The following is a 57,671-nucleotide window of genomic DNA, read 5'->3' as shown; positions in this document are numbered from 1 at the left end:
GGATCCGGCGTGCAGATGGAGGTCCCCCGCGGCCAGGTTGCAGAAGACCGGGTTGGCGCGGATGTTGCCGTCCGTACCCTCCAGTCCCTCGATGCACCCGACGTAGTCCCCCCCCTCGTTGCCGTAGACGTCGCAGCAGGCGAGGATGCCGTAGGCCGCCGTGTCGCTCATCGCGATCCCCGCGCCTCCGTCGTTCCAGGCGACAATCACGTTATTCAGTTCGATCGCGAAAAGCCCCTCCGCTTCGATGTAGATCGCCGCCCCGGCGGGCGCTTCGTTCCCCCCGAAGGTGGAGGAGGTGATCGGCGGCGTGACGTACGAACCGTACAGGGCGCCGCCGGCGAAGGAGGCGGTGTTCCCGTGGAAGACGCAGCTGTCGATCCGTACGGACGACCTGTCCACGTAGAAACCCCCGCCGGTGCTGTCCGCGCCGGTCGCGACGCCGCCGGTGACGGTGAAACCGCGGAGGAAGGTGGTCTGCGTGTGGCCCGCCTCGAGGGCGACCAGCACCCGCCCGGTCCCCTCGGCGTCGATGATGGTCGACGCGGGTCCGGAAGGAGCGATGAGCGCGACATGACCCTTCATCTCGATCGGAAAGGCCTCACCGTTGGTGGAGGGAGAATAGGTCCCCGCCGCGACGACCACCGTGTCCCCCGGCCCGGCGGAGTCGATCGCCGTCTGAATCGTCGCGTAATCGCCGGGCACGTGAATCGCGTGCGCCCCGTTCACGCCGATCCGGATGTTGTCGAAGAAGGGATTCGGCCGGGAGGGATTCGACGCGCAGTCGCAGCCGCTCCCGTCCGGACAGAGATTGAGGAAACCGAAGACGAGGCGGACCGAGTCGGCGTCGGCCGGAATCGTGGTGTCGCCGATCGCCTCGAAACGTCCGAAGAGGCGGTCCCGCCAGCAGGTCGGAGAGCCGGTGTAGTAATTGGCGTCCTTGCCCACCCGCGGAGACCACTCCGGTCCGTTCCCGGCGTCGTAGGGGTAGTAGGACCATCCGACCTGCCAGTATTCGCAGCTCCCGCTGGGCAGATCGGCGTAGATGTCGTAGTCGGCGAAGATCACCCAGGGCCCGGCGCCGAGGGAGGACACGGGCACCGGCGGCGAGAACGCTTCGGTGAACTGGCCGTCCGGATGCTGCCGGGAGCCGTCGTGCATGGCGAGGATGCTGTCCCGGAGGCCGCAAACCGAATAAGGGGGGAGCGAGTAGTGATGTTCGTTGTCGGCGAGCAGCCAGGCGCCGACCCCCTCGAAGGAGCCCGGGGTGAACCCCTGCGGGCCCGTTTCGAAATCGTAGCTCCGGTTCCCTCCGACGATGTTGTTCGTCAGCAGGATGTCGTCCACGCAGAAGGGGCCGCTGGTGCAATCGTATATCCCGTCCTCGTCCGAGTACCCCGAATCGGAGACGAAGAGGAATCGGATGTGGAAGGCCGCCGATAGCCCGCCGGTGAGGGTCTGGAAATCGACGGTCCGGCTGAAGGAGGAGGGGATCGAGGGGGAGCCGTCGACCCCGTCGAAGGTCGCGATCGTGTCCATCACGCCGAGTGAGGGGAAGTCGACGATGACGTAGACGAAGTCATAGTCCTCCTCGGTGTCGGCGAAGTAGATGAAATCGACGTCCACCGATCCGCTTCCGTCGTAGGTCAGCTCGGGACCGTCCACCCACTGCTTCCACAGATTGCCGTAGCCGAGGCCGTTCACCCATCCGGCGGAGTCCGCCTGGTCCTCGTAGAACCCGCACCAGATGCTCCCGTATCCGCTCAGGACCGGCTCCGGGATCGTGTTGTCGTGGCCGTACCATTCGGACGGGTCGATCCAGCGGAAGGCGGTGAAGTCGCAGGCGGTCCGGTCTTCCGCGGCCCACCCCTCGAGGGGATCGGCGGCGCCGTGATCGAAGGTCCAGACCGAGTCCTCCACCGCCGCGCCGGTGATCGGATCGTAGAAGCCGAACCAGTGGACGTCCGGTTCATTCTCCCGCGGGAGGGGTGAGGGGCGCGCGCCGTCCCCTTCGATTCGTTCCGCGCCGGGCCTCTCCTGAACGGCGGGTAGAGCGCCGTCCGAGCGCGGGACGAAGGCGATGAAAAGGAGGGGAAAGAGGGTGAGACAAATCGACCTGCGGAATATCCGGGATTGCATGGTCCACCTCGCCGCTCGTCGCCGGCGGAACGCCGGGACCCGGCTTCCGATCCGCACGGAGAAGGGCGACGGTCGTCGCGTGCGCGGGGACGGAGGCGCGGCGATCCGGAGAACCGGCCGGGATCGTGTCCTTGTTTGTTTGCAGCTAAATTAAAGCGGGCCGGCACTCCCCGCCGGGGGATCACGGGCGCGCTCGTTCGGCAATAGAGTAGAATCGACGACGGGGGGTGAGGAAATCGGTGGTGCGATGTGTTTCAGGCTTTTCCCCGGCTCACCGTCTACCGATTGTCTTTCCTATTGTATCATGGATTGGCCGTATGCGGGCGAGGAGCCTCGCAGGCGATGGAATCTTAACAAATCCGATCGCGTGGATACTCTATCTTGATAATCGAGACGGGGGGCGGATCGGATCGGCCGCCGGAAGGGGCGGAGATCGACGAAGCGGGGGAAACGGAATGAACGACGGAAGAGAGCGCGAGAGCCTCGGGACCATCGCCCTCATCTTTTTGCGGCTGGGGCTGACCGCCTTCGGCGGGCCTGCGGCGCACGTCTCCCTCATGGAAGACCAGTTCGTGCGGCGGCGAAGGTGGCTTTCGACGCAGCACTTTCTCGACCTGATCGGCGCGACCAACCTGATCCCCGGTCCCAACTCCACCGAGATCACCATGCACCTCGGCTATGAGAGGGCGGGACGGCGCGGACTCTTCGTCGCGGGCGCGGCGTTCATCCTCCCCGCCGTCGCGCTCACCGGCGCCTTCGCGTGGTTCTATGTGCGCTACGGAGCGCTCCCCGCGGTGGAGCCCTTCCTCGCCGGGATCAAGCCGGCGGTAATCGCCGTCATCCTCGGCGCCCTCCGCAAGCTGGGCAAGAAGGCGATCATCGGCGCGCACACGGCGGCGCTCGCTCTTTTCGTCGCCCTCCTCACCGTGGCCGGAGTGGAGCCGGTGTTCGCCCTCCTCGCCGGCGGCGCCGCGGGGATGCTCGGCCACGGGCTTTTCGGCCGGCACGGGACGAAAGGCGTCTCACTCGCGCTCCCTGCGCTCCGCGCTCCCACGGCGGGCGAGACGATCGCCGCGGGCGGCGTAGCCGGCGCCGCGGCGGGAGTTTCACTCCTCAAGCTCGGTCTCGTCTTCCTGAAGGTGGGTGCGGTGCTCTACGGGAGCGGTTACGTGTTGATCGCCTTCCTCGAAGGGGACCTGGTGGGGAAGTACGGCTGGTTGACGCGCACGCAGCTTCTGGACGCGATCGCCCTCGGACAGTTCACGCCCGGGCCGGTCCTTTCGGCGGCGACCTTTATCGGTTATGTGATCGCCGGTGCGCCCGGAGCCGCGGTGGCGACCATCGGCATCTTCCTCCCCTCCTTCTTCATCGTCCTCCTTCTGAACCCGGTGATCCCGCGGCTCCGGCGGTCCCCCTGGACCGCCGCCTTTCTCGACGCGGTAAACGCGGGCGCGCTCGCACTGATGGCGATCGTTACGATTCAGCTCGGCCGGGCTGTGCTTCTCGACCCGCCGGCGTGGGCGATCGTGATCCTCGCCTCCGTGGCGGTCCTCCGTTTCCGCGTCAATCCGGTCTGGATCATTCTCGGGGGCGCCCTGTTCGGGTCGATCTGGCGGCTGGCGGTATAGGACTTCCGGGGAACGAACAGCTCCTTCACGTCCCCCGCGCTATTTTTCGACAAGAAGGGACCGCTATCACTCCTCTTCCCCGCGAATCTCTTCGTCCTTGCCGTCCTCTTCTTCGGACGGCCATCCATCACCGCCGAACGCCTCCGGAGGGATGCCGAGCCCCTTGGCCCTCTTCTCCCACATCCGGCGCGCCACCACGCGCATATCCACCGCCCGGTCCATCTCGTCGACGATCTCCAGGCCGAGCAGCGTCTCGATCACGTCCTCGAGCGTGACGATCCCCGCCGTGCCGCCGTGTTCGTCCAGAACGACCGCCATCTTCTCCCTCTTTCCGACGAGAGAATCGTAAACCGCGGAGAGCGGCTTGTTGCGAAACACCAGCGGTATGGGGCGAGCGATCTCCGCGAGGGGGACGTCCAACCGGCCCCGGGCGTGGGCGTTCAGCACGTCGCCGCGGAGGACGAAGCCGGTCACGTGGTCCAGGTCGTCCCGGTAGACAGGAATGCGGGAGAAGAAATTGTCGCCGTGCCGCGCGACGTACTCGGCGACGGTCCCCTCCTCCGGGAGGGCGAAGACGACGGTGCGCGGCGTCATCACGTCGCTCACCACGATTGAACGGAGGCGGAAGAGGTTGTGGAGAATCTTCGATTCCCGCTCCCGGAGCTGTCCCTCTTCGCGGCCGAGGTCGGCCATGGCCGCGAATTCCTCCCGGCGGAGCCCCAGAAGAGGCTTCTTGCGACGCGTACTCCTCGTGATAAAACCGGAGACGACGACGAAGGGATACATCAGAACCATCACGGCGGAGATGATCCTTCCCATCACGGGCGCGAGCTCACGCCAGTAAGTCGCGCCGATCGTCTTGGGGATGATTTCGGAAAGGAAGAGGATGAGGAGGGTGAGGATCACCGAGACGAGACCGACCACCCGGCTGCCGAAGACGATCGCCGCCTGCGCTCCCGCGCCCGCCGCGCCGATCGTGTGGGCGATGGTGTTCAAACTGAGGATCGCCGCAAGGGGACGCTCCACGTCCGATTTGAGCCGGCGCAGGACGCGACCCGATTTCCGTCCCTCCCTCTCCAGTGACACGATGTAGGAGGCCGAGACGCTGAGAAGCACCGCCTCGGCGATGGAGCAGAGGAAAGAGACTCCGAGGGCTAAGGCGACATAGAAAAAGAGAACGGCCATGGAATCCCGTCACGGTGTTCGCGCGGAAAACGGACCCGCGTTCCCGCTCCGACCCGGCCGGATCGAGTCCGTCCCACCCGCGGTCTTCCGTGAATATAACGGTCCCGGAGCGCGGCGTCACCCGGAACCGGAAAGGGGACCGGAAGAAAAGAAAGAGGATGCGTAAAAAGCCCCGGAAAGATCTCTCCTCCGGGGCTTCGGGTCCGTCCGGCCGCCGTTCGCTAAGGACGGCCGGTCGGTCGAATGGCGACGGCGCGGCCGCGCGTTTGCTTTGGGAGAGCGACGGCGCGGATCCGCCTCGTCCGGCCCTTTCCTTTTTGGAGATAGAAAAAGGAGGGGGGTCCGTCAAGAGGAGCCGCAACGATTCACCGCCCCATCCAAGCGCGGGGATCGCGGGAACGGGCGTCACCTCTTCGATGAGAGGCGGCCGGACCGTCGATGCGACGCATTTTTTTCGACCCGAAAGGGGCGGCCGGGGGTATGATTAAAAAAGGAAATCACCCGCGGCCGTGATCCGCGGCGGCGTCCGACTTCGGGCGGGAGAGGGCGCCGGGCGAGGTTGGGACTCGCCGTTCGGGGCACGCCCGGAGAGGAGGTGGTCCGGTGCAATCTGACTGTTGCGGCATAGTGGAGGTGGCGTCCCCTTAAGGGGCCGGTTTCCACGCGCGCGTGGCGCTGCGCGGTTCGCCTCGAGGAGGGGGAACCCTACGCCACCGAAGCTGACGCTCATGCGGCTCCGCCCCCACGGGCGGAGTCGCTTTTTCACGACCCCGCCCCGACCGGCGGCGGGGAAGCCATAGAACGGGAAAGGGAGCGGATGACCGGTCGCCCCCGCGGCGACGGGTTCGACGGTTCCACTCTTGACGCGGCGCGCCCGGGGATGTGCAATGGAGGGGCATCGCCCTCCGGGGGGGAGGGCGCTCTCGTTTAGACCCCGGCCCGAGGGATGACGGACCGATGAAAGACGCACCGGAGAAAACCCCCGCCGAGCGGTCGCTCGACCCGGCGGACTGGGATACCTTCCGCGATCTCTCCCATCGCATGCTCGACGTCGCGCTGGATTACATCCGCGACGTGCGCGAACGACCGGTCTGGAGCCCGCTCCCCGCCGATCTGGAGCGTTCCCTCGCCGAACCGCTCCCCGTCGAACCGCAGGGGGCGGAGCGGGCCTGCGACGACCTGCGCCGCCTGATCCTTCCCCACTCCACGGGCAACATCCATCCCCGCTTTTTCGGATGGGTGCACGGCTCCGGCACGCCGGGTGGAATTCTGGCGGAAATCTTCGCCGCGGCGATGAACTCCAACGTGGGCGGCCGCAATCACGGCGCCGTCTACGTGGAGCGGCAGGTCCTTCGTTGGGCCGCCGAACTCTTCGGCTTCCCGCCGGGATGCGGCGGCATCGTGACCAGCGGCACCAGCATGGGCAACTTGATCGGCATGGCGGTGGCGCGGAACGACAAGGCCGCGGGCGACGTCCGAGCCGGCGGTCTCCGCGCCGGCGGCGAGCGCCTGACCGCCTACGCGTCGGAAGAGGCCCACGTGTCGGTGGCGAAGGCGATGGAGATCCTCGGCCTCGGCGGGGAGAATCTCCGCCGCGTCCCGGTGCGCGACGACTTCACGATGGACACGGAGGCGCTGGACAAGGCGATCGTCCGAGACGCGGCGGAGGGGCGGCTCCCCTTCTGCGTCGTCGCGTCCGCCGGAACGGTGAACACCGGCGCCATGGACGACCTCGGCGCCATCGCCCGCATCTGCGCCGACCACGGCCTCTGGATGCACGTGGACGGCGCTTTCGGAGGTCTCGCCGTTCTGAGCGACCGGCTACGCGATCGCCTGCGGGGCGTGGAGAAAGCCGACTCGATCGCCTTCGACTTTCACAAATGGATGCACGTCCAGTACGACGCCGGTTGCGTGCTGGTCAATCGAAACGACCTTCACTTACAAACCTTTTCCTCCCGCCCCGACTATCTCCTCCCCGCCGACTCGGGGCTGGCCGGAGGCAATCCCTGGTTCTGCGAGTACGGCCCCGAACTCTCCCGCGGCTTCCGGGCGCTCAAGGTCTGGTTCCTGATGAAGGAGCACGGCCTCCGCCGCATCGCCGAGAAAATAGAGGACAACTGCCGGCAGGCGGCGCGGCTGGCGAAGCGTGTCCTCGCCGAGCCGGCGCTCGAGCTTCTCGCGCCGGCGTCGCTGAACATCGTCTGCTTCCGTTATCAGCCGCCCGGCGCCGACGAAAAGCGTCTCGACGAACTGAACGGCCGGATCGTGGTCCTCCTCCAGGAGAGAGGGATCGCCGCCCCCTCCACCACACTCCTGCGAAACCGACTGGCGATCCGTGTCTGCCTCACCAACCACCGCACCGTCGACGCCGACCTGGATATGCTCGTCGACTCGATCCTCCGCATCGGCGCGGAACTCACCGCCGCCGAATAAACCCGCTCCTTCAACGGTATTCGAAACACCGTGCCGATCCCCGCGCGACCCGCCACGGAATCCGACAACCGGACGGAGGAGCCGCCGGGCGCAGTCATTTTTCCTTTGGTGACGACGCGCCGCCACCGGTACGATGGGACCGGATGAAAGGCGTCCCAACACGAATTCCTTCGAGGTGAATCATGTCGATCTCTTACACGGGTCCGCTCGGCCGCGGGTGGCGCAGAATGAAGCGTCTCCTCTTCTCTCCTCTCGATCCGGTCAAATGGTTCATCATCGGCTTCACGGTCTGGCTCGCCGAACTCACCGACTTCACCGGGGCGGGCGGAAACGGCGGTTCCGGATTCCGTCAACGCGGCGGTTCCTTGGGCCACGTCTACGACGGCGCCTCCGACCGGCTCGGCGAGGTGCTCGCCGGCGGCGTGGCGGCGGCGATCATCGCCTTCATCGTTATCATCGCCCTCTTCTTCTTCCTTCTTTTCCTGTGGCTCAGCTCGCGCGGCCAGTTCCTTTACCTGGACAATCTGGTGAACGACCGCGCTTCGGTGCGGGATCCCTGGAAAAACTACGCCAAACTGGGCGACTCCCTTTTCCTTTGGCGGCTCGTCTACACGCTGATCTGCATGGTCTCGGTAGTCCCCCTCACCGCTTTCGCCGCGCTCTCCGTGCTCCCCATCGCCGTGCCGAGCCTCCCCGCCGAGCTGGGCGTGGCCGGATTCATCTTCCTGGGGAGCGTGATCGGCGTGCTCATCGTCATCGCGACCTACGTCGATTTCTTTCTGCTCCACTTCGTCGTCCCCGTCATGTACAAGCACGGATTGCGGGCGACGGCGGCGTGGCGCACCTTCTGGCCGGTTCTTAAAGAACACGCCTGGGAGTTCGTTCTCTACGGCCTCTTCTACCTCGTCTTGCACATCGCCGTGCTCATTATCACCACGACCTTCGGCTTCCTGACCTGTTGCGCCGGCTTCTTGCTGCTCCTTCTCCCCGTCGTCGGGACGACGATTCTCCTCCCGGTCCACCTCACGCTGCGCGGCATGGATCTGGAGTTCCTCGCCCAGTTCGGCGAAAAGAGCGACCTGGTCTCCCATTTCCCGGAAAACCGGCCGGCGGAAGGGAATCGGGATGCCCAGGCGAGACCCGCCCGTGGCTGAAAAGCGCCGAAAGCACTCATTCGGGTCTTCCGGCGGGGCGCCCGGGGTTCTTTCCTTGACAACCACCCCGCCTTCGCCTATTGTGTTTAGTGTATGTGGGGTACTCCTTCCGAATCGACTCGCCGTTGACGCCCCCGTTGAATCGTATGTCGGTCAAGGAGACAAGTTCCCGAGTGCGCGAGCGGGCCGAACGGGCCCGCTGCCCGTAGGATCGGTTCCGCGCGGGGCTCTTTGCTCGCCGGAGACCGGCGGTTGATCGTTAGGGGCGGTACGGAGCGTGAATACGAGATGAGACTGTACGTCGGCAACCTTCCCTTTAGCGCGACCGAAGAGGATCTGCGCTCCCTTTTCTCCCAGCACGGCACCGTTGAGGACGTTCACGTCGTTACCGATCGCCAAACCGGCAGTCCCCGCGGCTTCGGTTTCGTCGAAATGGACGATACGGGCGGCGAAGCCGCCATCAGCGCCCTGAACGGCGCCGACATGAACGGACGCAACCTGAAGGTGGATAAGGCACAGCCGCGCCGCTGACACGGCGCACACACGATCGGGCGGGGCCCACCCCGGTGGTCCCCGCCCGCCATGACCTCGCCCGGCGGGGCACAAGGGCGACGAGCAGGCGCCCGAACACAACTCGGTCTGCAACGGAGGGGAGGTAGCGAAATGAACGTTCTTCTTCTCTCTCCCAAGACCCCGGACACATTCTGGAGCTTCCGGCACGCTCTTCCTTTTATATCCAAAAAAGCCGGGTCGCCCCCTCTCGGCCTTCTCACCGTCGCCGCCCTCCTCCCCCGTTCCTGGAACCTCGAACTGGTTGATCTCAACGTAACCGACCTTTCCGACTCATGGATCCTGTGGGCCGATTACGTCATGATCAGCGCCATGCTCGTTCACCAGGAATCGGCGCAGGCGGCCGCATTGCGCTGCCGGGCTCTCGGACGTCCGGTGATCGCCGGCGGGCCCCTCTTCACCATCCGGCACGAGGATTTCCCGGAAATCCCCCACTTCGTCCTCGGCGAGGCGGAAGAGTTGATGCCGGAGCTTGTCGCCGACATGCTGGCGGGCCGCGTGCGTCCGATCTACGAGGCGGAGCGCCGCCCGGACATGAAGAACGTTCCGATCCCCCGGTGGGACCTGGTGAATTTCCGGGATTACGCGTGCATGCCGGTCCAGTTCTGCCGCGGCTGCCCCTACGACTGCGAGTTCTGCGACGTGATCGTTTTGAACGGCCGCACGCCGCGGACGAAGTCGTCGGACCAGGTGATCGCCGAGCTGGACGCGCTCCGCGAGGCGGGATGGAAGGGTTCCCTCTTTCTCGTGGACGACAATTTTCTCGGGCACAAACCACGGGTGCGCGAGCTGCTCGTCCGCATGGTCGAATGGCGCAAAGCCACCGGCGCCCGCATGGACTTCCTCACCGAAGCCTCCGTCGATCTGGCGGACGAACCGGAGCTGCTCCGCCTGATGGTCGAGGCGGGATTCAAGAAGGTCTTTCTGGGTATCGAAACGCCCGACGTGGACAACCTGGTCTCTTGCAACAAATTACAGAACACGCGTCGCGACCTCGGCGAGGCGATTTCCGCGATCCAGACCGCCGGCCTCGAGGTGATGGGTGGATTCATCATCGGGTTCGACGGCGACACGGCCGACGTTTTCCGGCGCCAATACGATTTCATCCAGAGGACCGGCGTGGTGACCGCCATGGTGGGTCTCCTCACCGCCCTCCCCGGGACCCGTCTCTATAAAAGGCTCGCCGCCGAGGGCCGCCTCCTCGGCGAGAGTGACGGCAACAACACGAAAACGATCTGCAACTTCCGCACCAAGCTCTCCCGCGGCGAGTTGCTGTCGGGTTATCGCCGTCTCATGCGAGATCTCTACGAACCGAATACCTATTACACGAGGGCCCGCACATTTCTCCAAAACCTGCGACCCTCGGGACCCGGCGTCTATGTCGGATGGGAGGGTGTCTTCGCCTTCCTCAAGACCCTCTGGTATCTCGGTGTCCGGCATTCCGGCCGGCGCGCCTACTGGGGATTCCTGAGCCACACCCTTCTCCACCACCCCCGTGCGTTCGGCACGGCGATCACCCTGGCGATCTACGGCCATCATCTGCGGATCGTCTCACGCTCCCTGTAACCCGGTTCCCGCCGCTTCGGCCGTCTGGGACAGGGATGTCTCGTCCGCACCCCCGACACCCGCCTTCTTGACAGACGCCTTCCCGCCCGCTTTGATACTAGGGAGAAGGCGCATGGCGCGGATCGAAAACCGGCCATGCCGTCCGGGGCGTTCTTCATTTATCAACGAAAGGAGATGGGCGATGCGACGGCGAAGGGCTCTCGCTTGGTTGATCGTGACGGCTCTCCCGATCGCCGGGTGCGGCGGCGGGGACGACGGACCGACCGGCGGAGGCGGGGACACAACCGGACCTGCGGCGGTGGCCGATCTCTCCGCGGCATCGGCGGGCGACTCGTCGATCACCCTTGTCTGGACCACGCCGGCCGACCCGGCCAAAACATTCGACGTGAGCCGCTACGATCTCCGCTATTCCTCGGCGACGATTACCACCGGCAACTGGGACACCGCGGACACCCTCTCCGGCGAACCGATCCCGGGCGCGCCGGGGGAACCGGAAACACTCACCGTAGCGGGGCTCGATCTGGGCGCGTCCTATTTCTTCGCGCTCCGCAGCGAGGACGCCGCCGGGAATCTTTCGGACCTCTCCAACCCGCTCGCCGCCGCGACCGATTCGATCGACGACCGCCTGATCGCATACTATCCGCTCGTGGAGAACGCCGGCGACGTGACCGGATTCCACGGACCGATGTCGCTCTATAACACACCTTTTCAGGAGGCGGGGATCTACTGCAACGGCGTCTACCTCGACGGGATCAACGAAGGCGGTTGCCACGCCGGGACGACCATCGACAGTCTCGACTTCGCCGCCTTCACCATCAGCGCCCGTTTCAAACCGGCCGCGGCCGGACCGGGCTCCCATCCGGTCTTCGTCGGCGGCGACCTCTGGCGCTGGATGTCCTTCCGCCTCGAACCGGACAGCACCGTCTCCCTGATGGTCAACGGCGGCGTCGTTCAGAGAAGCTCCGCGCGCTACACACCCGGCGCCTGGCACGAAGGGCGAATCACCTACGACGGCCAAACCGCCCGCCTTTATCTCGACGACGGTTTGGCATGTGAGAGGGATGCCGTTCTCGACCATGGCAACGACAGGGGTCTGGGGATCAGCAACTCCTCCCACGGAACCGTCTTCCAAGGGATCTTCGGCCGCATGAAGATCTACGACGGCGTGGTCGCGCCTTAGAGCCCGGGCCGGCGGCGGCGCGGCGGATCGCCCCGCGCCCTCTCATTTCCAAGCACGGACCCGGAGGTCAAAACTCTCCGGTTCTCCGGCGCGGTCGATCATCCAACGGACGCGGGTGAGCCGCCGGAGGAAGGCCGTGTCGTGGCTCACCAGGAGGAGCGCGCCGGGGAATCCGCCAAGCGCCTCCTCCAGGCACTCCACCGAAGGAAGGTCCATGTGGTTGGTCGGCTCGTCGAGCACGATGAGCCACGGCTCCCGCGCCACGCCGACGGCGAGGAGCAGCTTGCGAATCTCCCCTGGCGTCGGCGCGCCGCTCCCGAGCAGACGCTCCGGCCGGGATCCGAGACGACTGACCACGCTCATCATCCTCCCCAGCTCCGCGCGGGGGAGGCTTCGCGCCTCGTCCAGGATCGCCGCCGATCGATCGAGGTCGATCTCCTGCGGGATGTAGACCACACGCCCCTCCGGCAGATCGATGGAGCGGATGATCCTCTCCACCAGGGTGCTCTTTCCCGCTCCGTTCGGTCCGATCAGCGCGACGCGATCGTCGCGACCGACGGCCAAATCGGGATGACGGAGCGCGCCGCCGCCCAGGGGGATCGTCCCGGCGGAGAGACGCAGGAGGTAGTCGCGGGGGCTCTTCGTCCCGGGGAGGGCGATGCCCGTTTCGTACGCCTTTCGCGGACGGATCTCTTCCTCCTTCGACGCGGCGCGCGCCGCCCGGTCCTCCATGTTTCGGAGACGTCGGGCCGCCGCGCCGTCCTTGCCGGTCAGCCGGGCGAGATTCGCCTTCGCGCGACCGTCCCGGTCTTTCGCGTCGAGCCTCTTCTTCGACAGCCCCTTCTCCCCCCGCTCCGATTCTCGCCGGCGGCGGTCCGCCTCCCGCTCCAGACGCCGGCGCTCTCCCCGAGCGATCTCCCGGCGCCGGACCGCTTCCGTCCTCTCCCGCGCCGCCTCGCGCGCCCCCTCTCCGTACCCGCCCGGCCGCAGGATCGCCTCGGGGGGATCGAGGAACAGGCATCGCGCGCAGAGGCGGTCGAGCAGCTCCCGGTCATGGCTGACCAGAAGGCCGACGCCGCGGAATGCGCCGAGTGCGTCGATCAACAGCCCACGCGCCTCCCCGTCCAGATGGTTCGTCGGTTCGTCCACGGCGAGCACCATCGGCTCGCGCCTGAGGAGGACGGCGATTTGCGTCCTCTTCCTTTCACCGTGGCTGAGCGTGCTCCAGCGCCGGTCCCAATCCCCGCCGACGTGGAGCGCGCCCCGCAGGCGGCACGCCTCGGGGTCGGCGCTCCTGAGAAAACCCCCCAGATCCGCCGGCGGGACGTCGGTTCTCTGCTCGCCGTAAAGGGCCGGCCCGGGGATGCGGATCCGCCCGGTCCGGGGTCGGAGATCGCCGACGGCGAGACGGAGCAGAGTGGTCTTCCCCGAGCCGTTCGCCCCCACCACGCCGGTCCATCCCTCCGCGAATCGGCATGTAAAACCGGCGAGGAGCGGCGCCGATCCATCGTCGTAGAGGAAACCGACATCCTCGAACTCGATACCGATGTTTTTCATGTCCCGATTCCCGTCGGACTCTTCGAAAAGAAAAAGCCGCGGTTACCCGCGGCCCGTCCATTCCTCGTACGCATGTCGGACCGGCCGCGATTCGAAAAACCCGCGAAGAAGGGGACCCGCCCCGTCCGGAGATGCCCCCGTCCGCTCCGCCGGAGCGGCGCTTTCTTCGTGTGCTTTAGATCTTCACCGTGCCGATTCCTCCCGGGGCTCTCTTCGGCCCCACGAAGCTATTGTACCATGAATCTCGACTATGAGCCCCCCCGGCGGATTCTCCCGGAACGACCGTACACGTTCCACGCGCCGCGCGGGCCGGTCCGGCGCACCGCCCGATGACGCCCGTTCTCCTTGCGGACGGAACGAATCATGATTTACAATGATGTCGAGGTTCACCCGCCCCTGCCCAAAAGGTACGACCATGTTTCGGCCGGCCCTGTTTCCGATCCTTCTCTTTTTCTTCGTCGCACGAGCCTTCGCCGCGGCGGATGAAACGCCGCCCGACCCCGAACGGACCGGCCCGCGACTCCGCGCCCCGTCGGCATACACCGGCTGGCTTCTGCGGGACGCGCGGCTCCGCCTCACCCCTCCCGAGGAACGGAAGGAACCCGCGGAAACCGAGACGACGCGGTCACCGACCACACTCTCTTTCAACCGCTTCGGCGCCTATCCGGTGGAACAGCTCTACCGCCCCCGCGTCTACGAGCTTTCCCGTTTTCAATGCACGATGAAAGGGCTGGGCGCGGGCGCCCAAACCGGGCTCTTTCTCGGGATCCTCGCCAATGCGCTCTCCGGCTCGGACGACTACCGGAACGCGTGGTACATGGCCGGGGCGATGGCCGCGACCGGGGCGATTCTGGGAGGCACGATCGGCGCGAACGATCCCGGGTGGAGCGTGGGAATCGACTGGTCGACGGATCGGCGGCGCCCCGGAGACGGTTTGGAATAAAAGGAGGCACCCCCCCCGCCGAGGAGAATCACCCCCTTTTTCTTTATTGCCTGTTTTGTTGACTTAGATTAAGATGTGCGCGATTGAACGAACGAGTTCGGCTCGCCGTTCGATCGCCGGCCCGGCGGATACGTAGTCACATTCCCATCGGACCAGGGATTTGCGAGCCGTCGGACCGGGCGCGGGCCAGGGCGAGAGGGGGCGACCCTCACTCACCCCCCGCGCTTTTTTATTGCGGAGGATCCCCCGCGCCGGTACGCTGCGCCGGGTCTCTACTCCACCCGGCGGCGCGCGATGAAACAGGGCGATTCCCCGATGTCCCCAAAGAGCGCTCACCCGAGGCGGCCGAGGCGCGGCCGCAAGTCACCGGTCTACGTGTTGGGAGCGACCACCGCCGGGCTGGCCGTGATGCGGAGCCTGGGGCGCAGGGGAATCCCGGTTTTCGCCCTGGAATCGCCCCCACGCCCTCCCGGCCACTATTCCCGCTACGCCCGGCCCATCCTTCTCCCCGACTTCCGCGAAAACGAAGGCGCCTGGCTGGACCGCCTCCTCCTCTGCGCCGACGGCGCCGATCCCCGGCCGGTGTTGATCCCCGCGGGGGACGATGAGGTCCTCTTCGTCGCCCGGCACCGCCGCCTCCTGGCGGAACGCTTTCGTTTCAACATCCCGAACGACGACGCGCTCTCCGTCGCGTGCGACAAGGCGCTCCTCTACCGATTCGCCGCCGAAACCGGCGTCCCCGTCCCCGAAACACGCTTCCCGGAAGGCCCGCCGGACGAGGCGAACCCGGACCCGGGCGAAATCGGGTTCCCCTGCTTGGTCAAGCCGACGCGCTCCCATCTCTGGCGGAGACGGGGGGGGGCGGAGAAGCTGGCCGTCGCCCGGGACCGACATGACCTGGAGCGCCTCTACCGAAAGATGTGGCGACCCGGCGAGCCCTTGATGATTCAAGAGATCGTTCCCGGAGGCGACAACGCCCTGTACGGCTATCTCTCCTGTTGGGACCGCCGTTCCCGCCCCCTCGTCCTCTTCACCAAGAGGAAGCTGCGCCAGCACCCCGTCCATTTCGGCAACGGAAGCCTCCAAGTCTCCGAGCGAAACGAGACAACGGCGGAGCAGTCCATCCTTCTTCTGAGCGCGCTCGCATACAGCGGGGTCGCTTCGATCGAGTACAAGCGGGATGATCGGGACGGTTCCTTTAAGCTGCTGGACCTCAACCCGCGAACGGTCTCCGGCGAACAGCTCGCGGTGGATTCCGGCGTGGACATCCCCTACATCCACTACCTGGACGTGATCGGGGAGGACGCGCCGGCGACGCCACCCTTCCGAGAGGGAGTCAAGTACGTCCATCTCTCCTGGGACGTTCAGTCGCTTCTGTCGCAGCGCAAGAAGGGAACCCTCCCCTTCCACCGGTGGCTCCTCTCGCTCGCGGGCGTCCGCTCCTTCGCGCTTCTTTCCCTCTCCGATCCGGCTCCTTCTCTCGTGCTCCTCGGACGGGCGTCGCGCCTCGGCGCGCGGAAGATCGCGGCGGCGCTCCCCATCCTCATCGGGAGGCGGCGCGGGAAAGGCCCGGAACGATCGTCCCGGGCCCCCCACAATTCATGAATAAACTCTGTTCGGCGCACCGATCAGCGGATCAACGTGACACGGCGTGTTTCCACCTCGTCCCCCGCGACGAGCCGTAGAAAATAGACGCCCGGGGCGACGCGCGTTCCTCCCGCGCCGGTGCCGTCCCAGCGGACCGCGCCCGACGGCCCGTTCAACTCGTAGGAGCGAACGAGGCGCCCGCTCACGCCGTACACGGAGAGCCGGCCGGGTGCGGAGGCGGGGCAGGCGTACTCGACGGTGACGCCGCCGCGCGAGGGATTCGGAAACACGAAGAATCTCGGAACGCTCGGGCCGAGAATCGACGCGTTCCTCTCTCTTCCGTCCGGGCGGACGGCGTGCCCGCCCTCCTCTTCTTCCTCCTCGAAGACACGGCCGTTTCGGCAACCCGCGCCGAAGGCGCCGATTCGCTCCGTACCGGACAGGCAAACGGAGGCGACGTCGACATGGTAATTCCCCTCCGCCGTCGGGGCGGCGGCGGGCGCGGCGGGAACGCAGAAGAGAGGATCCTCGGCGACGCAATCGCCGCCCCAGACGATTGTTCCGGCGCCGGCGACGCCGCCGGTGTCCACGACGCAACCGGCGAAATCGAGCGACGAACCCGCGGCGTGAAAGATCTCCGGTCCGGAGGCCGCGCCGTTTCCCCGTATCAGCACGCGGTCGAAACCGATCGCGGCGCCTTCGACATACAGGGCGCCCCCTTCGGCGGCGCGGTTCCCCGCGAAAGTGCATCCTTCGAAAACGGGCTCGGATCGGGAATCGCAGTGGAACCCGCCTCCGCCCCCGGAGGCCGCGTTCCCGGTGAAGGCGCAGTTCCGGAAGACGGGTGAGGCGTTCACGCAGAGAACCCCCGCTCCCATCGCCGCCGAGCCGTTCCGGAAAACGATCCCCTCGATCCGTGTCGCGTCGTCCGCCTCCTCACAGAGAAGCACGCGGCCGGTTCCCTCGGCGTCGATCCGCACCTTCGCCCCGGCGCGCTCTACCCCGAAGAGCTTCACCCCCGACTTCATCGCCAGATCGTGCTCACGGTAGACGCCCGACTCGACCAGAACGGTGTCGCCGTATTCCGCCGCGGCGAGGCCCTCCGCGATCGTCGCGGCGTCGCCGGGAACGCGAATCGCATGCGACGTGTGATCGACGAGGATCGTGACGGTCGCCGAATCGGAACCGCCCTCGCAGTCGGACACCAGATAGGTGAAGGCGTCCGCGCCGGCGAAGTCCGGCGGCGGCGTGTAGGTAACCGTGGAATCACCCGCGTCGATCCGCGCGATCCCCGCGGTCCCCTCCGTGCCGAGCAGGAGGATCCGAAGAGGATCGGCGTCCGGGTCGATATCGTTGGCGAGAAGAGAAAGAACGATCGGCTCGTGTAAGACCGTTTCGTACAAATCGTTCGCGGCGTCGGGCGCCCCGTTCGGAGGGGGCGAGCCCGTGGTCGTGAAAGAGAGGGCGTTCGTCTCCTGGACCGGCTGCAGATAGAGCCCGCCGGGGACGATCAAGCCGCCGTAACACGCGACAAAGCCGTCGCGGAGAGGACCGCCGCTCCCCTGGATCACCTGGAAGTCATCCCCCGGCGAGGGAATGTATCCGGAGAGACGCACCTGGACCGCGCCCCCGAAATCGATGGAGCCGGTAACGAGAAGCCGGTCATAGGTGGTTCCCGGGGAGATCCCGCCGATGTCGATGTTTACCTCCGAGAGCGGGCTCATCGAGAAGTCCCCGAGAAAACGGAAGTCTCCGATCGGCGCGCCGGGACGGAGGACGCCGTCGTTGGAGAAGCTCCCGGCGGTGTTGTCGAATGTCCCCGCGCCGCCGAGCACCGCGTTTTCTTGGTGGAGGAAACTTCCCTCGTTGACGACCGAGCCGTCCGCGGGGATCCAGAGAAGACCGCCGTTATCGAAGAGACCGGGGGAGGTGGAACGGCCCGCTTCGAGGGTGAGAACGCCCGCCTCTTCGACGACCAGCGAACCGGTGTTCCGCCACTCCGCGCCGTTCCGGACCGTGGCGACGCCGGCGAGACGAAAATCGGCGGTGGGTTCGTTCTCCAAGACCGCGTAGAGATCGAACGAGGCCCCGCCTTCCACGAACACCTCTCCGCCGTTGACGAGTCCGCCGGAACGATCTCCCGCGGCCTTCCCGCCGGCGTCCCCCACCGTCAGGCCCGCGCCCTCCTCGACGTGAATTTCTCCTTCGTTGTCCGTCTCACCGGTGACGGCGAGAGTCCCCTCTTCGACGCGGATCGCCCCGTCGCCGGGATCGTCGTGACGCTGGTTCTCGCAGCGGCAGCCGAGGTAACTGAAGGAGCGGTCGGTGAATGGCGACGCGCCCGTCTTCTTCAGTTGTCCCGCGTTGCGGAAAAGACCCTCGCCGCCGAGATCCCCGCCGCGGAGATCGAAGACGCCGCCGTTTCGGTTCCAAAAGACGGTGGCGAAGTCGGCGATGGTAAAGACGGCGCCGATATCGACCACGACCCATCCTTCATTCAAAAAGCTTTCCGCCCGCAGCATGCCGTCGCCCGGATCGAGGAGCGCCTCGGCGCCCGTGTTCACGAGAAGGGAACCGGCGTTGGCGAATTCTCCCTCGATGGAGGTGATCCCGCTTTCCAGCACGATGGCGCCGTCGCCCGGATCCTCCCGGGCGTTCTCGAAACCGCAGGAGATGGAGTTGATGGCGCGAGCGTCCCGATAATGCTCGACGCAGCGGACCACGCCCCCGTTCAGGAAGGTTCCCTCGCCGGCGAGGGAACTCCCTTCGAGACGTACGTCCCCTCCCGGATCGTTCCGGAAAACGCGCCCGCCGCCGATCCGAAGGACCCCTTCGTTGAGGATGGTCACGAAACCGGTGTTCACGTAATACGGTGAGCGGAGCATGCCGTCCCCCGGATCGAGCAGCGCTTCGGCCCCCTCGTCCACGAGAAGCGATCCCGCGTTGACGAACTCTCCCTGGAAGTTCAGTACGCCGTCCCAGACGCGGATCGCGCCGTCGCCCGGATCGTCATGGCGGTTTTCGACGCCGCACCTCACGGCGCTGATCGAACGCGAGCCGCGCCTTCCCTCGTCCTTCCGGATTTCTCCGCCGTTCACGACGATCCCTTCGCCGGCGATGTCCCCGCCGGCGAGGACGATCTCGCCTCCATCCAGGTTGTCGAAGGTCGCACCGAAGGGGATCTCCATCGCCGCGCCGGAGGCGACGTGCAGGGCGCCCAAATCGTTCCGGCCGCCTTGCAGCAAGGTGAGCGTGTCCGCGTCGATCCGTAAAAGGACCGCCGCGACCTCCCAGCCGAGGTCGAGGCTGTGGACCGGACCACCGCCCGTGAAGATCACGGTGTCGGGGTCGTCCGGCTTGATGAGCACCGCATCAATGGAATCCGGGAGCCCGGTGGGACTCCAGTTGTAGGGGTCCTCCCAGGATTCCCCGTCCCCCCATCCGACCCACTCTCGCGTGGGGATGCAGCCCTGCGGACGCGCGCCGACCAGCCCGCATTCGAGGTTGTTCGCTTCCGCGCAGGGGGAATCGCTTCGGAGGGTGAGCGAGTCGCCGGTGTTCGCGTCTCCGCAGAAGAGGGGATCGGCGAATAAGTTGCCGTTCTGGCCGAGCTGAACGGCGTTGTCGCCGATCCAGTCGCCGCCGGGGTTACCGAAGATGTCGGAGCAGGTGAAGGTCACCGAATCACCCGGCAGCTGCTCGTAAACCGCCGCGCCCTCTTGGTTGAAGGCGATGATGACGCGGTCCGCGAAGCCGCTTGCGTTGCCGAAGGCAATGCCGCTCCCCAGGGGCGCGGAGTTGCCGACGATGGTGCAACCGTGAAGGGAACCATAGCTGTAGTTGCCGCAAAAGAGGGCGCCCCCCGCGTTCTCGGCGGAGTTGCCGGCGAAAAGGCACGTGTCCACGGCCGCGCCGCCGAAGCCGTTCATCGCCAGTGCGCCCCCCATATGATCCGCCACGTTGCCTTGAAAATCACAGCGCCGGAAGGTGGAGGAGGCGTCTCCGATGTTTACGGCGCCGCCGTTCTGGGTGGAGTGGTTTCCCGTGAAGACACAGTCCTCGAACCAAGGATCGGCGTTCGCCCCGGTGGCGACGGCGCCTCCCACGTCGGTGCAGTCGTTTTCGTTGAACACGCATCCGATGAAACGAGGGCGACACTGATCGTAGACGAACACCGCCCCGCCCCGAGCGTAAGCCCTGTTTTCCTCGAAACGGCAGCCGCGGAAAAGGGGGTGGGCCGGGTTCATGTACCCGCCGAGATAAACCGCGCCGCCGTCGCCGGCCATGGCGTAGCCGTCTCGGAAGGTGATCCCTGCGATTTCCGTCGTGCTGTCGCAGGATACGATGGAAAACAGACGGCCGGACGCCGCCCCGTCAATAACGACGCAAGAGGGGTCCCCCGTTGATCCGAGCAGCTTCACGCCGCTCTTCATCGCGATATCCGTCTCTTCATATACGCCGCACCCGACGAGTACCGTGTCGCCGTAAGCGGCGGAATCGATTCCCGCGGCGATGGTCGGGGCGTCCCCCATTCCGTCCGGCTGAATGTTGAAGGTTCGGGCGGCGACCGGACAGGTCGCGACGAAAAGGGCGATGATCCCTGACAAGAGGGTTGGAACGCGCACCGGGGAACCTCCTCAAAAGAGTCGAGCAAATTGTTGAAAGGCGAATCTGTGTCGGGCAGACTTGAAAGCAGACGGTAGTATACCATGGATAACCCGATGATTTCCAGTGGAATAACCCGGCGGAGGGGCCCTGGACGAAAGCGTGGCGGGGAGAACGTGATGAAAAGTCATCGGGGGCGGGCGCCGCGTCCCGCCCCACGATCGGGCCCGCGCCCGAGTCAGCCGTCGAGTTCCTCGAACTCGCCGGTCTTTCGGTTCTTGCGGACGTTGTTCCAATCGAAGTAGCGGCCGTTCATGGCGACGTAGACTCCGGGGGGAAGGGTCTGTACGAAGGCGAGGGCGCTCCCCATGTTGAAGAGGCCGTCCGAGCTGCCGAAGGTGTAGGGGATCATCGCGCCGGTGATGACGATCGTCTTCCCCTCCACCTCCTTCGCGAGGATCGCGGCGGTCTCCACCATCGTGTCCGTCCCGTGCGTGATGATGATCCTTTCCTCGAGAGCGGAGCGACAGTTCTTCGCGATGATGGCCCGATCGTCATCCGTCATGGAGCGACTGTCGATCATCATCAGGTTCCGGATGTTCATCTCCATCCGGCTCCTCCCCATCCGGAGCACCGCCGGAACGTGGGAATCCTTGAAGAATAGATCGCCGGTCAGCTCATTGTATTCCTTGTCGAAGGTGCCGCCCGTCACGAATATGCGAATAGCCTTTTCCATTTCTCTCGTCCTTTCTCGATGCCCGGTCCAACCGGACCTAGGATTGTACCACCTTTCGGTTCCCCCTCCGCGTGACCGGATCGATTCCGAACGCGGCGATGCATCGTGTGGTTTGACAATATGTTCCAGGCCCCACCCGTCCGCCCCGGGCGACGAAAAGCCCGATCCGAGGCGCCGCGCTCGGCGAAGCGCCTTCTATTCCCTTGGCGAAAGAGGGATGCGGTGACAGAATGAGCGGACGCGCGGAGCATCGAAACCCGAAACGGGAGGTTCCCCATGGGCAACACAACGGCCGGCAGCGGACAGGAGCGCAACCTGGCCGTCTTCATCGATTTCGAAAACCTGGCGCTCGGCTTTTCCGGCCGCCGGAAAAAAGAGTTCGACATTCACCGCGTCCTCGACCGCCTCGTCGAGAAAGGGAAGGTCCTCGTCAAGACGGCCTACGCCGACTGGGGGGGGAAGTTCCGGGAGTACACCAAGGAACTACACGAGTCGGGCGTCGAACTGATCGAGATTCCGAAGCGTTCCCAGACGGGTAAGAACTCGGCGGACATCCGCCTCTGCGTCGACGCGATGGATCTCAGCTACAGCAAGGAACACATCAACACCTTCGTGGTCGTCTCCGGCGACAGTGATTTCTCCCCCCTCGTTTCCAAGCTGAAAGAGAACGGGAAGTACGTCATCGGCCTCGGCATGAAGAAGTCCACTTCCAAGCTGCTCGCCGACAACTGCGACGAGTTCCTCTACTACGAGGACCTGGGCGAAGAGGAAACACCCGGAGCGACGCCGTCCGAAGGGAAGAAGATCCCAGCGGACAAGCGGGAACTCTACTTTCTTTTATTCGACGTCATCCGCGCCCTACAGCGCGAGAACTATGAGGTGATTTACTCTTCGCTCGTCAAGGATACGATGAAGCGGAAACGCCCCTCTTTCAACGAATCGAGCTACGGATTCCGGAGTTTCAGCGAACTGCTCGAGGATGCGCAGGAGGCGGGCCACATCTCCCTGAAGACGGACGAACGAAGCGGAACCTACGTGGTCACCCGCCTCAACTACGGCCGCCGGAGACGCCGGCGGTCCTAGCGTACGAGACAGGCTAGCGGGGCGGCGAGGCGCCTCCTCCTTCGAGCGTCTCGGGCGGCGCGTGCTCCCGCACCGGATAGGTGTACCCGTCCGCCATTCCGCTCTCCGCCAGAAGGCTGCGCCGGACATATTGCCCGCAGTTGCTTCCGATGTGGTTTTCCACCAACTCGCCGACGCTGACGATCACTCGGTAGCCCGCGGCGCGGAGCGCGAGGACCATCTCGTAATCCTCGTCGTCGCGCGCCGGATCGATGTACGTATCGAGGCCGTTCTCGCGGGCGCGGTAGGTCGGGTTGAGCGGCGTGATCTTGACGATGAACCGTTCAGGGTCGAAGTATCTACGTAGAACGGCGGGGTCTACCGGCGTCTCTCGCGCGGGGGCGAAGTTGAGGGTGATCCGACGGTCGCCGGGCTCGTAAAAACGCTCGCCGTATTCGGCGATCTCACGCAAGCCCCACTTCCGCGCCGGGATGAGACGATTCCGCAGCTCGTCGTCGGTTGTGTGGACGGAAAACTGAAGCTGGAAACGGCCTCCCGTGTAGCGCTCCCCCTTGATCTCCAGAAGCCTCTCGAAAAAGTCCCCGGCGGCGAATGGGGCGACGGTGGACACGGAAGGGATCAGCCCAGGCGCGCGCAGGCGGTCCGGCAGCTCTCTGAGCACGTCGATCACCGCGGGATTGAGTGAGGGCTCCCCCATTCGCGCGAACTGCACTTTAAAGAGGGCGCAGGGGACCTCCCCCCCGGGGAACCGGCTCTTTACGAGAATGTCGATCTGCGAGAAAATCTCCTCCGCCGTCGGCTTTCCCTTGAAGTCGCCGCCGGCGTCGCACATGGCGCAACCGATCGGACATCCGAAAAGGGTAGACACGAGGAGGACCCATTTCTTGTCGCGTGGAATCGGCGGCTGCACCGATTCGGCGAACTCCAGCAGGCCGCCGCCGGCCGTCTCGGCGAGATAGACCCGGGCTACTCGATCGTCCCCGGAAGAAGCTACGATTCTCAACCTTGTCTCCCCATGAGGTGACGGGCGATCCGCATCGCCGCGCGCACGCCGTCCCCGACGGCGATCGTCGTTTGGCGATAGTCGCCGTTCGCCGCATCGCCGATCACGTGAAATGTCTCTCCGCGCCCGTCCCCTCGCGACGGTTCCGGAGAGAGCCCGGTCCAGCCGAGACACGGATCGCGCCCGATCGCCGCCACCAGGTAATCCACCTTGAAACGGTCGGCGCCGAAAGGTCCGGTCCTTTCGAGCAGCAGGCCGCCTTCATTCTCCTTCCGTATCGCGATGACGGCCGTCTCCTCTTCATAAACGACCCGCGGGGCGGCGCGAACGCGCTCGCGGAGAAGGGGAATGCAGCGCGCCTCCTTTCCTCGATTCATGAGAAAGACCTCGTTCGCGGCGGAGAGGGTGAGGGCGTAGTCGAAGGCGGCGTCGCCGGCGCCGACGATTCCGATCCGCATCCCGCGCGCCCGCCGGATGGAGCGAATCTCGTAGAGAACCTTATCGGCGGCCTCGGCGATCCCCTTCGGATCTGTCCATAGACGCGGTTCCGTTCCGGTGGCGATCACCGCTGCGCCCGCGCGGATCGTCCCGGCGGTGGAGCCGATGAGGATTCGGTCTCCCTCTCGGACGAGTGAAGTCGCCTCGGCTTTTGTCACGCGAACACCCGCCCGCGCGGCCTGCTCCTTCATGAGCGCCGCCAGCTCCCACCCCGGAATGCCGGCCGGGAAACCCGGATAGTTCTCGACCGAGCCGGCGTTTGGGAGAAGACCACCCGGTTCGTCCCGCTCCAAGACCACGGGCGCGACACCGCAGCGGCGCAGTTGCATCGCCGCCGCCAGGCCCGCCGGGCCGGCTCCTACGATGACGACGACAGGCTCAGCGGGCATCGGCGTTCTTCATCGCGCGCAGAAGATCGCCCGCCAAAATCGGAACGGCGAAACCATGCGCGAGATTGAGCAGGGAGGCGCGGTGGAAATCTTCGTGATAATCGGCGGTGGCGTCCACGGTGAAGAAGACGTGAAAACCGCGGACGAACGCGGACCGGGCGGTGCTCTCGCAGCAAAGGTGTGCGACCACGCCGCAGACGACGACCTGCTCCACCGATCGTTGCCGAAGAATCTCCGCAAGGCCGGTTTCGTGGAAGGCATCGTACTGGCTTTTCACGATCACGGTCCCTTTTCCAGCGCCGATCCCTTCGATGATCTCGCCGCGCGGATCGTTCACGCCGATCATGTCGCCCCACCAATCCGCCATGCGCCCCGCGTTTCGCACATCGTTCCCGTGGCGCGTAAAAAAGAGAGGAAGCCCCATTTCCGCGTAGGCTTCCGCCAGATCGCGCACACGCGGCAGAATCGCCGGGCCGCCGGGAACGAAGGCGTGGGAGTCTTCGTCCAAAAAATATTTCTGTAGATCCAGAACCAGGAGCGCCGAGCGGCGAGGATCAAAGAGTGTCGTCCCCGTCCGCCGCACGGCGTTCGTCTCCCGGAGAAACGCGGCGGCGCGCCCGTCGATCGTATCCGGCGTGAAGTATCTCTCTTTTCGCGTCATCCTTTCCGCTCCACACCCCCCCGAAGGGGAACGTTTCTCCTTGTCCCGAACGCGAATCCGGCCGGACCCGCGCGGAAAGTGTACCATCTCTTCCGCGCCTTCCCGAGCATTGCTTCGCCGCCGCCGCCGAGAACGCATCCGGTTATTATTCAATTTGTTAGAAGGCTGTTCTCGCATCGTCGGCGGCGGCGTGCGAGAATCGACCTCGGGATATCCGCCGTCGAGGAGAAACGAAATGAAACGGAGAAGCGCCTTCGCCCGTGCGATCCTGATCCTGGCCGTCTTCAGCTGCGGCGTGCTTCTGCAGAAATACGTCGGGCTTGGGCGGCTACTCCCTCGCCCGGACCGCGCCGCTCCGAACCGAGAAAGCGCCGCACTCCGGTATGACGCGCCCGTCCCCCCCGAGGCGCTCGCCGGTTTCGGCGAACCTTCCTCTCCCTTTTCTCCCGAATCCGCTTACGTATACTCCACCGGTCCGGAGAGGAACGGAACGGGACCGTCTCGGTTCCCCTCCTACCGCTATTACGGTCATTACCGGGACGTCGCAGACTACCTCGCCTCGCAAGAGCGGAAGGCGGAGGCACGGCGCCTCCACGACGTTTTTTGGGCGGCCGAGCCCGCGCAGGGAGAGGGAGATCCTTTCGCGACACAACGTTCGTTCTTAAAAGAAACGCTCGGCGTCGCCGACGCGGCCCCGGCGGGGGCGGTACTCGGGCGCGAGCGCGTGTCGGAAAACGAATCGATGATCGTCTCGCGACTCGAAATGCAGAGCCGCATCCCCGCGATCTCCTTCCCCCTTTACACCGCCGCTCCGGCGCGGGAAGCCCCCCGGGGAGTGGTGATCGCCCTGCACGGCCACTCCGGCGCTCCGGAAAAGGTGGTGGGATTGGAAGGGCGTGACTACACGCGCGCCTTCGGCGCGGAACTCGCCCGCGACGGCTACATGGTCTTCGCGCCGTACGTGCTCGGCGTGAGCCGCCTCAACACCAACATCCACGGCCTGGGCATGCTTTACTCCAAAAACACAAAGTACTCGATCGATCTCCAGAAACTTCTCGCCGTCGTGGACCACGTCCGCTCCGACCCGGAACTCGGGGCGCTTCCGCTCGCGGTGTACGGCATCTCTTATGGAGGACGGCTGGCGGTCCTGCTTGCCGCGATTGACGCGAGAATCGACGCCGTGGTCTCGAGCGGCGCGATGAAGTTCAGCCGCGCCATGCTGGAGGAGCATTACGGCCTGGAGAGCGAGGTGTACTGGGCGGACCAATCGATCTTCAACCACCCCTACCACGTCTATTTCGACTTCGCGGACCTTGCCCGCCTTGTCCGGCCTCGGCCGCTCGTTATAGAGATGGGGGCTTACGATCTATTCGGAAGGCCCGAAGCGATGGTGGAGGAGTGGCGCGCCGTACAGAAGATCTATGCGGAAGGAGAAGCCGGGGACCGCGTCGGGTTGGTTTGGTTCCGGGGATACCACGAAACGTCGCCCTCTCTGGTCCTCCCCGTTCTCGATCACTTCCTGTTCGAGGCGCGCGCAGACTGACCGAGCCCAACGCCTTGTTCGGACACAAGATGCGCAGGCGAAGCCCGGAAATCCCTTTCGACTCTCCGCGCCCATTCGTCCTCGCGGAATACCCTCTTCTCCCTCCCGTTCTTCTTTGCCGCTCTCTCCCGCCCTCTCCCTACATACACTCCCCGTCGGGCTTGCAGAAGAGAAGTCCGGAGCAGCGGCACTGCTTTTTCAACAGATGAAAGAAGAGAACGACCGCGCTCAATGCCGTCAGCAGAACGAACGCATAGGTAAGCGGATTGGGCACGAAGACCTTGTAGAAGAACGAACCCAGAACGGCGAAGGCGACGACGGGGCAAACGAAACCCCATTGGGTGACATAGAACTCCCGCTTCGGAAAATGGTTCTTCAGATAATCGGAGAGGAGCCGAAGTCCGAAAACGACGTACCACAGTTCAAAGGCGAAGGAGAGGGTGATGATGAGGAAGCTGAAGACCTCCGTGTGCATGTCCCACTTCGCGTGAAGATAATGCATGAGGCGGTAACCGCTGATCGCGTAGAGGGTGACGTTGGGAACGACGATGAGGAAACTCGGGAGGGACTGCTTCTCCGGCAAGCCCCGGGCGGCGAAGTGACTATTGAAGACACTGATCAGCTTCACGCCCAAAAGGAAAAGGCCGAGCGTCCCCGACACGAGAGAGAGGAAGGCGGCGGTATGCGCGATCGCCGGGCTCTGCGCGAGCGCGGCGAAACCGGTGCCGGTCACCGTGATCATTCCGAGGGCGAAGGGATGGAGCAGCCAACCGAAGCTGACCTTGTGGTAATCGAAGCTCTCCACGAAGGAGATGCGCATCAGTTTGATTTCCATGCGAAGCACGAAAAACCAGAGGATCGCCCAACCGATCAACGCGGGGAGCATCAGACCTTGCAGATTGTCCGCGAGTCCCGGAATGAAAAACCGAACCGGCCCCACGAAGACGTTCATGGTCATACAGAGCGATATGAAGGGGGCGAGGATGCCGCCGTTCTTCAGGGGATCGCGCATGAAATCCGAGTATTCCCCGCCGCGAATCCATCGAATCAGGCCGGGCAGGAATGCGAGTGATAAAACCACGTGGATGAGCACGAAGAGGATCATGACCGCTTCCAGCCCGAAGAAGAGCGCCTGTTGAACCGCGGAAACGTCCGCGCCGGCCAGGTGTTCGATGCGCACCAGCCCTTTCGGGTGCGGATGCGTGTACTGCAGGAAGGCAAAGGGGATCACGGAAATGCCTCCCGCGCCGAGCGATGCCAGATAGATCAGCGGGGAAAACGTTTGCTTGCTCGCCATCGATCGAAAACCTCCGTCGGACCCTCGGTCCGCGTATCATCCCTCGCCGGAAAGGAGGGGCGGCCCTTCCCGGAAAGAACCCTCGCCTTCGGCCTCTTCACTCTCCCGCACGGAAAGGTTTGGTCGTCGGCGCCGCGGGCGATGAGAGGGCGCCCGCAAAGCACATTATCCAAACATAATAAAAGCACCCCCGACGCGCATTCACGCGTCGCGAACACTAACGGCCATATATACAACGAGTTGCGCCTCGGACAATCCGGAGGTTCGGCGGCGGTTTGGAATCTTATCCGCGAAAGCGGCCATCCCCCGCCCCTCTTCGCCGGCACGCGCGTCCGACCCGCCCGCGCCCTCTCCCCGGTTGCGACCGGGTTTCTAAGCAGGTAAACTTCATCCGATCGAATGGCACACGACCCGTATCCGAGGAGGGTTTCCGCATGCCCCACCCGTCCCGCCGATCGTCGCCGTCCCCTCTCTCTCCCATCCTTACCGGCCGGTTCGGCGGCCGTCCCGTCCCGCGCCTTCTCGCGACATTTTTCGCAGCGGCGATGATGTCGTCCATCTCCTGTGGAGGATCCGGTTCCTCCGTCGAGGTGCTCTCTCTCTCCCCCGAAGGCGAGGTTACCCAAACCACCAACTTCACGCTTCGCTTTTCCGAACCCGTCATCCCGGACTCACTGGTCGGTTCGACGATCGACAGCCTCTCCCTGCGCTTCGATCCGCCGATTCCCGGGGAACGGCTCTGGATCGCTCGGGACAAAATCCGATTTTTCCCCGAAGCGATGCTCCGCCCCTCGACGCAATATCGAATGGCCCTCTCCCCCGCGCTCTTCGAGAGTTTCGGCCGCCGACTCGAAGGGAACCGGGAATTCTCGTTTCACACACCCCGGTTCCGCGTTCTGGACGCCCGTCTCCTTTACGAATTCCTTCCGGACAGGAACGATAAAGCCCGCCTGCTCGGCACGGTGCGATTCAACTTCCCCGTCGATCCGGCGGAAGCCTCCCGGAACATGGAGCTTCAATACGACGACGGTGAATCCATCGTGTTCGCCGTGGCGGAAAAGGAACCTTCGACGGTCATCACCATCCGGGCGGACGAGGTTCGGCGCGACGCGGAAGAAGCGGGCCTCTCCCTGATCGTGCGGGCGGGGCTGGACTGCATGGACGGCGGTCTACCTCTCGAGCGGGACCATCGGGAACCCCTCACCCTACCCGGTCAGGTGGACCTCCGCGTCGAGCGTGTGTATCCGTCGGAAGAGCCCGGAGAAAAACCGGCGATCGCCGTCGACTTCAACCTTCCGGTCTCCCGGGACCAGGCGGTCCGCTTCGTCGTTTTGGATCCGCCCGTGGAGATCACCGTCACGGCCGGCCATCGGCGGGTCACGCTCCGCGGCGATTTCGAGGCCGGAAAGACCTACCGTGTTTCCTTCGGCTCCGGCCTGCGGGCTGTGGACGGATCCCCGATATCGCGCGACTTCTCCACCTCCGTCGTCCTCCGCGGAAAGGACATCCCGCCGCAGATCGGCTGGCGCGGCGATGGTTTCTATCTCACCCGCGGCGGCCTCCTCAACATCGCCCTCGAGACGATCAACGTGGACAGCGTGTCCCTCCAGGTGAACCAGATCTTTCCCAACAACCTGGTTCATCTTCTCGACGACGTGGATCCCGCCGCGGAGTACGGTTACTACTCCTTGCGTTCCCTGGGCCGGGAGGTGAAGCGTTTCGGCATCCCCATCGCGGACGCCGGTAACGCGCCGTCCACCACCCCCCTGAGCGTCGCCGAAATTCTGGACGAACACGGATGGGGCGTGTATCAGTTCGTCGCCTATTCGACGGAGACGCGCTGGCGCCGCGCCATGCGCTGGGTGGTGGCGACGGACATCGGCCTGACGGCGAAGGAGAGCGGCGACCGGCTCTTGATCTGGGCGAACTCCCTCCTGACCCTCGACCCGATCGCGGACGCCGAGATCCGCCTCCTCAGCCGGAACAACCAGCTTCTCGCCACGGCGCGGACCGACGCGGAGGGGATCGCCGTCCTGGAACCGCCGCGGGATCGAACGGAGGATTTCACCCCCTATCTGATCACCGCAGCCCACGGCGACGACTACTCCTTCCTCGAACTCGATCGCCGGATTCTTTCCACGGGAAGTTTCGATGTGGACGGCCGTCCTTCGCTCACCGACGGATACGACGCCTTCCTCTACACGGAAAGGGGCGTGTATCGGCCGGGAGAAACGGCCGCCCTGGCGGCGTTCCTTCGCGGTCCGGATCTGCTCCCCCCGACTCCCTTTCCGGTTCGACTCGCCGTCGTTTCCCCGGATGGTCGGATCCTCTCCGAGCAGCGGGGCGTCCCGAACGACGGGGGCGCCGTCGAATTTCTGGTTCCACTCCCGGAGCACGCGCGCACCGGCGGCTACACGGCGATGTTGAACGTCGGCGAGGAAACCGAGATCGGACGCGTCCGGTTCAGCGTCGAGGATTTCATTCCCGACCGCATGAAAGCGTCCCTTCACACCTCAAAAGACGAATACGAGCCCGGCGACACCATGGCGATCGACGTGGAGGCGCTCACCCTGTTCGGCCCCCCCGCCGCGGGAAGACGTGTCGACGCCTCCGTCGAGATCGTCGATCACGATTTCACTCCACCCGGCTGGGAGGGATTCGTCTTCCGCGATCGGGGCGAAGCGTTCCCCGGCGGCAAGTTTCCCCTCGGAGAGGCCCTTCTGGACGAGGAGGGCCGCCATCGTTACCTCTTCGCCGTTCCCGGCGACCTGCGGCCTCCCGCCGGCCTGCGGGGGATCCTCTCGGCGACCGTTCTCGAGCCGGGCGGACGCGGCGTGACCGCCTATCGCGCGGTACTGATCCACCCCCATCCACGCTACGTGGGCCTCCGCCGGAGTTCCTCGGGATACGCCGAGCGCGGCAAGCCGGTGGAGATCGAATACGCCCTGGTCGCGCCGGACGGCCGCCCCTTGGAGGGAAGATCTTTACGGGTCACTTTCCATCGCGTCGTGTGGCAGTCGATTCTCCGCGACACCGGGCAACGCGGATACCGTTACGTTTCGGAGCGGGTCGAGGAACCGCAGCGGGAGTTCTCCGTAACCACCTCCGCCGGCGTCGCCTCGTTCACCGTCACCCCGGAGGACTACGGCAGCTTTCTCGTGGTGACGGAGGATCCCGAAACGGGCGCCGCCGCCTCCATCGGTTTCTACGCCAGCGGATGGGGGTACGCCCCTTGGGCGATGGACCGACCGGACCGCGTCGAACTCGACCTGGACCGAGACGTCTATCGGACCGGCGACACGGCTAAGCTGCAGATCCGCGCCCCCTTCTCCGGAAAGCTCCTCCTGACCGTCGAGCGGGAGCGCGTGCTGAGCCACCGCATACTCACGCTCTCGGAAAACACCGCCATGGTCGAGATCCCCGTGCGGGAGGAATATCTCCCCAACGTTTACCTCTCGGCTCATCTGATCCACTCGACGGAAAACCTGGAGCCCGACACGCCGATCCGCGCCTTCGGGGTGATCCCGCTGAAAGTCGACACCGAGGACAGGCGGCTCGCCGTCGAACTCGAAGCGCCCGACGTGATCCTTCCCGAGCGCGAGCTGACCGTCGACTTCCGCGTGAACGGATTGCGTGGGCGCGCGGCGGACGTCACCATCGCCGCCGTCGACGAAGGGATCTGCCGGCTCACCGACTTTCAGACCCCCGATCCGCACGCCCACTTTCTCGGCCGGCGCCGTCTTCTCGTCCGCTCCCACGATCTCTACGGCGCGGTGCTCCCCGAGTTCGAGCCTCTCGCCTCGTCGTCTTCGGGCGACGTGGAGACCGCGCGTAAGCGCCAGCTGAGTCCCGTGGCCGTCCAGCGGGTCCGACCCGTGTCGTTCTGGTCGGGGCTGGTCCGCACCGACGATCGGGGACACGGGCGCGTGACTTTCCCGATCCCCGAATTCGCCGGGACGATCCGCCTGATGGCGGCCGCCGCGGCGGACGACCGATTCGGCGGCGGGGAGAACCGGGTGATCGTGCGCCGGCCGATCCAGATGACCCCCACCTTTCCGCGCTTCCTCGCCGGCGGGGATCGGTTCACCGTGCCGGTGGCCGTCTATAACGGAACCGGCGCGGAATCGGAGATCGCCGTCCGGCTGGACGCGCATGGACCGGCCCGGATTCGAGGAGCGGCGACGGCGCGGCTTTCCATCCCGGACGGAACGGAGGACGTGGCGTTCTTCGAGGTCGAAGCGGACGAAGGCGCCGGGGAAATCGAGTTCCTTCTCACCGCCGAAGGAGGAGGAGAGCGCTCCGAGATCCGCGTGAAGGCGCCCCTCCGCCCGCCCGCCCCGATGCTCACACTCGCCGGAAGCGGCGTCGTCACCGACTCCATGCCCGCCTCCTTCGTTCTCCCCGGAGACTGGATCGAGGGGAGCGCGGACTTCTCGCTCTCCCTCTCATCCTTCCCGGCCGTCCGTTTCGGAGCCGGGCTGCAGTACCTGCTCCGTTACCCACACGGTTGCCTGGAACAGAAGGTCTCCGGTCTCTTCCCCCTCCTCTACTTCGACGACCTCGCGCGCCTCGTCGATCCGGCACTTTTCGGCGGCGGCGGCGGCGATTACTATGTCGCCGAGGGGATCGCCGAGATCGAATCCATGCAGCTCCCCGACGGCGCGTTCTCCTATTGGCCGGGCGGCGGCCACGTGAACGACTGGTGCAATCTCTACGCGATTCACTTTCTGATCGAGGCGCGGCGCAACGGTTACACCGTTACGGATCGCGTTTACGACCGGATGGTCCGCCTGCTCCCCGGTTACGCCCGGATGAACTCGCAGAACAAGGATCGTGAATACGCGCTCTCCGCCTATGCCTGCTACCTGGCGTCGCTCGCGGGCGCGCCCGAACGCGCCTCCATGAACTTCCTCCTGAACAGCACCACGGACCGGCTGGCCGACTACTCGCTCTATCAGCTCGCCGGAGCCTTCGCCCTCGCGGGGGACATGGTCACCGCGCACCGGCTCCTTCCCAAATCCGCGGCCCCCACGTCGGCCCCCGAAGAGGCGGCGGAATCCGGCGGCATCCTGCATTCCCCCGTTCGGGGGACGGCGATCTGCCTCGACGTTCTGGCCGAAGTGGACCCGCGCAATCCGGTGGTGCCCGTTCTCGTGCGGTCGCTGACGGACGCGGCCGAGAAGAACCGCCGCTGGGAAACGACCCAGGAGAACGCTTTCGCCCTTCTTGCGCTCGGGAAGATCATGCGGACGCAGCAGGGGGACGGATCCTTCCGGGGCGTCGCGCGGATCGACGGCCGCGAGCTCGGGCCATTCGACAACCGCGGCGACCGTTTCGCCGGACGGGACTGGGGGGGCGGCGAGGTGTCGCTCGACCTGACGGGAAACGGCGTTTGCTATTACTACTGGCGCGCCGACGGCATCCCCTCGGGACGCCACATCGAAGAGTACGACCGCGACATCGAAGTGCGACGGCGCTATCTCGACGAGGAGGGCGTTCCGATCCGATCGGACGCTTTCCGCCAGGGGGACTTGGTGGTCGCCGAGGTGACCGTGCGCGCTCTTTCCGGCGACGTCGAAAACGTGGCCGTGGTCGACCTTCTCCCCGCCGGTCTGGAGATCGAGAACCCGCGGCTTCAGTCGCGCCGCGCCCTCACCTGGATCGACAAGAAGACGCGCGGCCCGGTCTACATGGATTTCCGGGACGACCGGATCGTCTTTTACGGCGACCTGCGGCAGGGGGAAACCGAGAAGTACTACTACGGCCTTCGCGCCGTCACGGCGGGAGAGTTCACGCGGCCGCCGGTTCGCGCCGAAGCGATGTACGCGCCCATGAAATCATCGGTCGCATCGGGCGGACGGATCACCGTGCGCCCCGCCGATTGAGATGCGCCGGAACCGACTCATTCTCGCCGCCGCCGTCCTCGTCGCGGCGCCGTTCCTCCTCTTCGAGGCGGCCCACCGCGCCTTTCCGCTCCCGCGCGGGAAGCTGTCGCCGCCCGGTTCCCGGGTCGTCTTCGACCGCCGGGGAGAGGTTCTCCGCGTCTACCTCGCCCCGGACGGGATGTGGCGGCTCCGCTCCGGAACGGACGGATTCTCCGAGCATCTCGAACGATCCGTCCTGGCCTACGAGGACCGCTTCTTCCGTTACCACGCCGGGATCAATCCCCTCTCGATCGCGCGGGCGCTCCTCGTGAATATCCGAGCGGGGCGCGTGGTACAGGGCGGTTCGACGATCACCATGCAGCTCGCGCGCCTCATGGAACCCAAGGAACGAACGTTTCGCAATAAAATCATTGAGGCTTTCCGGTCGCTCCAGATCGAACGGACGTACACGAAGAAGGAAATCCTCGCCCTCTATCTCGACATGGCTCCCTACGGCGGAAACGTGGTGGGCGCGGGCGCCGCGGCGCGCATCTACTTCGACAAGAGCGTGGAACGACTGAGCATCGGCGAGGCGGCGCTGCTCGCGGCGATTCCCAAAAATCCCAACGCCAACAGGCCGGACCTCGACCCCGAAGCGGCGCGGCGCGCGCGGGGGCGGGTGCTCGAACGGATGGTCGCGCGGGGCGCGATCACCGAGGCGGAGGCGCGGCGCGCGGAGACGGAACCGATCGAGGCGCGCCGTTACTCCATGCCTTTTCGCGCGCCGCACCTGTCGGACATGCTGGCGGCGAAGCGTCCGGAGAGAGAGCGTCTGGAAACGACCATCGACGGCGAAGCGCAGGCGGCGACGGCCGGCGTCCTCGCGCGGCACGCCGCTGAGCTTGCCCGGAGGGGGATCACCAACGCCGCCGCCGTGGTATTGGACGTCGAAACCGGCGAGCTGCTGGCGCTCATCGGATCGCTCGACTTCTTCGACGACGGCGCCTGCGGACAGGTCAACGGCGCGACCGCCCCCCGCTCCCCCGGCTCGGCGCTCAAACCCTTTCTCTACGCCCTCGGACTCGATCAGGGATTGATCACGCCGAGCACGATCCTGGCCGACGCGCCCGTCGACTACTCCGGCTACCGGCCGGTCAACTACGACGGACGGAATAGCGGCGCCGTCACCGCGGAGGAAGCGCTGGAACGCTCCCTCAACGTTCCGGCCGTCAACCTGTACGCGCGCCTGGGCAACCGCGGTCTCCATTCCTTCCTGCGCGACGCCGGGGTCACGACCCTTCCCGAAGGGAAAGAACACTACGGTCTCTCTCTCGCACTGGGCGGCGCGGGGATCACTCTTCTGGAACTGACCAACGTCTATCGCGGCGTCGCCGCGGGGGGGCTCTTCTCCCCATGCATCGCGCTCCGGGACGAGCCGCGCGCCGAGGGTCGCCGCCTTCTGGGAGAAGGCGCTTGTTTCATTCTCGGAGAGATGCTGACCGGGCTCCGCCGGCCGGAGTTGCCGGCGGTTTGGGAGCAGGCGATCCACATCCCCAAGGTCGCCTGGAAGACCGGAACCTCTTACGGCCATCGCGACGCATGGAGCATCGGCTACGACCCGCGACACGCCGTCGGCGTCTGGGTCGGAAACTTCGACGGCTCGGGCGTCCCCGCGCTCGTCGGCGCGGAGACGGCGGCGCCGATTCTCTTCGAGATCTTCGCGGCGTTGGATCGACCGGACGACGGCGTGTGGTTCGCGCGTCCCCCTACGGTCGCGGAGAGGACCGTCTGCGCGGCGAGCGGCCTCCCCCCCAACGCCGACTGCCCCACCCACAAGAAGGAACTCTTCCTGCCCGGTCTTTCACCGCAAACCCCCTGCGACGTGCATCGGCGGATTCTCGTCGACCGGAAGACCGGCTATCGGCTCTGCCCCCACTGCCGCATGGGGAGGGACTGCGAGGAAAGGATCGTCGCCCTCTGGCCTCCCGAGATCGCCACCTGGATGGAGAGAAACGGACATCCGATCGACGAGATTCCCGAGCATGACCCCGATTGTTCGCGGCTCGCGAACGGGGCCGCTCCGCTGATCCGGTCGCCGATCGACGGCTCCGTCTACCGGCTACGCGCCAACGTGGATCGCCGCTACCAGAAAGTTCTTCTGGACGCGCAGGTCGCCAACGGCACCGGCAGGATCTTCTGGTTTCTCGACGGGCGGCTCGTCTACTCGGGAGCGCCCAGGGACGACCTGTTCATCTCCCCGGACCCGGGCCGCCACACACTTCTCTGCATGGACGACGAGGGACGCTCCCGATCGATCGATATCGTCGTGCGCGACGACCCCTCCCGCTGAAACGCCTCACCGATCCCCGAGGTCGCGGCCGCGTTCCGTCCGAGAACAGCGGCGCGCGAAAGAAGCCGGGCGATGCCGCGAAACACGCCGCATCTCCCTCCCGGTGATGCGCGTCCCGGCCGGCCGGCGGCGGCCGCCTCCGGCCCGTTCCGTCATTCCGCTCTCCTGCTGTAGGGGCGGCACCGGAGCAACTGCTCCAGATTTTCCCGGGCTTCTGGAAAGCCGGGCGAGAGTTCCAGCGCCCGGCGGAACTCGGCCTCCGCTTCCGTGTAACGCCCGCTCATGGCGAGAAGGACTCCGAGATCGTTCCGGTTCTTGGAATCGCTTCCGTTCAGGACCGCGACACGGCGGCGGCATTCGATCGCCCCTTCGATGTCTCCGCTCTCGGCGAGGAGCGCGCTCAGATTGACCGCGGCGGAGACGTGGCCGGGATCCAGGCGGAGGGCGTCCCGAAAACACCGCGCCGCCTCGTCCTTGAGCCCCTTCTCTCGATAGGCAAGACCTAAATTGTTGTACGCCTTTCCATAGCTCGGATCCAGGCGGATCGTCTCCTTGAAAACACCAATCGCCTCGCCGCCGCGCCCCGACCGCATAAGCGCGCAACCGTAGTTGTAGAGGACTCGCGGGCTGACCGGACCGGCGCGCAGGGCATCGGCGTACAGGGTAAGCGAGTCATGCCAGCAGGCAACGCGCTCCCGGGAAGCGAGGGCGCAACCGGTGAGCAGAAGCATCGCGACCCCGATGGCCAACCGGCGGGCCGGCAGGAAACGGCGCTTCTCGGCCGCCGAGGCGATCTCCGCGACTCCCCAGACAACCATCACGAAAAGGCCGATGGAGGGGAAGTAGGTGTATCGATCGGCGATGGCGTGCAACCCAACCTGTACGAATCCGATGATCGGCACCATCGATCCTAGAAACCAAAACCACCCGACGGGGAGGTAACGCCGCCGCCGCAGGCGCCATGCCGCCCAGGAGACCGCCAGGAGCGCCGCGGCCGACCCGAGGACTTGTTGTGCGGAGAGGGGAACTCCGCCGGAGAGGCTCGGGTGGGGATAGAGGATCGAGAGATCCGACGGCCGCAGAATCTTTCCGACGTAACGGACATAGGAGACGGCGGCGTTCGCCGCCTTGTCGCCCAGAGGAAGGGAGACGACATTGCCTCCGATCCCCTCGACCGGCTTTTGCGCGAGCGCCGTGATCCCCACGAAAAAGGCGGTGACGAGAAAGAGCGGGATCTTTTCGCGGAGAAGCCGCGCCGGATAGAACCTGCTCGCCGGCGACGGCCCCGCCGCCAAGCGACGAAGAGGCCAGTAGTCGAACAGGATCAGCAGGAAGGGAAGAGTGACCAGCATCGGTTTCGCCATCAGACTGAGCGCCTGGAAAAAACCGGTGAGGACGAGGAGAGATCGTTTGCCGCGACGGGCGTAATCCGTGTAAGCGTGAAGGGAGGCGAGCCCCCAGAAGAGGCCGAGCACGTCCTTCCTCTCGGAGATCCAGGCGACCGACTCGACCCGCAGAGGGTGGAGGGCGAAAAGTCCCGCCACAAATGCGCTTCGCCAGAAGGCGCCGGTCATTCGCCGTAGAAGAAGAAAGAGGCTGATTGTGTTGGCGATGTGGAAGAGCAGATTGACCAGATGAAAATAGCCCGGATCGATCCCACGAACCTCCGCGTCCAGCATGAGGGAAACCCATGTGACCGGCTGCCAGGCGAACCCGCGGAAAGAGGTGAAGGCCTCCTTCAGGCCCTCGAGGGTAAGTCCCGAGCGGACGAACTCGTTTTCCGTAACATAGACGGGATCGTCGTAGTTGATGAAGTCGAAGCCGCCGACCCGCGCGTACACGAAGAGGTTCGCCGCGATAAAAAGGAAAAGGACGAGAGGAAGCGCCGTTTTTTCGCTTAGAAAGCCCGCGCCCCGCTTCCCGCGCAATCCTCTCCGACCCCGCGACCCGTCGGTCGGTCGTTCCTTCGCGGCGGATCCCGCGCCTGTCCGGTTGCCGGACCGGGTAGCGCTTCTCGTCCCGCTCATCGCCATACCCACCCCGCCGGCCACTCCTGCGATCGGAGTCCGCCCGAGCCGCTGCCGTCCCGGTCCGGCCCCGCGCGAGAGCGCCGTTCCTCTCCCGTCGGATCGAAAACCACCACATCCCCGGCCCCCGTGAAAGGGCCGGAAAAACGTCTCCATCCGGTCCGCCGATGCCGGTGGGTTGACCCGGCGGGCCGCGATCTCGGTGGGAATCGTTGTCGGGAACAATGGGGGGCGATCGGTGGGTTTCGCCCGAAACACTCGAGTCGTCGCTTAATTATAGCAAGACAACATTCGACTGTACACCCGCCTCCTTAAAATACTCTTTTCACATTGCCGTACAACTAGTTAGCCTCCCGGAGGCTTACGGAATCCCGGTGGTTTCCGGGAGCGCCGTCCCGCCGCCGAATCCCGTCTTCGACTCCGACATTTCTAAGGCCCCTCCACGCGCCGCATGTGAACCCGCCGTTCGCCGCTTTCGCGCCGCCCATCCGACGCTCGTCCGAGAAGGAACCTTTCCCGCATTCCTCTGTCGCCGGGCAGCGGAAAAAATGAGAACATGAAAGCGGCTGCTCATTTTTCTCTTTTTCGATCCGGGATGAGTGGGATGAAAATCAGACCGTATGAACCGATTGACGAAGAGCAGGTCGTCCTTCTTTGGGCCGACTGCGGCTTGGTGGTCCCTTGGAATGATCCCCATCGCGATATCCGGCGAAAGCTGAAAGTACAACCGGAAATGTTTCTGGTCGGGTGCATGGAGGACAGGATCGTTTGCAGCGTCATGGCCGGTTACGAGGGGCACAGAGGTTGGATCAACTATCTCGCGGTCCATCCGGAATTCCGCCGGCGTGGAATGGGCAAGCGCATGATGCGTGAAGCCGAAGAACGTCTTCGTGCCGCAGGCTGCCCGAAAATCAACCTGCAAGTTCGAAGCGCCAATACCGAGGTGATCGCGTTCTACAAGCGAATCGGATACAAGACGGATGATGTGGTGAGCCTGGGCAAGCGGCTGGAACCGGACGATTGAACGATGTCTCACCGTGAAAAGGGCCCGGCGTCGACGCGCCGGGCCCCTTCTTTTCAAACCGTACGGGGTTTTCGACTTCCCCTTTATTTTTTCATCGTGGCCAGGGCGATCTCCGCCGCGTTGACCAGCTGATAGGCGATGGGCGACGCGGTCAGCGCCGGGTGAGTCCCCATCTGGAAGAGGGCGATCTCCTCGGCGGTCATGCCATTCTGGATCGCCATGGCGATGACGTTCGCCATCTCCGCCGTCGAGGCGCCGCCGCACACTTCGCCGCCCAGCAGCTTCCGCGATTTCTTGTCGAAGACCAGTTTGATCTTCATCTCGACCGCGCTGGGCATACATCCGGGATGCCTGTCCATCGAAGCGGCCGTGGCGACGACCACGTCGAAACCGGCGGCGGCGGCGGCTTTCTCCGTGAGTCCCGAGGCTGCGACGGCGAGATTGTCGAAGGCGGTGGCAAACACGCCGATGGCTCCCGGGTTCTCTCTCTTCAGCTCCCGCACGTTCGCCCCGGCGATACGGGCTTCGGTGGTCGCGATGGACGCGAGCCTAAGACCCGAAGGCTTCCCGGTGAAGAAGGACCACTTCTCCGCGCAATCCCCGACCGCGAAGATGTCCTCATCGCCGGTCCGCATGTATTCATCGACCCGTATGCCCTTCGTCTCTCCGATCTCGAGACCCGCATCTCGCGCGAGTGCCGTGTTCGGCGCCGCGCCGATGCCGATGATCACGGCGTCCGCCTTCAGCTCATCGCCGTTTTGCAGTTCCACCGACTCGACTTTCCCGCTTCCCCGGATCGTCTTCACGCCGTTATCGACGACGATCCGGATTCCCCTCTCCTTCAGCTTCTCCTCCGCCTTGGCGCAAAACTCGGTGTCCATGGCCAGCATGAGGCAGTGGGGAAGCATCTCGACGATGGTGACGCTCGCGTCTCCCATCTTCCGGCACTCGTCGGCCATCTCCGCCCCGATGAATCCCCCGCCGATGATCACGACGTTCTTCGCCTTTTCCAGCACCGCCCGGGCATCTGCCAGGTAATCGGCGTCCTTCCAGACGGGAAAAACATTCTCCAGATCCATGCCCGGAATCGGGGGGCGGACCGGCTCCGAACCGGTCGCCAGAATCAGTTTCCCGTAGGACACGGTCTCGCCGGAGGCGGTCTTCAGCGTTTTCGCCCGGCGATCGATCTTCGTCACCTCGTCGATCATCAAATCGATGCCGTTGTTGGAGAGGAGACCATCGGGAATCACGTTTTTATCCGGCGAACCGACGGTTCCGAAGATGTAGGGGATGCCGCACGGGACCATCACCTTGGCCTTGCCCTCCTTACGAATCAGGAGGACGTCGATATCTCCATAATGCCTCTTGGCGGTGATTCCCGCGACCGGGCCTGCGGCGCTTCCGCCGATGATCACGACTTCCGCTGCCTTCACCGTGAACCCCCTTTCTGGACCGCTTGAGTCGAACTGAGGCGGGGCCGGCCGGGTCGTAGCCCCCGGATGGGTCCGCTCGGGGAATCCTCGAAAACGGCCTTATGTTCGGGGATTCCCGTAACCGGTCCCTATGAGGCGCCTCCCAACATACGCCACGCGCGCGATGCGTGGCGGGGGGCGCGAACAAGCTACCGCGTAAGTGTATACGATAATCGGTGCGCGTTGAAGGAAGAATCCGGAGGCGCGGTTCCGCGCCCCGCCCGAGGCGACGCGACGGCTCCGGCGACCGGAGCGGGCCGGCGGAGGAGGGAAAACCGCCTATCCATCACCCCCGCAAGGAGTCGAGAAGGGCGGTGAATTCGTCATAGGGAATCATCCGTGTTTCGATCAACCCCTCTTTCCGGTCAAAGAGGACATCCCGGACCATGGTCTCCATCATATCGCGGTACAGATCCACGTCCGTCTCCCCCACCGAACCCGGATCCTCGTCGTAACCGAGCTCGATCTCCCAGAGGCCGTCCATAGCCTCGTTACCCACGAGAAGATGCTTGCGGTAAACGACTCGCAATGCGGAGCGGGTCGGGGGATAGGCGATTACGTACCGGTATTCCCGCCTCGGCAGGCCGTCGACGGAACGGATGAAATACGTGCTTTTCTCGGGATCCGATCTTCTCGCGCAGCCAAGAACATAGGCGATTACGTCGCCGACGGCGTGGTCCCTGCCGCTGATCAAAATGAACTCTCCCCTCTCCGGAAGTTTCTCCAGCCCTCCCATCTCCCGCACGGCCTCGGCGGCGATTTTGTAGCCCCCGGCGCCGCAAAGGCAGACGTGCCCCAAATAGGCGCAGACATCACTGAAACGCACTTCCGTCGTGGATTCCCCTTCGGGGTAGCTCCCGGCCAACACGCCGTGCCGGTAGGTAAAAAAGAGGGACGGCACGGCGAGCACGTCCGCGTACTTCTCGTGCCAGCGGCCGGAATGCCATCCGTGGGCGTGGGCGGCTTCCGTCATAGGGATCGACGCGGCGAGCAAGAGGAGAAAAGCGATTCGTTTCTTCATCCGACGCACTCCCGTTTCAAACATATAAAACGGACGAATCGGCCGGCGGGCGCTCCGTCCGCCCGGGAAAGAGCCGGTCAGTCCTTCTTGTTGAAATAGCGCCGTCGCTCCTTGGCGATCCATTTCATCCGACGTTCCTTCTCCATCGCCGATCGAACGTCCAGTTTTCGATCGAAGTAGGCTGCTTCTTTCTTCAGCTTATGAAAACTGTCCAGCCGCTCCTGCGGGAGATCGCCCGCTTCGACGGCGGCGCGGACCGCGCACCCCGGCTCCGATTCATGGGTGCAATCTCGGAAGCGGCAGCCGTCGGCGAGAGCGTCGATGTCGGCGAAACTCGTCGCGATCCCCTCGTCCGCTTCCCAGAGTTGCAGCTCGCGCATCCCCGGCGTGTCCAGGAGCAATCCGCCGGAGGGGAGAAGCACCAGCTGGCGATGGGTCGTCTTGTGCCGCCCCTTCTCCACGCCCTTTCGGAGGCCCGCGGTCGCCATCACCTCGCGCCCGGCGAGACGGTTCAGCAAGGTCGACTTTCCCGCTCCCGTGGAGCCGAGCAGGGCGATGGTGCGCCCCGGGGCGAGATAGGCGCGCAGGGGATCCAGCCCCGAGTCGCATAACGCGCTCACGGCGTGGACGGGCGTGTCCGCGAGGCGTAGACCGAGCTCTTCGACGGTCCGTTCCGTCTCATCCGCCAGATCCGCCTTGGTCAACACGACCACGGGGGACGCGCCCCCCTGCCGGACCAGGGCGATGTAGCGCTCAATACGGGAAGGGTTGAGGTCGTAACCGAAGGCGGAGACGATCCACACCGTGTCCACGTTCGCCGCTACGACCTGTTCCTCCGTCCGCGCCCCCGCCGTCTTTCGGGAGAACTTGGCGGCGCGGGGAAGAACGGCGTGAATAACGGCTTCGCCTCCGCCGTCCGACTCGATGACCACCCAGTCGCCGACGGCGGGAAGGTCGGCGGGACCGGAGGCCGCGTGCCGGAAACGTCCGGTCACCCGCGCGGACATCTCCCCTTCCGGGGCACGCACGCGATACGATCCGCGATGCTCCGCGACGATCCGCGCGGGGTGCCCGACGGGAATGCCGGCCTCGCGGAACAGCCGTTCCCAATCCTCGTTCCAACCGTAAGCGGAAAGATCCATGGCTTTTCCCCATCCGTCACGCCGCCTGGATCGCATGACGCATCGAACCGAAACGGCGGCCGGCTTCCATGGCATTTTACCAAAGAAGGCTTCTCCGTGGTCGAGATCCTCCGCGGAATCACGCGCCGGCGCAGACCGTAAACGGCACGGGCCCGGGGTCGCCCCCCCCGGGCTCGTGGGTAACCGTGTTCCACGGCGCGATCTAGGTCGATCCGGTAACGGCCGAATCAATCGGTACGGGCGATCCGGAATCCGACGTTCCCATTCGTGTTTTGGGGATCATCCAGATTCCGTCGCGCGCAGCGCAGGTCGTCGGCTCCGCTGTTCCAGCCCCCGCCGCGCACCAGCCTGGACGTCCCGGCGGCGGGACCGGCGGGATCCGTCTCCGGATCCGTGCCGAGGGAGCAGACGAACCAATCGCCGCACCACTCCATCACGTTCCCCGCCATGTCGAAGAGCTGGAGCGTGGCGGGTGCCGAGGGATAAGCGCCCACGGGAGAGGTCGCCCCCACGCAGAAAGTGCCGGCAAAGGCGTTCACCAGTTCACACACCGGCGAGTCGTCCCCCCACGGATAAACCCGCTCGTCGTCGTATCGGGCCGCGTATTCCCACTCCGCATCGGTCGGGAGGCGATAACCGACCGCGCCGTAGGGGTCCCCTCCGTTGCACAGCCATGTGGAATGGTCGTAGGCCCGTGGCTTTCCCTCGCGCATGCTGAGCCAGTCGCAATAGGCGGCCGCTCCATACCAGGAAACTTCGATCACCGGATGGTCCTTCATCCCCGGATCGACGGTGAACACGTCATCGCTGAAGGAAATCCGGCAATCGAAGTCGTTCAGGTCGAGCAGCTCGACGGTGGAGCCGTCCAAATTGTCCTTGACCGTCGAGGAAGTGGCCGTGACGAGACCCGCGTTGTAGGCCCACTGAAGGGCGTCCCGATATTGCCCGTTGGTGATCTCGTATCGGCCGAGATGATAGTCGCGCGTCAGGGTAATCACTCTTTCGTCGATTCCGCAGGCGGCGATGGTGTCCCCCATGACGAAGGAACCGGCGGGAACGAGCGACATGGGGATCTTCTTGCGGCTCAGCCCCGGGTCGTAAGCGGCGTGCGGCCCTTCCGGCGGGGGCACCACCTGCCGGGCGCCGGCGTCCGCGCGGATGGAGAGCGCTCCGCACTCCTCGATCCCGTCCGAGACACGGATCTCGCTCGGCGCCTCCTCGTCGCAACCGACAAGGGCGGCGAGAAAAGCGGCGAGGGACACGACGCCGATCAATAGAATGAGGGTTCTCCGGCCGTTCCCACGACCGATACGCGTTCTCATGCTGGGGGGCATGGCATCCTCCTTGTGTGCGGGCAAACGGCGACAGGGAGCCTGACTATATTACTAAAGTATACTCGCGCCTTCAAGAGATAGAACGCCTCGCTCGCACGCGCCGGGCCGGTGGAAAGGCGTTCACGGCCGCGCAGAAACGGCCCTTTTGACGGCCGATCGCCCCTTCCGGAAATGGTATAATTGAGGGGCGATCGCCGCCCCAAGCACCCGCTCCCCCGGGCGGCGGCTCTCCGGCTCCCCCCATGGAGGACGGGCGTTGCGGCACTCTTCCACCCGATCATTCCTTTGGCTCACGGGTATCGTGCTGGCTCTCCTTGCCGGGACGAACGCCTCCGCGCTCGATCCATGGCCGGCGGAACCCCTCTCCTCGGCGATCAATCTCACGGAGATCGAAGGACCCGGCGTCAACGATTTTTACAACGACCTGAGCGGCGCGGTCTGGAATCCCGTCACGAGAACCCTCTGGGTTTGCCGGAACGGGCCAGGAGGGAGCGCCTCGAAACTCTGGGCGATCGTGGAAGACGGAAGCGGCGGGTATGAAGTCGATTCCCGCGACGGGAACCGGGGGGAGTGGACCGGTTTCGGCGACTTCGAGGGAGTCACTCAGGCGGACTTCGAGGAAGACGTGATCTATGCGATCGTCGAGGGAGAGGAACGAATCAAAGAGTACGACGTATCCACCTACGGCGCGGCGGTCCTCACGAACGATTGGAACACGAGCTCCTACCTCCCCTTGTCCGGAGGATCGGGCGCGGAAGGGATCACTTTCGTCCCCGACTCGTGCCTCGCGGCGGCCGGTTTCGTGGACGCGGACGGTCTCCCCCGAGTGAGCGGCGGCGGCATGGGCGGGCTGATGTTCGTGGCTCACCAAAACGGAGGGAACGTTTTCGTTTTCGATCTCGACCGCCTTGCCGGCGGTTTCACTTTCGTGGGCGAGTACGGGACGGGATATTCGGAAACCGCGGCGCTGGAGTTCGACCGCTCCACCGGTGAGCTGTACGCCTGGCACGACGCGGGATTCGACGTGTTGTCCGTCTTCGATCTGGCATCGTCGGAGGTTCTCGGGGAAAGCCGCAGGGAACTCACCGCCCTCCGGCGGTTCTCGGGACCGAGCAGCCAGAACAACGAGGGGATCGCCGTTGTTTCCGCGGACGACTGTTTCGCCGGCTCGCGTTCACTTTTCATGACCGTCGATGACGGCGGGGAATCGTCCCTGCTCTGCTACCGTGAATTCGAGGATGGGTGCTCGGTGTGTGTTTCCGTGGGCGTCGCGGACGCCGCTCCGTGGTCGAACGACCGGCTCGACGCGCTGCCGAATCCCTTCACGAACGAGACCGCCGTTTCCTTCCTTCTCCGATCCCCTTCCGACGTATGCCTGGGCGTCTTCGACCTCGCCGGCCGGGAGGTCCGTTCCCTCCACGCGTCGAATCGCTCCACCGGCCGCCACACCGTGATCTGGGACGGCCGCGACCGAAGGGGCGAGAAGGTCGGCAGCGGCGTCTATCTCATGCGCCTCCAGGCGAACGGCCGGGTCGTCGGTCGAAGGAAGGCGATCGTTCTCCGATAGGACCGGCGCGAATCGCCCCGGTGCCCCCTCGCTCCTATTAACCTTCTTCCGGAATCAGCGGGTTGCATCGATCCTTCGATGCCTTACCTTCCCTACTTCGTCTTCACGACTTTCCGAGTGATGGTCTCCCCTTCCGTTCTCATCCGAATCAGGTAGATACCGGAGGGCACGGCGCGGCCCGTGTCGTCCCGGCCGTCCCAAGTCGCGGTGAGGCTGCCGCGGTCGATTCCGCACGTGAGCTCTCTCACCCTCCTTCCCAAAACATTGTAAACGGCGAGGTGCGGCCTGATCCCGGGCTTGGACGCACAAAAACGGATTGTCGTCTCTTTGCGAAACGGATTCGGCGAGGGGAGCCCGAGGAGAGGCGGGCGGGCGGCCTCGTCGCCATTCGGCCCGGCGACCGACGTGAACGGCGAGACCGGTAGAGGAATGTCCTTCGTCACGTTCCCCGCGAAGTGCGTGCCGTACCGGCTCCGGTCCGCGAGATCCCAGTCGTCGAAGTCGAAGCCGCACGGCGCTCCGCCGATCAGGAATCCGGTGATCGACGCGTCGTGCCGGTCCTCGTCGGGGGTAAGGTCCGTATCGATGAACACCTCCGGGGCGTCCGCGCCGAGCAGGGGGATCGAGACCCCCGTCGCCGCGCCGTCCGCGTGGAACGTCCACAAAACCTCGGCGATGTCGATGGTGTCGCCGGGCTCCGCCTGGGGTGACGTGTCCTCCACGGAACGGACATAGGAGATACGCATCTCATGGACGTCGGGGAACAAACCCGACTCCACATTCGCCATGGACGACCAGGCGATCAGCGAGTCGGCCGCGGTTATCGTGGAGAACTCGAGAAACTCGGGAGTCGACGCCGTGTCGCCCGGCGCGAGCCCCGCACGCACGAGCACGGCGCTGTTGCCGAGCACTTCGTTCGTGTCGGTCATGACCACGCCGAAGATGTAGTCCGGGTTTCCCGGCACTCCCGCGCCGAGAGTCGGAATACCGAGCACGGCCTGGCTGTCCCCCGGCACGGCCGCGAAGCCGCTCGGGAAGAGCCGGCCGTCTCCCGCGAGACCGTCCAGGTCGGCCACGCCCGCGACGAGCACCTCCACCCCCGGAACGCCCCCCTCGACCGGAATCCACACATCCGCCCCCCGCTCGATGGTGAGATCGAAGTCCTGAGTTCCGGAGCCGTCCACCTGAATCTCTTCCTCGAGACCGTACCGGCGAATGTCGAAACCGAGGATCAGATTAAAGAGATCGGGCTCCGGTTTGACGAGTTCGGCGAGCACGGTGACGACGCTGATCCGGCCGTATATCGCCCACAGATCGGTGGGCCCTTCGTCCTCGACGAAGATGACGTAGGGGGTCCTCTCGAGCGGGTAGAGCAGGAGGTCGATTTGGAAAGGCACGTAGACCGCGCCGGGGATGTCCGCTTCACCGACGAGGGGGAAGTTCTCGATCACCAAGGGCGAAAGCCGCGAGAGACTACCCGACATCAGGTCGTCGATCATGGGCAGAAGCCCCCGGATCGGAATCGTGTGCCAAACGACCGCCGCGTCCCACTTGCCGTCGTTCCAGACGATGTCGAAACCGGAAGTGATTTCTCCCGAATAGGTCGGTCGATCGTAGGAAGCGCCGATGGGCCGGACCGGGAGAACCACGACCGATGCGTCCACGTCCACCGCCGTCGAGTAGGAGTGCCCCTCCTTGCCGGCGGTGACGGTCACCGGCCCGGCGAGATCGGGTGAGACAAACGTGATCGATCCATTCGTGTCGGTCCGCCCCGTGTTTCCGATGAACGGCAGGGAAGGCGCGGGCCCCACCTGCACGTAGGCATCCTCCAGGGGGAGCCCGGTCAGTTCGTCGATCACCGTGATGGTGATCGCACCCGCGATCGGCCCTCCGCCGAATCCACCGGCGGGGTCCACGGCGAAAGAGAGGGCCGGAACCAGGAAGAGAAGAGCGACGAGGGTCGCCGCAATCGCGCGGAAGCGAGACCGCGACGGCAAGGGAACAGGGGGCATGGGGGATTCCTCCGGCAAAGCGCACTTCAGACCGGCTTCTCGGAGAACCGTCTTCATTATAGTATCATTTTTATGTACCCACATTCAGCCGTCGTGCTCGCAGCGGACCGGAGCAGGGTCTCCGGGTTCCGGGAGAGGAGCGGTCCGCGATCGCACCGCGGCGGTTAACTCCAACATTCGCAAGCCGATACCATCAAACCTCCGATCGCGAAGCGAAGGGGCGTCGGTTCGACCCGTGATCCCGGTGGCCGCCCAAGTGGGATTCTTGAATGGGCTTGCAATCCGGTGAACCGGCGCCGGGGCACCATTCCCGGCTCCGGATGGAATGGACGGGAGCGTCCCCGGCACGGAACCGCCTATGCGCTTTCTGCTTTTTCACTTGCGCTTCCGGCCTCATGCACTATAATTAGTACGAATGCTCATTTTCGCGAAGGCTTCGTAGAAAGCGAGCCTCTGTAGTCCAAGAGGGCTATCCATCATCAGTTGCCGCGATAATTGCGGTCCTTTCTTTTCCACGCGTCCGGCGGGTAGAGAGATTCGTAGAACGCCGGACCAAGGAAAACATGAAAGAGAACGCACACGCGCGGCTCCCGCGCACGGACCATCCGATCCAAGGATCCCATCCCCAGTTTCGGTCGGGTGCTTTTAGCGACCTGATACCGGAGATTCAGCGGGCCGTGGCCGCATCGGGATACGAGGTTCCCACTCCCATACAGGAACAGTGCATTCCGCACCTGCTTGCCGGGCGGGATCTTCTGGGCAGCGCCCAAACCGGCACGGGGAAAACCGCCGCCTTTACCCTGCCGCTTCTGCAACGCCTCGCAGGCGACTACCGGCGACCCGAGAAGGGAACCCCCCGGGCCCTCATTCTTACTCCTACCCGCGAACTCGCGGCGCAGATCAGTGAGAGCATCCGGACCTATGGGCGTTTTCTACGCATAAGCAGCACCGTGATCATCGGAGGTGTAAACCAGTTTCAGCAGGTCAAGGCTCTGAACCGCGGAGTGGATATTCTCGTGGCCACGCCCGGCCGGCTGCTCGATTTGATGCAGCAGGGTTACGTCCACTTGGACGCGGTGGAGGTCTTCATTCTCGACGAGGTGGACCGGATGCTCGACATGGGCTTCATTCCCGACATCAAGCGGGTGTTGTCCCACATTCCCGCCGAGCGTCAGACCCTTTTCTTTTCGGCCACAATGGCCCCCAAAATCGAGGAGCTGGCATACACCATGGTCCCCGACCCGATACGGGTGAGCATCACCCCCGGACAGCCCGCCGTGGAGCGCATCGCGCAGAAAGTGCTCTTCGTAGAAAAGAAGGACAAAAACGCGCTGCTCGTCTCTCTGCTGAACGATCCCCGGGTCAATAAGGTTCTCGTTTTCACCCAGATGAAGCACATCGCGAACCGCGTTTTGAAAAAGCTGAACTCGGCGGGAATTCAGGGTGCTTCCATCCACGGCAACAAGAGCCAGGCCGCGCGGACCAGGGCGTTGGAAGGATTCAAGCAGGGCCGCTTCCGGGTGTTGGTCGCCACCGATGTGGCGGCGCGAGGCCTGGACGTGGACGACATCACGCACGTGATCAACTACGATCTGCCCGTTGAAGCCGAGACCTATGTGCACCGTATCGGACGCACGGCTCGGGCGGGGGCGGACGGCGACGCCATTTCGTTCTGCTGCGCCGAGGATCGGGCCTACCTGCGGGACATCGAACGCCTGCTGGGCAAACCGGTACCCGCCGAGATGGAACACGCCTATCATTGCGATGAGGCTTTTCGGTCCAGTCTGCCCGCCCCGAAAACACATGGCAATGACCATGTACGACGGAGCGCACGCCCCCAGCGAAGCATCCGTCACCCCAAAAGGTACCGTCGTCTTTCCAAATAGATCCGTCCGCGTCGCCCGGGGAGGCGTTGCTGATCACGAAACCGGCGATGGCATGCGTCCTCCCGAATCCGTCCTTCCCGATCATTCCATCCGGCACCGAAACGGGGCTCTTCGAACCCGCAAGCCCTTTCTTCCGGCCGGCGGGCCGACACGGACGCAGTTGTTTGTTTGTCCCACCACCCACGAAAGAAGACCGCTTCGCCGCTAACGACGGATTGAATCAGGGAGACCGCGTGGGCGCTCGCCGCTATCGCCACGCGCGTCCCCGCACTTTGACAATGAAACTGTAATGTGTTATTGTAAGCGACGGTGAAAAGGGTGATAGGATTCCCCTGACCCGTCCCTCTTCAACTCGATTCGCCCCAACGCAACTCCGGTCAGGGCCTTCTTGCCGCACCCGTATTTATGGACAATCAACACCGTCGGCCAAGACGGCTCCGCGGATTCGGCCGACGCCGGGAGACGTCGTCATGACCGGAAGAACCCCCATTCCTCTGGGCCGATCTCCTCTTCTTGCATGGATGCTGGTTGTCGCCTTTCTGCCGGGAATCTGTTTGGCCGCCGGCCAAGGCTCCGGAGAGCAACCCGTCGCCGTCGGATTCATCGAAAATCAAGGGCAACTGGATGAAGAGGTCCGTTTCTACCTGCGCAATCCATGTGGTGAGATCTATGCCACATCGGAAGGGATCGTGTTTGATTGCAAGGCGGCGGCCCCCGGGCCGGAGGGATGTGTGCTTCGTGTTTTATTCGAGGGCGCGAACTCCGACGTTTTCCCGACGGGACGCCATGAGACCGAGACCCGCTTCAACTACTTCCTCGGGAACGACCCGGAGAAGTGGCGGGCGGATGTTCGGACATATCGAGAGGTCGTTTACCGGGATCTCTGGCCCGGCATCGATCTTCTCTTCCGCTATGAGGCGGGAGCTCTTGCTTGCGCGATTCGTTCCGTCTCAGGCGCCGATCCATCTCAGGTGGACTTCCGTTATGAGGGCGCCGACCGGGTCGTCTCCGCGGCCGACGGCTCGATCCGTCTGGAGACCGCGATCGGCGTGCTGACGGAACGGCGCACGGCAGAGGCGGGAGCGCCCCGTTCGTTCCGATGGGAGGCGGCGGGGGGTGAGGCCGGAACAGGAAGGGGCGTTTCGGATCTGGAATGGAGCACGTTTATCGGGGGCGAGTACTCGGACGTCGCTCACGATGTTTGCATCGACCATCTCGGATTCAGCTACATCGTCGGGACGACACAAAGCAGCGATTTCCCGACGACGGCGGGCGCTTATGACGAGACGCAGGCCGAATACACCTATGACGCTTTCGTCGTCAAAATCGACACGACCGGGAGCTTTCTCGTCTATGGAACCTATCTCGGTGGAGACAAGGAAGACTGGGGGCGCGGGATCGCCGTGGACGATCAGAAGAACGCCTATCTGACGGGCCTCACGGCTTCCTCCGATTTTCCAACGACCGCAGGGGCGTATGACCGTTCTCTGGCCGGCACCTACGATGTTTTTGTCGCCAAGTTGAATCCCTCGGGCGGCGCGCTTGTCTATTCCACGTATCTGGGGGGGGATGATCCGGTTCCCGTCGCGTGGCCGGAAATGGGATATGCCATCGCGCTCGACGCCGGGCGTTGCGCCTATGTCGCCGGACAGGCTCGCTCAACGGACTTTCCGATTACCCCCGGAGTGTTCGATACGACGGCAGACGTGATGGGGTACGAAGGCTTTGTCACCAAGTTTTCCGCCGACGGCTCTTCGCTCGAGTACTCCACGTTCCTCGGGGGCAGCAGCTACGACAGAGTCGTCGACATCGCCGTTCGCTCCGGGTACGCCTACGTGACTGGAATGACGCAATCGACGGACTTCCCCACCACATCCGGGGCCTACGACGAGACGCACAACGGAAACGAAGACGCCTTCGTTTGCTGGATCCGGCTCGCGGCCGACGCGTTGCAGTATTCGACATTTCTGGGCGGCTCGGCCGCGGATTTCGGATGCGGCATCGCTCTCGATTCATCCGGATACGCGTATGTGACCGGCCACGCCGGACCGGGATTCCCCACCACCTCAGGAGCATTCGACGAATCCCACAACGGGATAAACGACGCGTTCATCACCAAGGTGAACTACTGGGGAACGGGCTTGGCCTATTCCACTTTTGTGGGTGGCGGCGGCAGCGATTCCGAAATCAACCCGATGGGAATAGCCTGTGACGTGGATGGAGAAGCGTACCTCACGGGGAAGACATCATCGAGCGATTTCCCGACCACGCCGGGCGCCTACGACAGCACGATCAACGGATCGTCGGACTTCTATCTGGTCCGTCTGAACTCGGATGGCGACGAGCTTCTTTATGGAACGTATATCGGGGGCTCGGGAACGCAGGAGGAAAGATCCATCGGTCTCGCCTTAGATAGTTGGAAAAGCGCCGTCGTCGTCGGATATAGTCCGGAGACCGATTTCCCGACGACGGCCGGATGCTTTGATCCCACGCACAACGGGAGCCACGACGCCGTCGCACTCAAGATGTACACCGGCGGACGGGGCGACATCGCCGGATCGGTGAGCGGTGATCGCGACTTGATCGGCGGAGCGATCGTCACGGCCGTGGGACCGTCGACCGCCGCCGACACGACCGGCCCGAACGGAGGCTATCACATCCCGGAATTGAAGACGGGGACCTACATCGTAACCACAACAGCCGTCGGTTACTACGATGACATCGAACCGGGTGTCGTCGTCGTCGCGGACGAAGCGACTGCTGTGAACGCCTGCCTGACGCGCCAGAGAGGCGCCGTGGAGGGAACCGTCGCCCTCGCCCGTGGGCCGATCGAGGGAGCCGAGGTGACAGCTGTAGGAGAGGTAACGTTAGCCGACACGACGGACGCGAGCGGATACTACATCCTGGAAGACCTTCCAACCGGCCTCTATGACATCACCGCCGAGGCCGATGGATACAATCCACAGACTATGCCGGGCAACGAAGTCGTTGTAGACGACACGATCGTCGTCGACTTCGCCCTTGATTTGGAGAGCGGAACGGTAGAGGGAATCGTGAGCGGTCCCGGTGGCGCTTTGAGCGGAGCGATCGTTATGGCCGAAGGAGCTTTCTCCGGTTGCGACACGACAGATCCCGCGGGACATTACATCATCGACGGGCTCCCCTACGGCGACTACGATCTCCACGCCTCGGCGCCCGGACACCACACGGGAACAGCCGTGGGCGTAGCCGTTTCGGAGGGCGATCCCGCGGAAGCCGATATCTACCTCGATTCCTTCAATACGCACCTCCTCTGGAGCACTTTCATCGGGGGCGCCGACGATGATGAGTCGAAGGACCTCTTTGTCAGGGGAAGCGTATTCCTATCGGGAATCACCTGCTCTCCCGATTTCCCGACCACCACCGGGGCGTACGACAGCACTCTCGGAGGCGATACGGACATCTTCGTGGCCGCTCTTAACTCCGACAATTCGACCCCGTTCTGGATCACATTGTTGGGGGGAAGCTCGGAAGATGAGGCGGCCGGTATCGTTGTGAACGGCGCGGGATTCCCCTTCGTGACGGGCACCACGGAATCCTCCGACTTTCCCACTACCGCGGGCGCCTTTGATGAAAGTTATAATGGCGACAAGGACGCTTTCGTCACGCAGCTGATGCCGGGCGGGAACAGCCTCGCCTATTCGACGTATATAGGAGGATCGGGCGGCGATGAAGGGCGCGACATCGACTTGCGCGTCACGGGCGAGGCGAACGTGACCGGCGCGACTTGGTCCCTCGACTTTCCGACCACCCCGGGCGCTTACCAACCCAACCTCAATGGTTTTCATTACGACGCATTCGCGTGTCAACTCGATGTGTCGGGAAGTACTATGCAGAGTTCTACCTATCTGGGAGGCGAGTGGTCCGATTACGGCACGTCGATCGTCGTGGGCGCTTCGGGGGACGCTTTCGTGACCGGGTACACCGAGTCGGATTCCTTTCCGATTACGCCCGGTGCTTTTGACGAAACCTACAATGATTCCATCCCGGGCATGAACAACTGGGATGGGTTCGTAACGAGACTCGAGCCGGGCATGGCGGGCCTCGCCTATTCGACCTACCTGGGCGGAGAAGGGAACGACGAGGCGTGGGCGATAACGCTGGACGGAGAAGGCAACGCTTACATCGCCGGCGAAACCAACTCGCAGGATTTTCCGGTAACACCGGGCGCCTTCGACACCTGCTTCGTGAACGACAAAGCGTTCATCACCAAGTTGAGCGCCGTTGGGAGCAGCCTGGTTTACTCCACGTTCCTCGGAGGATCAGCCGAAGATGAGGCTCACGGCATTGCGGTGGACGATTCTGGATTCGTATACGTGACGGGCCAGACGGAGTCCGGTGACTTTCCCACAACCATCGGGGCGTTCGACGAAAAGTATGACGGGCCATCTGATGCATTTGCTGTTAGGCTATTACCATCCGGAGAAGGTATTGATTACTCAACCTTTCTGGGGGGACGTTCGGACGAACGTGGTTTCGGCATCGGAGTTGGTTCGTCGGGACGCATGTTTGTCGCGGGGAGAACGGAGTCCTACGACTTTCCCGTCAGTTGGCTCTCTTTCGACAACTCTCATAATGGATCGCTGGACGCATTCGTGCTGGGACTAGATCTTCCCGAGATCGAAACCGCCGTCGACCGCTTACCGGATCGCGTCCCGCCCGCCTACGGGATTGAAGGCAACCGCCCCAATCCGTTCAACCCTTCCACACGGGTTACTTTTCATCTGCGCCAACCCGGTGCGGTCGATCTTACGATCCACGATGTGGCGGGGCGACTTGTCGCGGTATTATTGAGAGGGTTTCATGACGCCGGCACATTCACCGTTGCGTGGAACGGAAGAGACCGTGAGGGACGCGATGTCTCCTCCGGCGTCTATTTCGTGCGTCTCAAGGCGGGCGGCAAGGTGGTTTCGAGGAAGATCACACTTGTCAGATAGGCGTCGTTGCCCATTCAATCGATGGGGTGTTCCACGTGTTCGCACCGCGCGGAACATGCCGCTGCCGGGATCGGTTCGCCTCCAAAATATATCCCGATGCCGGCCAGGATGATTGGGGGAACGGGAGATCGGGGAGGTGTGCTAGACTGAATTCGGTGTTTTTTTGAATCAATTTTCGCGCCGTATCGGAGATGGGAATGAGAAAGATACTGCCCGCGGTCGCTCTGATCGTACTCTGCATCTCCTGCGTTCAAACCGAGGGAACACAGAAGCACTATGTTTCCTTCGAGGGCCCCGCCGGACTGCGCGAGTACCTGCGGTGGCATCCCGGAAAGACCCCTCTTCTCGGTGCTCACAGGGGCGGACCGGCTGACGGTTTTCCCGAGAACTGTATCGCCACGTTCGAAAGGGCTCTCGACTATGCTCCGTGCCTGATCGAGTGCGATGTGCGAAGATCGAAGGACGGCGCCTTGGTGCTCATGCACGATGACAATCTCGATCGCACGACTACCGGACGGGGCGGCATATCGGATTTCACTCTCGTCGAACTCGAGGAGTTGCGCCTGGTCGACGGCAACGGCGTGGTAACCGAGTACGAAATACCGACCCTGGATGAGGCCCTGTGCTGGGCGAAAGGCAAGGCGGTGCTCGAGCTGGACGTCAAGGACCCCGTAACTCCCGAAGAAATCGTTGACATCATTCGGACCCGGCGAGCGCACGATCGTGTCATCGTTATCGCATACGGCTGGCGCAGCGCCGAGACGTATTATCGCCTGGACAACGAGCTGAGTATTTCCTGTTCGGCGGGTGATGTCGAAGGTGTCGAATACATGCTCCGGAGCGCCGTCCCATCTCAGAATCTAATCGCGTTCGTCGGGGTGTCCGAACCGTCGGGAGACGTCTATCGACTTCTTCACGAGCAAGGGATCTGCGCCATTCTGGGCACCTTGGGCAACCTGGATCGGAAGGCGAGATCCAGGGGCGTCGACGTCTACTTGGATCTCTTGCGGAACGGGGCGGACGTCCTCGCAACGGATGACGTGGAGTTCGCATCCAAGGCGCTGGCTTTGCACGGGGCGAATCTTCAGCGGCAGTAGCCGTAAGCAGCGGACGACTCGCTAGATCGACGAATACGGAAACCCCGCGGAGATCGTTCCTCACCATAGAAGCATTCACCACCTCCTGCTACGTGAGAGCCGGCTCGCGGACCTCGTCCCCCCAGATCTCGGGCGTCGCCGGAGCCTGTTCTTCCCACTGAAACTCTCAATCGGATCCTCCGTACGGGGCGACCCGTTCGGAAGTCCTGTTCGAACGGCGGTAGGCTATGCCGGATAGGATGTTTTGGTTGAAAAGTGGTCACCGGGATCCCCATGTTCGCCTTGCCATGAACGACTAACTTCGAACAAACAGGCTCAGGATCCCGAACCCCCATAGACATGCTACCAGAGCCCAACCGATAGCCCGTTTCCGAAATGCACTCCAAACGAAACGGCGGGAGAGGAGAACCCGGACGGAGAACACAAACAAAACCGGCAGGATGGGGACGCGATGCCTCGCGATGGCGAAAACAAACACGTGGATAATCAAGTTGGCGAGCAGGAAAGCGGCTAGTAATTCCTTCCCATTACTCTTCCAGGCACGATTGGTGACTGATGCCACTACCGTACCGGTAAAAGCCAAAATCGATACAAAAACGGTGAAGACGTTCAGGAGCACGAGCCAGGGAGGTAGTACGGCTTGCCTCTTCTTCGGAGTGAACACCTGCCGGATTCCCGTATCTCCTCCCCCGATGAATCTCGCGAGTTTGAGCGCACTCTTCCGGACCGCCATTCCTGGGTGTTCCTTCCAGTATTGGATAGTGAGCCCCCGAAGTAAGGCTTGGCGGTTCTCCTCCGTTCCGATGCCGGGCGAAGGAAGCTTTTCTCTCCAGAATTCCTCTCCCTCCGGCACCGTCCGACGGGTCGTGGGGCCTTCGGCGTACCAATCCGGAATATAGGGATTGTTGCCGGTATAGAGAGTGATAGCAGAATGGCTATCGATCAGAATGAAGCTTCCCAGAACCCGATAGTTGCGAATCGTCCAGGGGGCGATGACCAGGAAAACGACGGCAAGGAGGAGAGCCACTCTAAATAGCGGGAAACGGTCTCTTCGGATTCCGGCAACGAACATGCCGGCCGCCGAGAAAAGAGTGATCGGGACCGCGATGGAACGGGAAAGAGCCGAAAGCCCGAGCATAAAGCCCGCAACGATTAACGACCGATAAGAGACATTTCCGGTTGGACTCACGAGAAGAGCGAGGGCGGTGATCAGAAGAGGGACATAGAGATTTTCTGAAAAGGCGAGTATTGGAAACGCGACGAATTCGGGGTAGACCGCGATGATGAGTCCCGTCCAGACACCGGTACGGGAACCGCCCACACGCCTCCCGAGCACCATGGCCGCCCACACGATGATGAGCGACAGGAAGATCTGCACCAAACGGATCGGGACCAGCCCTTCGCCGAAAAGTTTTTGAATACCGCAAAGAAAAAAGGGATAGAGGGGGGGTCTCGCCGAGAGTTGGTCTCCGGTCTTGAATCCTTCTCCGGCCGCCAGACTCCCGGCGAGCTCAAGATAGCGGTTTTCATCGTACCTCGGCTGATAATTCAAAGTCAGGAAGAAGAGAAGGAGACGAAGCGCGAGCGCCAGCAGGAGAATAAGCGCTACCGACCGTCCGAAGGATGCTGTATCACATTCGATTCGTTCGCTCTCAATTACCATGGGCGGTTCCATTCGATCTACGGCCGACCCACAAAATAATTCGCCAACACCCTTCCATTTGACCTTACAAAAACACGAATCGCGCTGTTAATAGATTACCACAACTTACTCTCCTCGTTGCGGCGGACTACCTGTCCATCCACTCAATTGCATCCGCCTTGTCCCACTGCGACTTATCGATCCCCGAGAGTCCGAGACTTTCACGTCGTGGTTGAGCCACAGGCGGGGACTGTGGGTCTTTGGAATCGTGCGCGAGGGAGCCGCGGGGGCTAAGTTCAATATTCCGAGCCTGTAACCCCCGTACCCATGCGTCGTTAACCGCCCGGCCTTCAGTTGACTCTCTACATTCCGTGGTTGTGTAAGCAGATGGTGCAAAAGGTGATAGAGATTGACAGAGGTGGTCCCCAATAATCGGACAGCATGCTAAGGTGGACTCTCCGGAACTGAGGAGGAGAGACCATGGCGAAACGTCGACGGTT

32 protein-coding genes and 1 pseudogene (1 of these 33 running past the window's edge) are annotated in these 57,671 nt (G+C 64.1%); 17 read left to right on the top strand and 16 right to left on the bottom strand.

Translation table 11 applies throughout. The features are described 5' to 3' along the window. A protein-coding gene (locus tag JW958_04480) for a cadherin-like domain-containing protein (GenBank protein MBN1825501.1) crosses the window boundary here: on the bottom strand, positions 1-2,139 show its 5' end (the start). It extends 4,671 nt beyond the left edge of the window; the window shows 2,139 of its 6,810 coding nt (coding positions 1-2,139); its start codon is at positions 2,137-2,139; its stop codon lies off the left edge, out of view. Positions 2,140-2,594: 455 nt separating this feature from the next. On the opposite strand from JW958_04480, the gene chrA reads away from it, so the two are divergent. Further along, entirely contained in the window at positions 2,595-3,767 is a 1,173-nt protein-coding gene (chrA, locus tag JW958_04475) for a chromate efflux transporter (GenBank protein MBN1825500.1), read from the top strand. A gap of 66 nt (positions 3,768-3,833) precedes the next feature. Here chrA and JW958_04470 read toward each other — a convergent pair whose 3' ends face one another. Then, positions 3,834-4,952: an HlyC/CorC family transporter gene (locus tag JW958_04470; protein ID MBN1825499.1), complete on the bottom strand. Its 1,119-nt coding sequence runs from the start codon at positions 4,950-4,952 to the stop codon at positions 3,834-3,836. Positions 4,953-5,909: 957 nt separating this feature from the next. Between JW958_04470 and JW958_04465 the strand changes: the two genes are divergently transcribed. From JW958_04465 to JW958_04445, 5 genes are all read left to right on the top strand, one after another. Further along, complete coding sequence (locus tag JW958_04465; protein MBN1825498.1) at positions 5,910-7,385, top strand: cytochrome D ubiquinol oxidase subunit I; 1,476 nt, start codon at positions 5,910-5,912, stop codon at positions 7,383-7,385. A gap of 227 nt (positions 7,386-7,612) precedes the next feature. Next, entirely contained in the window at positions 7,613-8,539 is a 927-nt protein-coding gene (locus JW958_04460; GenBank protein MBN1825497.1) for a hypothetical protein, read from the top strand. Positions 8,540-8,827: 288 nt separating this feature from the next. Beyond that, positions 8,828-9,070: an RNA-binding protein gene (locus JW958_04455; protein ID MBN1825496.1), complete on the top strand. Its 243-nt coding sequence runs from the start codon at positions 8,828-8,830 to the stop codon at positions 9,068-9,070. A 132-nt stretch (positions 9,071-9,202) separates the two neighbouring features. Next, a complete protein-coding gene (locus JW958_04450; protein ID MBN1825495.1) occupies positions 9,203-10,675 on the top strand; it encodes a B12-binding domain-containing radical SAM protein in 1,473 nt (490 codons plus the stop codon). A gap of 181 nt (positions 10,676-10,856) precedes the next feature. Continuing rightward, complete coding sequence (locus JW958_04445) at positions 10,857-11,855, top strand: hypothetical protein (protein ID MBN1825494.1); 999 nt, start codon at positions 10,857-10,859, stop codon at positions 11,853-11,855. A 42-nt stretch (positions 11,856-11,897) separates the two neighbouring features. Here JW958_04445 and JW958_04440 read toward each other — a convergent pair whose 3' ends face one another. Further along, the gene (locus JW958_04440) at positions 11,898-13,412 is read right to left on the bottom strand and encodes an ABC-F family ATP-binding cassette domain-containing protein (protein MBN1825493.1); all 1,515 of its coding nucleotides are present in this window, start codon (positions 13,410-13,412) and stop codon (positions 11,898-11,900) included. Positions 13,413-13,827: 415 nt separating this feature from the next. Here JW958_04440 and JW958_04435 point away from each other — a divergent pair, with 415 nt between their 5' ends. Both JW958_04435 and JW958_04430 read left to right on the top strand, forming a co-directional pair. Then, positions 13,828-14,355, top strand: coding sequence for a hypothetical protein (locus JW958_04435; protein MBN1825492.1), 528 nt, complete (start codon positions 13,828-13,830; stop codon positions 14,353-14,355). A gap of 315 nt (positions 14,356-14,670) precedes the next feature. Beyond that, positions 14,671-15,960: an ATP-grasp domain-containing protein gene (locus tag JW958_04430; GenBank protein MBN1825491.1), complete on the top strand. Its 1,290-nt coding sequence runs from the start codon at positions 14,671-14,673 to the stop codon at positions 15,958-15,960. Positions 15,961-15,983: 23 nt separating this feature from the next. On the opposite strand, the gene JW958_04425 is transcribed toward JW958_04430, so the two are convergent. Both JW958_04425 and JW958_04420 read right to left on the bottom strand, forming a co-directional pair. After that, positions 15,984-20,567 (bottom strand): cadherin-like domain-containing protein, encoded by a 4,584-nt coding sequence (locus tag JW958_04425; protein ID MBN1825490.1) that lies wholly within the window; start codon positions 20,565-20,567, stop codon positions 15,984-15,986. Between the two features lie 218 nt (positions 20,568-20,785). After that, positions 20,786-21,283: an asparaginase gene (locus JW958_04420; protein MBN1825489.1), complete on the bottom strand. Its 498-nt coding sequence runs from the start codon at positions 21,281-21,283 to the stop codon at positions 20,786-20,788. 276 nt (positions 21,284-21,559) lie between these two features. Between JW958_04420 and JW958_04415 the strand changes: the two genes are divergently transcribed. After that, entirely contained in the window at positions 21,560-22,366 is an 807-nt protein-coding gene (locus JW958_04415; protein MBN1825488.1) for an NYN domain-containing protein, read from the top strand. 76 nt (positions 22,367-22,442) lie between these two features. Here JW958_04415 and JW958_04410 read toward each other — a convergent pair. From JW958_04410 to JW958_04400, 3 genes and pseudogenes are all read right to left on the bottom strand, one after another. Beyond that, positions 22,443-23,369: pseudogene (locus tag JW958_04410) on the bottom strand (radical SAM protein). Continuing rightward, entirely contained in the window at positions 23,366-24,256 is an 891-nt protein-coding gene (locus JW958_04405) for an NAD(P)/FAD-dependent oxidoreductase (protein MBN1825487.1), read from the bottom strand. Before JW958_04405 ends, JW958_04410 begins: the two are co-directional and overlap by 4 nt. Beyond that, positions 24,246-24,917: an isochorismatase family protein gene (locus JW958_04400; protein MBN1825486.1), complete on the bottom strand. Its 672-nt coding sequence runs from the start codon at positions 24,915-24,917 to the stop codon at positions 24,246-24,248. The genes JW958_04405 and JW958_04400 overlap by 11 nt, the downstream gene beginning before the upstream one ends. A 235-nt stretch (positions 24,918-25,152) precedes the next feature. Here JW958_04400 and JW958_04395 point away from each other — a divergent pair, with 235 nt between their 5' ends. Next, positions 25,153-26,460: a dienelactone hydrolase family protein gene (locus JW958_04395; protein MBN1825485.1), complete on the top strand. Its 1,308-nt coding sequence runs from the start codon at positions 25,153-25,155 to the stop codon at positions 26,458-26,460. Between the two features lie 139 nt (positions 26,461-26,599). Here the strand turns inward: JW958_04395 and JW958_04390 are convergent, their stop codons facing one another. Then, entirely contained in the window at positions 26,600-27,757 is a 1,158-nt protein-coding gene (locus JW958_04390; protein MBN1825484.1) for a hypothetical protein, read from the bottom strand. Between the two features lie 434 nt (positions 27,758-28,191). Here JW958_04390 and JW958_04385 point away from each other — a divergent pair, with 434 nt between their 5' ends. Next, the gene (locus JW958_04385; protein ID MBN1825483.1) at positions 28,192-33,642 is read left to right on the top strand and encodes an Ig-like domain-containing protein; all 5,451 of its coding nucleotides are present in this window, start codon (positions 28,192-28,194) and stop codon (positions 33,640-33,642) included. Between the two features lies 1 nt (position 33,643). Further along, entirely contained in the window at positions 33,644-35,971 is a 2,328-nt protein-coding gene (gene pbpC / locus JW958_04380) for a penicillin-binding protein 1C (GenBank protein ID MBN1825482.1), read from the top strand. Positions 35,972-36,123: 152 nt separating this feature from the next. On the opposite strand, the gene JW958_04375 is transcribed toward pbpC, so the two are convergent. Continuing rightward, entirely contained in the window at positions 36,124-37,899 is a 1,776-nt protein-coding gene (locus JW958_04375) for a tetratricopeptide repeat protein (protein MBN1825481.1), read from the bottom strand. A gap of 703 nt (positions 37,900-38,602) precedes the next feature. On the opposite strand from JW958_04375, the gene JW958_04370 reads away from it, so the two are divergent. After that, positions 38,603-39,022: a GNAT family acetyltransferase gene (locus JW958_04370; protein ID MBN1825480.1), complete on the top strand. Its 420-nt coding sequence runs from the start codon at positions 38,603-38,605 to the stop codon at positions 39,020-39,022. A gap of 83 nt (positions 39,023-39,105) precedes the next feature. On the opposite strand, the gene JW958_04365 is transcribed toward JW958_04370, so the two are convergent. The 4 genes from JW958_04365 to JW958_04350 all read right to left on the bottom strand — a co-directional run bounded on the left by JW958_04365 (position 39,106) and on the right by JW958_04350 (position 43,991). After that, positions 39,106-40,455: an FAD-dependent oxidoreductase gene (locus JW958_04365; protein MBN1825479.1), complete on the bottom strand. Its 1,350-nt coding sequence runs from the start codon at positions 40,453-40,455 to the stop codon at positions 39,106-39,108. A gap of 325 nt (positions 40,456-40,780) precedes the next feature. Beyond that, positions 40,781-41,515, bottom strand: coding sequence for a hypothetical protein (locus JW958_04360; GenBank protein ID MBN1825478.1), 735 nt, complete (start codon positions 41,513-41,515; stop codon positions 40,781-40,783). Between the two features lie 77 nt (positions 41,516-41,592). Beyond that, entirely contained in the window at positions 41,593-42,657 is a 1,065-nt protein-coding gene (gene rsgA, locus JW958_04355) for a ribosome small subunit-dependent GTPase A (GenBank protein MBN1825477.1), read from the bottom strand. Positions 42,658-42,884: 227 nt separating this feature from the next. Then, positions 42,885-43,991, bottom strand: a complete 1,107-nt coding sequence (locus JW958_04350; protein ID MBN1825476.1) for an SUMF1/EgtB/PvdO family nonheme iron enzyme — start codon at positions 43,989-43,991, stop codon at positions 42,885-42,887. A gap of 256 nt (positions 43,992-44,247) precedes the next feature. On the opposite strand from JW958_04350, the gene JW958_04345 reads away from it, so the two are divergent. Further along, positions 44,248-45,558: a T9SS type A sorting domain-containing protein gene (locus JW958_04345; protein ID MBN1825475.1), complete on the top strand. Its 1,311-nt coding sequence runs from the start codon at positions 44,248-44,250 to the stop codon at positions 45,556-45,558. 92 nt (positions 45,559-45,650) lie between these two features. Here the strand turns inward: JW958_04345 and JW958_04340 are convergent, their stop codons facing one another. Continuing rightward, a complete protein-coding gene (locus tag JW958_04340; protein ID MBN1825474.1) occupies positions 45,651-47,570 on the bottom strand; it encodes a T9SS type A sorting domain-containing protein in 1,920 nt (639 codons plus the stop codon). A 563-nt stretch (positions 47,571-48,133) separates the two neighbouring features. On the opposite strand from JW958_04340, the gene JW958_04335 reads away from it, so the two are divergent. From JW958_04335 to JW958_04325, 3 genes are all read left to right on the top strand, one after another. Next, positions 48,134-49,456 carry a DEAD/DEAH box helicase gene (locus JW958_04335; protein MBN1825473.1) on the top strand — a complete coding sequence of 441 codons (1,323 nt, stop codon included), beginning with the start codon at positions 48,134-48,136 and terminating at the stop codon, positions 49,454-49,456. A gap of 1,049 nt (positions 49,457-50,505) precedes the next feature. Then, on the top strand, positions 50,506-54,432 hold the full coding sequence (locus tag JW958_04330; protein MBN1825472.1) for an SBBP repeat-containing protein: 3,927 nt from the start codon (positions 50,506-50,508) through the stop codon (positions 54,430-54,432). A gap of 197 nt (positions 54,433-54,629) precedes the next feature. Further along, positions 54,630-55,529 (top strand): glycerophosphodiester phosphodiesterase family protein, encoded by a 900-nt coding sequence (locus JW958_04325; GenBank protein MBN1825471.1) that lies wholly within the window; start codon positions 54,630-54,632, stop codon positions 55,527-55,529. 295 nt (positions 55,530-55,824) lie between these two features. On the opposite strand, the gene JW958_04320 is transcribed toward JW958_04325, so the two are convergent. Then, positions 55,825-57,204 carry a glycosyltransferase family 39 protein gene (locus JW958_04320; protein ID MBN1825470.1) on the bottom strand — a complete coding sequence of 460 codons (1,380 nt, stop codon included), beginning with the start codon at positions 57,202-57,204 and terminating at the stop codon, positions 55,825-55,827. Between the last annotated feature and the right edge of the window lie 467 nt (positions 57,205-57,671).

Source organism: Candidatus Eisenbacteria bacterium (genome assembly GCA_016930695.1).
Classification (GTDB): Bacteria; Orphanbacterota; Orphanbacteria; order Orphanbacterales; family Orphanbacteraceae; genus JAFGGD01.
Note: the sequence above shows the minus strand (reverse complement) of the source record. Positions and strands in the feature narration are given on the sequence as shown.

Coding starts and splice junctions, on each gene's coding strand:
- chrA (MBN1825500.1), top strand. CDS start 2,595: ATGAACGACGGAAGAGAGCGCGAGAGCCTCGGGACCATCGCCCTCATC.
- JW958_04470 (MBN1825499.1), bottom strand. CDS start 4,952: ATGGCCGTTCTCTTTTTCTATGTCGCCTTAGCCCTCGGAGTCTCTTTC.
- JW958_04465 (MBN1825498.1), top strand. CDS start 5,910: ATGAAAGACGCACCGGAGAAAACCCCCGCCGAGCGGTCGCTCGACCCG.
- JW958_04460 (MBN1825497.1), top strand. CDS start 7,613: ATGAAGCGTCTCCTCTTCTCTCCTCTCGATCCGGTCAAATGGTTCATC.
- JW958_04455 (MBN1825496.1), top strand. CDS start 8,828: ATGAGACTGTACGTCGGCAACCTTCCCTTTAGCGCGACCGAAGAGGAT.
- JW958_04450 (MBN1825495.1), top strand. CDS start 9,203: ATGAACGTTCTTCTTCTCTCTCCCAAGACCCCGGACACATTCTGGAGC.
- JW958_04445 (MBN1825494.1), top strand. CDS start 10,857: ATGCGACGGCGAAGGGCTCTCGCTTGGTTGATCGTGACGGCTCTCCCG.
- JW958_04440 (MBN1825493.1), bottom strand. CDS start 13,412: ATGAAAAACATCGGTATCGAGTTCGAGGATGTCGGTTTCCTCTACGAC.
- JW958_04435 (MBN1825492.1), top strand. CDS start 13,828: ATGTTTCGGCCGGCCCTGTTTCCGATCCTTCTCTTTTTCTTCGTCGCA.
- JW958_04430 (MBN1825491.1), top strand. CDS start 14,671: ATGTCCCCAAAGAGCGCTCACCCGAGGCGGCCGAGGCGCGGCCGCAAG.
- JW958_04420 (MBN1825489.1), bottom strand. CDS start 21,283: ATGGAAAAGGCTATTCGCATATTCGTGACGGGCGGCACCTTCGACAAG.
- JW958_04415 (MBN1825488.1), top strand. CDS start 21,560: ATGGGCAACACAACGGCCGGCAGCGGACAGGAGCGCAACCTGGCCGTC.
- JW958_04405 (MBN1825487.1), bottom strand. CDS start 24,256: ATGCCCGCTGAGCCTGTCGTCGTCATCGTAGGAGCCGGCCCGGCGGGC.
- JW958_04400 (MBN1825486.1), bottom strand. CDS start 24,917: ATGACGCGAAAAGAGAGATACTTCACGCCGGATACGATCGACGGGCGC.
- JW958_04395 (MBN1825485.1), top strand. CDS start 25,153: ATGAAACGGAGAAGCGCCTTCGCCCGTGCGATCCTGATCCTGGCCGTC.
- JW958_04390 (MBN1825484.1), bottom strand. CDS start 27,757: ATGGCGAGCAAGCAAACGTTTTCCCCGCTGATCTATCTGGCATCGCTC.
- JW958_04385 (MBN1825483.1), top strand. CDS start 28,192: ATGCCCCACCCGTCCCGCCGATCGTCGCCGTCCCCTCTCTCTCCCATC.
- pbpC (MBN1825482.1), top strand. CDS start 33,644: ATGCGCCGGAACCGACTCATTCTCGCCGCCGCCGTCCTCGTCGCGGCG.
- JW958_04370 (MBN1825480.1), top strand. CDS start 38,603: ATGAAAATCAGACCGTATGAACCGATTGACGAAGAGCAGGTCGTCCTT.
- JW958_04360 (MBN1825478.1), bottom strand. CDS start 41,515: ATGAAGAAACGAATCGCTTTTCTCCTCTTGCTCGCCGCGTCGATCCCT.
- rsgA (MBN1825477.1), bottom strand. CDS start 42,657: ATGGATCTTTCCGCTTACGGTTGGAACGAGGATTGGGAACGGCTGTTC.
- JW958_04350 (MBN1825476.1), bottom strand. CDS start 43,991: ATGCCCCCCAGCATGAGAACGCGTATCGGTCGTGGGAACGGCCGGAGA.
- JW958_04340 (MBN1825474.1), bottom strand. CDS start 47,570: ATGCCCCCTGTTCCCTTGCCGTCGCGGTCTCGCTTCCGCGCGATTGCG.
- JW958_04335 (MBN1825473.1), top strand. CDS start 48,134: ATGAAAGAGAACGCACACGCGCGGCTCCCGCGCACGGACCATCCGATC.
- JW958_04325 (MBN1825471.1), top strand. CDS start 54,630: ATGAGAAAGATACTGCCCGCGGTCGCTCTGATCGTACTCTGCATCTCC.
- JW958_04320 (MBN1825470.1), bottom strand. CDS start 57,204: ATGGAACCGCCCATGGTAATTGAGAGCGAACGAATCGAATGTGATACA.